The 57671-nt window shown below is 64.3% G+C and carries 54 protein-coding genes, 1 tRNA gene and 3 rRNA genes (1 of these 58 running past the window's edge); 18 read left to right on the top strand and 40 right to left on the bottom strand.

The features are described 5' to 3' along the window. The 8 genes in view from murI to clpS are tightly spaced (at most 24 nt apart) and all read right to left on the bottom strand, a layout consistent with a single transcriptional unit that may run on beyond the window. Window positions 1-43: the start of a glutamate racemase gene (gene murI, locus BST12_RS12510; protein WP_083113443.1), read on the bottom strand. The gene continues 773 nt to the left of window position 1, outside the view; only the first 43 of its 816 coding nucleotides appear in the window; the start codon lies at window positions 41-43; its stop codon lies off the left edge, out of view. Then, window positions 40-726 carry a rhomboid family intramembrane serine protease gene (locus tag BST12_RS12505; protein ID WP_083113442.1) on the bottom strand — a complete coding sequence of 229 codons (687 nt, stop codon included), beginning with the start codon at window positions 724-726 and terminating at the stop codon, window positions 40-42. Before BST12_RS12505 ends, murI begins: the two co-directional genes overlap by 4 nt. Beyond that, window positions 717-1679, bottom strand: coding sequence for a cysteine synthase (locus tag BST12_RS12500; protein WP_083113488.1), 963 nt, complete (start codon window positions 1677-1679; stop codon window positions 717-719). Before BST12_RS12500 ends, BST12_RS12505 begins: the two co-directional genes overlap by 10 nt. Before the next feature lie 10 nt (window positions 1680-1689). Further along, a complete protein-coding gene (locus BST12_RS12495) occupies window positions 1690-1971 on the bottom strand; it encodes a MoaD/ThiS family protein (protein WP_083113441.1) in 282 nt (93 codons plus the stop codon). A 21-nt stretch (window positions 1972-1992) separates the two neighbouring features. Next, complete coding sequence (locus tag BST12_RS12490; protein ID WP_139801640.1) at window positions 1993-2415, bottom strand: M67 family metallopeptidase; 423 nt, start codon at window positions 2413-2415, stop codon at window positions 1993-1995. Continuing rightward, complete coding sequence (locus BST12_RS12485; RefSeq protein WP_083113440.1) at window positions 2408-3469, bottom strand: P1 family peptidase; 1062 nt, start codon at window positions 3467-3469, stop codon at window positions 2408-2410. The genes BST12_RS12490 and BST12_RS12485 overlap by 8 nt, the downstream gene beginning before the upstream one ends. 10 nt (window positions 3470-3479) lie before the next feature. Further along, a complete protein-coding gene (gene aosR / locus BST12_RS12480; RefSeq protein WP_083113439.1) occupies window positions 3480-4070 on the bottom strand; it encodes an oxidative stress transcriptional regulator AosR in 591 nt (196 codons plus the stop codon). Between the two features lie 24 nt (window positions 4071-4094). Continuing rightward, the gene (gene clpS / locus BST12_RS12475) at window positions 4095-4403 is read right to left on the bottom strand and encodes an ATP-dependent Clp protease adapter ClpS (protein ID WP_139801639.1); all 309 of its coding nucleotides are present in this window, start codon (window positions 4401-4403) and stop codon (window positions 4095-4097) included. Here clpS and BST12_RS12470 point away from each other — a divergent pair. Together BST12_RS12470 and BST12_RS12465 are read left to right on the top strand one after the other, a co-directional pair. Next, on the top strand, window positions 4402-5778 hold the full coding sequence (locus tag BST12_RS12470; protein WP_083113437.1) for a nicotinate phosphoribosyltransferase: 1377 nt from the start codon (window positions 4402-4404) through the stop codon (window positions 5776-5778). The genes clpS and BST12_RS12470 overlap by 2 nt on opposite strands. Window positions 5779-5809: 31 nt before the next feature. Continuing rightward, complete coding sequence (locus BST12_RS12465; protein ID WP_083113436.1) at window positions 5810-7816, top strand: ATP-dependent DNA helicase; 2007 nt, start codon at window positions 5810-5812, stop codon at window positions 7814-7816. On the opposite strand, the gene BST12_RS12460 is transcribed toward BST12_RS12465, so the two are convergent. Beyond that, window positions 7803-10400 carry a glycosyltransferase family 1 protein gene (locus tag BST12_RS12460; RefSeq protein ID WP_083113435.1) on the bottom strand — a complete coding sequence of 866 codons (2598 nt, stop codon included), beginning with the start codon at window positions 10398-10400 and terminating at the stop codon, window positions 7803-7805. The two genes, BST12_RS12465 and BST12_RS12460, sit on opposite strands and share 14 nt — an antisense overlap. A 196-nt stretch (window positions 10401-10596) precedes the next feature. On the opposite strand from BST12_RS12460, the gene BST12_RS12455 reads away from it, so the two are divergent. Both BST12_RS12455 and glgB read left to right on the top strand, forming a co-directional pair. Beyond that, entirely contained in the window at window positions 10597-12684 is a 2088-nt protein-coding gene (locus tag BST12_RS12455) for an alpha-1,4-glucan--maltose-1-phosphate maltosyltransferase (protein ID WP_211281264.1), read from the top strand. A gap of 3 nt (window positions 12685-12687) precedes the next feature. Continuing rightward, the gene (gene glgB / locus BST12_RS12450; RefSeq protein ID WP_083113433.1) at window positions 12688-14880 is read left to right on the top strand and encodes a 1,4-alpha-glucan branching protein GlgB; all 2193 of its coding nucleotides are present in this window, start codon (window positions 12688-12690) and stop codon (window positions 14878-14880) included. Here the strand turns inward: glgB and BST12_RS12445 are convergent. Further along, window positions 14877-15794, bottom strand: a complete 918-nt coding sequence (locus BST12_RS12445; RefSeq protein WP_083113432.1) for a tetratricopeptide repeat protein — start codon at window positions 15792-15794, stop codon at window positions 14877-14879. The two genes, glgB and BST12_RS12445, sit on opposite strands and share 4 nt — an antisense overlap. A gap of 122 nt (window positions 15795-15916) precedes the next feature. Further along, window positions 15917-17098, bottom strand: a complete 1182-nt coding sequence (locus tag BST12_RS12440; RefSeq protein ID WP_083113431.1) for an acetyl-CoA C-acetyltransferase — start codon at window positions 17096-17098, stop codon at window positions 15917-15919. A gap of 79 nt (window positions 17099-17177) precedes the next feature. Between BST12_RS12440 and mce the strand changes: the two genes are divergently transcribed. Beyond that, window positions 17178-17636 carry a methylmalonyl-CoA epimerase gene (mce, locus tag BST12_RS12435; RefSeq protein ID WP_083113430.1) on the top strand — a complete coding sequence of 153 codons (459 nt, stop codon included), beginning with the start codon at window positions 17178-17180 and terminating at the stop codon, window positions 17634-17636. Window positions 17637-17642: 6 nt separating this feature from the next. Here mce and BST12_RS12430 read toward each other — a convergent pair whose 3' ends face one another. Together BST12_RS12430 and nucS are read right to left on the bottom strand one after the other, a co-directional pair. Further along, window positions 17643-17936, bottom strand: coding sequence for a hypothetical protein (locus BST12_RS12430; protein ID WP_083113429.1), 294 nt, complete (start codon window positions 17934-17936; stop codon window positions 17643-17645). After that, the gene (gene nucS / locus BST12_RS12425; protein ID WP_083113428.1) at window positions 17936-18607 is read right to left on the bottom strand and encodes an endonuclease NucS; all 672 of its coding nucleotides are present in this window, start codon (window positions 18605-18607) and stop codon (window positions 17936-17938) included. Before nucS ends, BST12_RS12430 begins: the two co-directional genes overlap by 1 nt. A 46-nt stretch (window positions 18608-18653) precedes the next feature. Between nucS and BST12_RS12420 the strand changes: the two genes are divergently transcribed. The 4 genes from BST12_RS12420 (at window position 18654) to BST12_RS12405 (ending at window position 24012) form a co-directional block, all read left to right on the top strand. Continuing rightward, window positions 18654-20273, top strand: coding sequence for an adenylate/guanylate cyclase domain-containing protein (locus BST12_RS12420; protein WP_083113427.1), 1620 nt, complete (start codon window positions 18654-18656; stop codon window positions 20271-20273). A gap of 7 nt (window positions 20274-20280) precedes the next feature. Further along, window positions 20281-21915, top strand: coding sequence for an adenylate/guanylate cyclase domain-containing protein (locus BST12_RS12415; protein WP_083113426.1), 1635 nt, complete (start codon window positions 20281-20283; stop codon window positions 21913-21915). Window positions 21916-22018: 103 nt separating this feature from the next. Then, entirely contained in the window at window positions 22019-23518 is a 1500-nt protein-coding gene (locus tag BST12_RS12410) for a DNA-3-methyladenine glycosylase 2 family protein (RefSeq protein WP_083113425.1), read from the top strand. Next, window positions 23515-24012: a methylated-DNA--[protein]-cysteine S-methyltransferase gene (locus tag BST12_RS12405; protein ID WP_083113424.1), complete on the top strand. Its 498-nt coding sequence runs from the start codon at window positions 23515-23517 to the stop codon at window positions 24010-24012. Before BST12_RS12410 ends, BST12_RS12405 begins: the two co-directional genes overlap by 4 nt. 52 nt (window positions 24013-24064) lie before the next feature. Here the strand turns inward: BST12_RS12405 and rrf are convergent. The 4 genes from rrf to murA form a co-directional block, all read right to left on the bottom strand. Further along, window positions 24065-24177 (bottom strand): 5S ribosomal RNA (rrf, locus tag BST12_RS12400). An 85-nt stretch (window positions 24178-24262) separates the two neighbouring features. Further along, window positions 24263-27364 (bottom strand): 23S ribosomal RNA (locus BST12_RS12395). A 280-nt stretch (window positions 27365-27644) separates the two neighbouring features. After that, window positions 27645-29175 (bottom strand): 16S ribosomal RNA (locus BST12_RS12390). Together the 16S, 23S and 5S rRNA genes form the textbook arrangement of a ribosomal RNA operon. A 290-nt stretch (window positions 29176-29465) precedes the next feature. Continuing rightward, the gene (gene murA / locus BST12_RS12385) at window positions 29466-30722 is read right to left on the bottom strand and encodes a UDP-N-acetylglucosamine 1-carboxyvinyltransferase (protein ID WP_083113423.1); all 1257 of its coding nucleotides are present in this window, start codon (window positions 30720-30722) and stop codon (window positions 29466-29468) included. 83 nt (window positions 30723-30805) lie between these two features. Here murA and BST12_RS12380 point away from each other — a divergent pair, with 83 nt between their 5' ends. Both BST12_RS12380 and BST12_RS12375 read left to right on the top strand, forming a co-directional pair. Beyond that, a complete protein-coding gene (locus BST12_RS12380) occupies window positions 30806-31390 on the top strand; it encodes a cob(I)yrinic acid a,c-diamide adenosyltransferase (protein WP_083113486.1) in 585 nt (194 codons plus the stop codon). A 43-nt stretch (window positions 31391-31433) separates the two neighbouring features. Beyond that, window positions 31434-31838 carry a VOC family protein gene (locus tag BST12_RS12375; RefSeq protein WP_211281263.1) on the top strand — a complete coding sequence of 135 codons (405 nt, stop codon included), beginning with the start codon at window positions 31434-31436 and terminating at the stop codon, window positions 31836-31838. Here BST12_RS12375 and BST12_RS12370 read toward each other — a convergent pair. The 21 genes from BST12_RS12370 to argS form a co-directional block, all read right to left on the bottom strand. After that, window positions 31835-32278 carry a DUF2550 domain-containing protein gene (locus BST12_RS12370; protein WP_083113421.1) on the bottom strand — a complete coding sequence of 148 codons (444 nt, stop codon included), beginning with the start codon at window positions 32276-32278 and terminating at the stop codon, window positions 31835-31837. The genes BST12_RS12375 and BST12_RS12370 overlap by 4 nt on opposite strands. 8 nt (window positions 32279-32286) lie before the next feature. After that, window positions 32287-32652, bottom strand: a complete 366-nt coding sequence (locus BST12_RS12365) for a F0F1 ATP synthase subunit epsilon (RefSeq protein WP_083113420.1) — start codon at window positions 32650-32652, stop codon at window positions 32287-32289. 33 nt (window positions 32653-32685) lie between these two features. After that, window positions 32686-34134, bottom strand: a complete 1449-nt coding sequence (gene atpD / locus BST12_RS12360) for a F0F1 ATP synthase subunit beta (protein ID WP_083113419.1) — start codon at window positions 34132-34134, stop codon at window positions 32686-32688. Between the two features lie 25 nt (window positions 34135-34159). Continuing rightward, window positions 34160-35077, bottom strand: coding sequence for a F0F1 ATP synthase subunit gamma (locus BST12_RS12355; RefSeq protein WP_083113418.1), 918 nt, complete (start codon window positions 35075-35077; stop codon window positions 34160-34162). Between the two features lie 6 nt (window positions 35078-35083). Beyond that, the gene (atpA, locus tag BST12_RS12350; RefSeq protein WP_083113417.1) at window positions 35084-36748 is read right to left on the bottom strand and encodes a F0F1 ATP synthase subunit alpha; all 1665 of its coding nucleotides are present in this window, start codon (window positions 36746-36748) and stop codon (window positions 35084-35086) included. A gap of 60 nt (window positions 36749-36808) precedes the next feature. Continuing rightward, window positions 36809-38149, bottom strand: a complete 1341-nt coding sequence (locus BST12_RS12345) for a F0F1 ATP synthase subunit B/delta (RefSeq protein WP_083113416.1) — start codon at window positions 38147-38149, stop codon at window positions 36809-36811. 16 nt (window positions 38150-38165) lie between these two features. Next, window positions 38166-38681 (bottom strand): F0F1 ATP synthase subunit B, encoded by a 516-nt coding sequence (locus BST12_RS12340; RefSeq protein ID WP_083113415.1) that lies wholly within the window; start codon window positions 38679-38681, stop codon window positions 38166-38168. 9 nt (window positions 38682-38690) lie between these two features. After that, window positions 38691-38936, bottom strand: a complete 246-nt coding sequence (locus BST12_RS12335; protein ID WP_003406686.1) for a F0F1 ATP synthase subunit C — start codon at window positions 38934-38936, stop codon at window positions 38691-38693. 34 nt (window positions 38937-38970) lie between these two features. Then, entirely contained in the window at window positions 38971-39723 is a 753-nt protein-coding gene (atpB, locus tag BST12_RS12330; RefSeq protein ID WP_083113414.1) for a F0F1 ATP synthase subunit A, read from the bottom strand. Further along, the gene (locus BST12_RS12325) at window positions 39716-40177 is read right to left on the bottom strand and encodes an ATP synthase subunit I (protein ID WP_083113413.1); all 462 of its coding nucleotides are present in this window, start codon (window positions 40175-40177) and stop codon (window positions 39716-39718) included. The genes atpB and BST12_RS12325 overlap by 8 nt, the downstream gene beginning before the upstream one ends. A 227-nt stretch (window positions 40178-40404) precedes the next feature. Next, window positions 40405-41607, bottom strand: coding sequence for a UDP-N-acetylglucosamine--decaprenyl-phosphate N-acetylglucosaminephosphotransferase (gene rfe / locus BST12_RS12320; protein ID WP_083113412.1), 1203 nt, complete (start codon window positions 41605-41607; stop codon window positions 40405-40407). A gap of 14 nt (window positions 41608-41621) precedes the next feature. Then, window positions 41622-42275: an L-threonylcarbamoyladenylate synthase gene (locus tag BST12_RS12315; protein ID WP_083113411.1), complete on the bottom strand. Its 654-nt coding sequence runs from the start codon at window positions 42273-42275 to the stop codon at window positions 41622-41624. Next, window positions 42268-43119 (bottom strand): peptide chain release factor N(5)-glutamine methyltransferase, encoded by an 852-nt coding sequence (prmC, locus tag BST12_RS12310; RefSeq protein WP_083113410.1) that lies wholly within the window; start codon window positions 43117-43119, stop codon window positions 42268-42270. Before prmC ends, BST12_RS12315 begins: the two co-directional genes overlap by 8 nt. Next, a complete protein-coding gene (gene prfA / locus BST12_RS12305; protein ID WP_083113409.1) occupies window positions 43116-44192 on the bottom strand; it encodes a peptide chain release factor 1 in 1077 nt (358 codons plus the stop codon). Before prfA ends, prmC begins: the two co-directional genes overlap by 4 nt. Window positions 44193-44282: 90 nt before the next feature. After that, a complete protein-coding gene (gene rpmE, locus BST12_RS12300; protein ID WP_083113408.1) occupies window positions 44283-44534 on the bottom strand; it encodes a 50S ribosomal protein L31 in 252 nt (83 codons plus the stop codon). A gap of 98 nt (window positions 44535-44632) precedes the next feature. Continuing rightward, window positions 44633-46489: a transcription termination factor Rho gene (rho, locus tag BST12_RS12295; protein WP_083113407.1), complete on the bottom strand. Its 1857-nt coding sequence runs from the start codon at window positions 46487-46489 to the stop codon at window positions 44633-44635. Between the two features lie 264 nt (window positions 46490-46753). Beyond that, window positions 46754-47689, bottom strand: a complete 936-nt coding sequence (thrB, locus tag BST12_RS12285) for a homoserine kinase (RefSeq protein ID WP_083113485.1) — start codon at window positions 47687-47689, stop codon at window positions 46754-46756. Between the two features lie 8 nt (window positions 47690-47697). Next, on the bottom strand, window positions 47698-48780 hold the full coding sequence (gene thrC, locus BST12_RS12280) for a threonine synthase (RefSeq protein WP_083113406.1): 1083 nt from the start codon (window positions 48778-48780) through the stop codon (window positions 47698-47700). After that, the gene (locus tag BST12_RS12275; RefSeq protein ID WP_083113405.1) at window positions 48777-50102 is read right to left on the bottom strand and encodes a homoserine dehydrogenase; all 1326 of its coding nucleotides are present in this window, start codon (window positions 50100-50102) and stop codon (window positions 48777-48779) included. The genes thrC and BST12_RS12275 overlap by 4 nt, the downstream gene beginning before the upstream one ends. A 3-nt stretch (window positions 50103-50105) precedes the next feature. Further along, a complete protein-coding gene (lysA, locus tag BST12_RS12270) occupies window positions 50106-51524 on the bottom strand; it encodes a diaminopimelate decarboxylase (RefSeq protein WP_083113404.1) in 1419 nt (472 codons plus the stop codon). Continuing rightward, window positions 51521-53173: an arginine--tRNA ligase gene (gene argS, locus BST12_RS12265; protein WP_083113403.1), complete on the bottom strand. Its 1653-nt coding sequence runs from the start codon at window positions 53171-53173 to the stop codon at window positions 51521-51523. The genes lysA and argS overlap by 4 nt, the downstream gene beginning before the upstream one ends. A 114-nt stretch (window positions 53174-53287) precedes the next feature. Between argS and BST12_RS12260 the strand changes: the two genes are divergently transcribed. The 4 genes from BST12_RS12260 (at window position 53288) to BST12_RS12245 (ending at window position 54334) form a co-directional block, all read left to right on the top strand. Beyond that, window positions 53288-53363, top strand: a tRNA-Arg gene (locus tag BST12_RS12260). A gap of 75 nt (window positions 53364-53438) precedes the next feature. Further along, window positions 53439-53663, top strand: coding sequence for a hypothetical protein (locus tag BST12_RS12255; protein WP_083113402.1), 225 nt, complete (start codon window positions 53439-53441; stop codon window positions 53661-53663). Then, complete coding sequence (locus tag BST12_RS12250) at window positions 53660-54097, top strand: tyrosine-type recombinase/integrase (protein WP_083113401.1); 438 nt, start codon at window positions 53660-53662, stop codon at window positions 54095-54097. The genes BST12_RS12255 and BST12_RS12250 overlap by 4 nt, the downstream gene beginning before the upstream one ends. Before the next feature lie 27 nt (window positions 54098-54124). After that, complete coding sequence (locus tag BST12_RS12245; protein WP_139801638.1) at window positions 54125-54334, top strand: hypothetical protein; 210 nt, start codon at window positions 54125-54127, stop codon at window positions 54332-54334. On the opposite strand, the gene BST12_RS31980 is transcribed toward BST12_RS12245, so the two are convergent. Together BST12_RS31980 and BST12_RS12240 are read right to left on the bottom strand one after the other, a co-directional pair. Beyond that, window positions 54331-54501: a hypothetical protein gene (locus BST12_RS31980; RefSeq protein WP_170062109.1), complete on the bottom strand. Its 171-nt coding sequence runs from the start codon at window positions 54499-54501 to the stop codon at window positions 54331-54333. The genes BST12_RS12245 and BST12_RS31980 overlap by 4 nt on opposite strands. Window positions 54502-54513: 12 nt before the next feature. Continuing rightward, complete coding sequence (locus BST12_RS12240; RefSeq protein WP_083113399.1) at window positions 54514-54702, bottom strand: hypothetical protein; 189 nt, start codon at window positions 54700-54702, stop codon at window positions 54514-54516. A 348-nt stretch (window positions 54703-55050) separates the two neighbouring features. On the opposite strand from BST12_RS12240, the gene BST12_RS12235 reads away from it, so the two are divergent. Genes BST12_RS12235 through BST12_RS12225 form a run of 3 tightly spaced genes read left to right on the top strand, consistent with a single transcriptional unit; the run spans window position 55051 to window position 57596 of the window. Further along, window positions 55051-55533, top strand: coding sequence for a very short patch repair endonuclease (locus BST12_RS12235; RefSeq protein WP_083113398.1), 483 nt, complete (start codon window positions 55051-55053; stop codon window positions 55531-55533). A 54-nt stretch (window positions 55534-55587) separates the two neighbouring features. Then, on the top strand, window positions 55588-56748 hold the full coding sequence (locus tag BST12_RS12230; protein ID WP_372511107.1) for a DNA cytosine methyltransferase: 1161 nt from the start codon (window positions 55588-55590) through the stop codon (window positions 56746-56748). After that, window positions 56745-57596 carry a hypothetical protein gene (locus tag BST12_RS12225; RefSeq protein ID WP_083113397.1) on the top strand — a complete coding sequence of 284 codons (852 nt, stop codon included), beginning with the start codon at window positions 56745-56747 and terminating at the stop codon, window positions 57594-57596. The genes BST12_RS12230 and BST12_RS12225 overlap by 4 nt, the downstream gene beginning before the upstream one ends. Window positions 57597-57671 lie beyond the last annotated feature (75 nt).

Raw genomic sequence — 57671 nt, 5'->3', positions numbered from 1 at the left:
CGCCGGAGTCGAATACTCCGACGGGTGCCAGTGGTGCGTTCATGTTTTCAGGTGCGGCGAACGGAGGGCCTTTTTCCGTTCGCGGGCCTTGCGCTCCGAGCCGGACAGCAGATACGCCGCGATCACACCCGCGATCGCCCCGCACAGGTGACCCTGCCACGACACCCCGGGGGTGCCGGGCAGCAGGCCGAGCAGGACGCCGCCATAGATGAACAACACGACGATGCCGACGACGATCTCCCACATCTTGCGGGTGAAGAACCCGAACACGATCAGGAACGCCAGCCAGCCGAAGATAAGGCCCGACGCACCGATGTGGTTGGTCTCGCAGCGCACGCCGACGTACGGGCAGTGCGCGCCGACATTGCCGATCAGCCACGTGCCGAAGCCACCGAGAATCCAGACGATGGCCGTGGCGAAAATGAACCGTGACAAGCCCGCGAGCGTCATCAGGAAACCGAGCACGAGCGCCGGAACGGTGTTGGCGATCAGGTGATCCCAGTTCGCGTGGAGGAGCGGCGCGAGGAGGATGCCCCACAGCCCGTCGGTCTCCAGCGGTCGGATGCCGTTGTGGTCGAGGCGATGGTTGGTCAGGCTGTCCCACAGCTCGATGACCCACAGCAGCACGACGAAGCTGACGATGGTGATCCCGCCGACCATCCAACCCGGCCGCTTCTTGGCCTGTGTTGCCGGCGTTCGCGAATGACCCGACCCGGTTATGCCCATAGCTGCCCTTCTAGCGCGTTTTCGGCATCATCCAGGCTACCGGCGTAGGCACCGGTGGACAGATACTTCCATCCGGCGTCGGCAACCACGAAGGCAATGTCGGCGCGCTCACCGGCCTTGGCGACGGCCGCCCCGACCGCCAAAGCCGCGTGCAGCACCGCGCCCGTGGAGATGCCCGCGAAGATTCCCTCGGCATCAACCAGCTCGCGGGTGCGACGCACGGCGTCGGCCGCGCCGACCGAATACCGCGTGCTCAAAATCTCTTCGTCGTACAACTCCGGGACGAATCCCTCATCGATATTGCGCAGCGCGTACACCCCTTCGCCGTAGCGGGGTTCGGCCGCCACGATCGTCACATCGGCTACGCGCTCGCGCAGAAACCGCCCGGTACCCATGAGCGTGCCGGTGGTGCCCAAGCCCGCGACGAAGTGGGTGATCTCGGGCAGGTCGGCCAACAGCTCGGGTCCGGTGCCGTAGTAATGCGAGTCGGTATTGGCCGGATTGCCGTATTGGTACAGCATCACCCACGACGGGTTCTGCACGGCGAGTTCCTTGGCCGTGGACACCGCGGTGTTGGACCCGCCCTCGGCCGGGGAAAAGATGATTTGCGCGCCGTAGAGCTCCAAGAGCTGGCGCCGTTCCACCGACGTGTTCTCCGGCATTACGCAGATCAGCCGGTAGCCCTTCAGCCGGGCCGCCAGGGCCAGCGAGATACCGGTATTTCCGCTGGTAGGTTCCACAATCGTGGCGCCCGGAGCCAGCAGCCCGTCTCGCTCGGCCTGTTCGATCATCCGCAGCGCGGGACGATCTTTAATCGATCCGGTCGGATTGCGATCCTCGAGTTTGGCCCACAACCGCACATGCGGCTCACCGTTCCAACGCGGTGACAACCGCTGCAGACCTACCAGCGGCGTATTGCCGAGCGCCTGCAACAGGGAGTCGTATCGCGTCATGCGCTCCCGCTCATCCACCCGCCACGGCGGGAAGGATGGTGACCGAGTCGCCGTCGGCTATTGCGGTGTCCAGCCCACCGGAGAACCGGACGTCCTCATCGTTGACGTAGACGTTGACGAAGCGGTGCAGCTTGCCCGGGGAAGACGGGTCGATCAGGCGCTCGGAGATTCCCGAGTAGTTGGCCTCCAGATCGCTGATGACCGCGCCGAGCGTGTCGCCGCTCGCCGATACGCGCTTCTCGCCGCCGGTGTGGGGACGCAGGATGGTCGGAATGGAGACGGTGACGCTCATGAGGGCCTTTCTCGGGTCTGATCAGTATTGCTCGGCGATGTCAACGGGTTCCTCGGTGACAACGCCGTCGACGATGCGATAGCTGCGCAGCTCGTGCTGCTCGGGGTCGCGGGTGGACACCAGCACGTAGTGCGCATCCGGTTCAGCGGCCAACTTTACGTCCGTGCGACTCGGGTAGGCCTCGGTCGCGGTGTGTGAGTGATAGATGACGATGGCGGCCTCGCCCGCCTCCTCGAGGGAACGCCACACTTTGAGCTGCTCGTGTGAGTCGAAGCGGTAGAAGGTGGGCGAGCGCTCGGCGTTGGCCATCGGTATGTGCCGCTGGGGGCGGTCAGAGCCCTCCGGGCCGGCTAACACGCCGCAGGCTTCGTCGGGATGGTCGCGGCGCGCGTGTGCGACCATGGCATCCACCAGGTCGGCACGAATCACCAGCACGTCAACCATCGCCCTTTCTGGTCGCGGACCGGAATGCTCCGGGCAACACGTCGCGGTACGTCGGTATTCCGGCTACCGACTCGGCCGCGATCACTCCACCCAGTACGGCGCGGGCCAGGCAATCGGCCGCCGCCGCACCGACCGCGGTGACCAACTCCGTCTCCGGAGACAGCGCAGCCGGCGTGGCGACGGCCGGCGGCACCTCGACCGCGCCGGTAGCCAACGCGAACACGGTATCGCCGTCCAGCGGCGTGTGCGCGGGCCGGATCGTGCGCGCCAGCCCGTCCTGCGCCGCGATGGCAACCCGCCGACATCCGGCCGGACTCAGTGCGGCATCGGTGGCTACCACGGCGATCGTGGTGTTGAGCGGCCTCAATGTCGACGGCAGCTGTCCCAGGGCGTCAACTTGCTCGGCCGGCGGGGCGGTCAATCCGAACGTTTCGATCAGTTCCGCCATCCACGGCAGGCCGGTGGCCGGGTCGACGACGTCGCCGACGGCGTTCACCACCACCACCGCGCCGACGGTGACGCCGGAAGGCAAGGTCGTCGATGCCGTCCCGACACCTCCCTTGAGCGCGCCGGCCCGTGCTCCCACTCCCGCGCCGACGGTTCCGACGGCGGCGTCGGCGCCAAGGACGGCGGCGCTTTGCGCCGCCTCACACGCCGCATACCCGAACTCAGCCGTCGGCCGGCAATCCCAACCGCCGACCGGCAGATCGAAGATGACCGCCGCCGGCACGATCGGCACCACACCGGCGCCCATCGCTACCCCGCGCTGCTGTTCCTCCAGCCAGCGCATGACGCCGTCGGCGGCGGCCAGCCCGTAAGCGCTGCCGCCCGCGAGCAATACCGCGTCGACGTACCGCACGCTATTGACCGGATCCAGCAGATCGGTCTCCCGGGTTCCCGGCGCGCCGCCGCGGCAATCGACCGCACCCACCGTCCCGGGCGGCGCCAGCACCACGGTCACCCCGCTGGCCCAACCGGAACCGAGGGACGCATCGGGGGCCAGCCGCTGATAGTGGCCGACTCGGATGCCGCCGACGTCGGTGATGGAGTTCATCGCGCCGTCGTCAAGATGATCGAGACCCCATCAGCACCAACACCAGATACTCCTGCAACACCGTCAGCCACTGATACACGTCGAAATGCGCGGCCAGCGGGTGGTCGGCGGGCAGCCGCTCCGGACCCTGCGGCCCGATTTCGAGCATGACCCCAAGCGTCAGCCGAAGGTCGTTGACCGCCGCGATCCAGGCGTTGGCGGCTTCCTCGGTCAGCTCGAACCGCCCGCCGTTGGCCGGAACCGTATCCAATAACAGCTGTGCGGCACCACGTTTGGCCTCGATGATCTCCGGCTCGTGCAGGCTGCGCAGAGCGGCGTTGAGGCTTTCGGCGCTCTCGAGGGACAACGGGTTGTCGTCGTCCTCGGGTTTATGGAAGTCCGGCAGCAATCGACTCAACGTGGGGTCGCCCGGGCGCTGCGCGTGCCCCGTGCGAATCCCGGTGATCTCCTCGAGTTCGTCTGAGGGAGAAGAGGATTGGCGTTCGTCGAGCAAGCCGATCATGGCCCCGACCAGGTTCTGGAGGAGGGCCGCCTCGTGTGCGGCCAACGAAGACCGAAAACGGGGACCGTTGCGGGTCTCAACGCGCTTCCATTTGCGCACAGCGGATCCGGATACCCTCGAATCTCACCGGTCCTGCTGCATCGTCGCCCACAAACCGGCGGCGTGCAGTTTGGACACGTCGACTTCCATGGATTCCCTGCTGCCCGCTGACACCACTGCCTTACCTTCGTTGTGCACCTGAAGCATCAGCTTGGTGGCGTGCGGCTCGCTGTAGCCGAACAACTTCTGGAACACATACGTCACGTAGGTCATCAGATTGACCGGATCGTCCCACACGATGGTGACCCATGGGCTGGCCGTTGCATCGACAGGCGCGGACTCGCGCTGGCCGGTGGAGCCCGGCTTAGCAGGCGCTGACGCCGCAACAACCATGGCCATAGAATACCGAGCCCCGGACGTGGATACCGAGGCCACTTCGGCAACCGGATACCGTTGCCCGGTGAATGACTGGACCTCAGCTGGACTGCTGACCGACAAGTACGAGCTGACGATGCTGGCCGCGGCCCTGCGCGACGGCACTGCCGACCGGCCGACCACCTTCGAACTGTTCGCCCGCCGGCTTCCCGCAGGCCGCCGCTACGGGGTGGTCGCCGGGACCGGCCGGCTGCTGGAGGCCTTGCCGCACTTTACGTTTGACGACGAGGCGTGTGAGCTGGTGGCGCAGTTCCTCGACGCCGATACCGTCGGCTATCTGCGCGACTTCCGGTTCCGCGGCGATATGGACGGCTACGCCGAGGGTGAGCTGTACTTCCCGGGTTCTCCCGTGCTATCGGTGCACGGCAGTTTCGCCGAGTGCGTCGTGATCGAAACGCTGGTGCTGTCGATCTTCAACCACGACACCGCTATCGCGTCGGCTGCCGCGCGCATGGTCAGCGCCGCGGGCGAGCGGCCGCTGGTCGAGATGGGTTCGCGGCGCACGCACGAACGCGCCGCGGTCGCGGCGGCCCGGGCGGCCTACATCGCCGGCTTCACCGCGTCGTCGAATCTGGAAGCCGAGCGACGATACGGCGTACCCGCGCATGGCACATCGGCGCACGCATTCACCATGGTGCACACCCAGGCCGACGGCTCCACAGCGGCGGCCGAACTGGCCGCGTTCCGCGGCCAGGTCGAAGCGCTGGGATCGGATACCACGCTGCTGGTAGACACCTATGACGTCACGACCGGCGTGGCCAACGCCGTAGCGGCGGGCGGCACAGCACTCGGTGCGGTCCGCATCGACTCCGGGGAACTCGGGGTGCTGGCCCGCCAGGCGCGCGAACAGCTCGACCAGCTGGGCGCCACCCAGACCCGCATCGTGGTCTCGGGCGATCTCGACGAATTCAGCATCGCGGCGCTGCGCGCCGAACCCGTGGACAGCTACGGGGTGGGCACCTCCTTGGTCACCGGGTCGGGTGCGCCGACTGCCAACATGGTCTACAAATTGGTCGAAGTGGACGGTATCCCGGTGCAAAAGCGCAGCAGCCACAAGGAATCCCGCGGTGGCCGTAAGGAGGCGCTGCGGCTTGCCCGGGAGACGGGCACGATCATCGAGGAGATCGTGCATCCGGCAGGGCGCCCGCCGACCCTCGACGAACCGTGCCGCGTGTTGACCACGCCGCTGGTTCGAAGCGGCCAGGTAGTCGCCGAAACGGACCTGGGCGCGGCCCGGCAGCTGGTGGCCTCCGGATTGCGTAGCCTGCCCTGGGAGGGACTGAAACTGGCCCCCGGCGAGCCTGCTATTCCCACCCAGACCATCCCGGCCTGAGCATGAGCCTGAGCATGAACACGAGGAAGTAATCACGTCCGAGGTGTCTGACTCCGTCCCCGAGTTGCTGGCCATCGCGGTGGCCGCACTCGGTGGCACCGAACGCCCCGGCCAGGTGCAGATGGCCGCCGCGGTGGCCAACGCGTTCGAAACCGGTGAGCACCTTGTCGTGCAGGCCGGCACCGGGACCGGCAAGTCGCTGGCGTATCTGGTTCCCGCGATCGTCCGTGCGATCGGTGACGACGGGCCGGTCGTGGTATCGACGGCGACGATCGCTTTGCAACGTCAACTCGTCGATCGCGACCTGCCCCGCCTGGCCGATGCGCTCTCCGATGCACTGCCCCACCGGCCACAATTCGCACTGCTCAAGGGACGGCGAAACTATCTGTGCCTCAACAAGATTCACAATGGTGGTGCAGGCAGCAGCGACTCCGACGACGCCGACGAGCGCCCACAGGAGGAACTGTTCAACCCGATGGCGGTCTCCGCCCTGGGCCGCGACGTGCAGCGTCTTACCGAGTGGGCAGCGACAACCGGCACCGGTGACCGCGACGACCTCAAGCCCGGCGTACCGGACCGATCCTGGTCCCAGGTCAGCGTTTCGGCGCGGGAGTGCATCGGCGTGGCCCGGTGCTCATTCGGCTCGGAATGCTTCTCCGAACGCGCGCGCGGGGCCGCCGCCCGCGCCGATGTCGTCGTCACCAACCACGCATTGCTGGCCATCGACGCCGTCGCCGACTCGGCGGTGCTGCCCGACCACACGCTGTTGGTCGTCGACGAAGCACACGAGCTGACCGATCGGGTGACATCGGTGGCCACGGCGGAGTTGACGTCGGCTGCCCTTGGTGTTGCGGCGCGGCGCATTGCGCGATTGGTGGACCACGAACTGACCGAGCGGCTGGAGGCGGCCTCGGCCATCTTCTCCTCGGCGATGCACGACGCGACAGCCGGCCGCATCGATTATCTGGACCCGGAGCTGGCGACGTATCTTGCCGCGCTGCGCGACGCGGCGAGTGCGGCGCGCTCGGCCATCGAAAGCGCCAGCGACGCGAAGGCGGCCGCAGCGCGTGCCGAGGCCGCCGCCGCACTGACCGAGATCTCCGACACCGCGTCGCGGATTCTGGAATCCTTCACCCCGGCTATCCCCGATCGCACCGACGTGGTTTGGCTGGACCACGAGGAAAGCCGCGGCTCACCACGAGCCGTATTGCGGGTGGCTCCGCTGTCGGTGGCCGGGCTGCTGGCCAAGGAGGTCTTCTCCCGTTCGACCACGGTGTTGACGTCGGCGACGCTGACCGTCGGCGGCTCGTTCGACGCCATGGCCGCGGCGTGGGGCCTGACCGGAGAAACACCCTGGCGCGGCCTAGACGTTGGATCGCCGTTTCACCACGCCAAGTCCGGAATCCTTTATGTCGCAGCACATCTGCCGGCTCCGGGACGCGACGGCACCGGCTCGGCCGAGCAGCTGGCCGAGATCACCGAACTCATCACCGCCGCCGGTGGACGCACCCTTGGCCTGTTTTCGTCGATGCGAGCGGCCCGCGCAGCCGCCGAGGCCATGCGCGAGCGGCTCTCCACACCGGTGTTGTGTCAGGGCGACGACAGCACCTCGGCTCTGGTCGAGCAGTTCAGCGACGACGCCGAGACTTCGCTGTTCGGCACGCTGTCGCTGTGGCAGGGCGTCGACGTGCCGGGCCCATCGCTATCGCTGGTCCTGATCGACCGCATCCCGTTTCCGCGGCCGGACGACCCCCTGCTCAGCGCCCGACAGCGTGCGGTCGCGGCGCGCGGTGGCAACGGATTCATGGACGTCGCGGCCGCCCACGCGGCTCTGCTACTGGCCCAGGGATCCGGACGGCTGCTGCGCCGCGTCACCGACCGCGGCGTGGTCGCCGTGCTGGACTCACGGATGGCGACCGCTCGCTACGGCGGTTACCTGCGTGCCTCGCTACCGCCGTTCTGGCAGACCACCGACGCCGCGAAAGTGCGTGCGGCGCTGCAGCGACTGTCCACCGGGGCAGACCCTAAGCCAGGGTGACCAGGCCGAGTTCGTTGCTGGCTGCCAGCATCGGATGACGAGGCAGTACCCGCACGGTGTAGCCGAGCGCGCCCGCCAACGGCAGCGGCGTCGTCGTCGAGAAGACCTGACTGCCGCCTTCGGCGGTGCCGGCATACGACATTTCGACGGTGACCGGATCCACCAGCGCATCGCCGGCATCGACCCGGCCCAGCACCGCCTCGACTATCACTTCGTCCGGCGATAGCCCGGCCAGCGCAACGGTGGCCGTCAGCGTCAGCTTGGACCCCAACAGCGGCGTATCGGGCAGGCCGGTGCTGTCGACATCGGTGATGTCGATGTTCGGCCACGCTTCTTCCACCCGCTTGCGATAGCCGGCCAGTTCCCGCGCCACGTCGAATTCGCTTCCGCCAGGCGGTATTTCGATGGTTTTGCGTCGCGACTGCGCGGCCGGTGTGTAGTAGTGCTCGACGTAGTCGCGCACCATCCGGGAGGCCAGCACCTTTGGGCCCAGCGTCTGCAAGGTATGCCGCACCATCTCTATCCACCGCGGCGGTATCCCATGCTCGTCGCGCTCGTAAAACTTCGGCGCCACCGCCTGCTCCAGCAGGTTGTAGAGCGCGGTGGACTCCAAGTCGTCGCGGCGCGTCTCGTCGACGATCCCGTCGGCAGACGGTATCTCCCAACCGTTTTCGCCGTCGTACCACTCGTCCCACCAGCCGTCGCGGATGGAGAGGTTCAGCCCGCCGTTAAGCGCGCTCTTCATTCCCGAAGTACCGCAGGCCTCCAGCGGCCGCAGCGGATTGTTCAGCCAGACGTCGCAACCCCAGTACAGCAGCCGCGCCATCGACATGTCGTAGTTGGGCAGAAACGCGATGCGATGGCGCACCTCTGGCCGGTCGGCGAACCGCACCACCTGCTGAATCAGCGCCTTACCGCCGTCGTCGGCCGGGTGCGACTTGCCGGCAACGATCAGCTGGATGGGCCGTTCGGAGTCCAGCAACAGCTGTTCGAGCCGCTCCGGATCGCGCAGCATCAGCGTCAACCGCTTGTAAGTGGGGACCCGTCGCGCGAAGCCGACGGTGAGTACATTGGGGTCGAATGCTGTTGCAATCCAGCCTAATTCAGCATCCGATGCACCACGCTCCAGCCATGATTGGCGCAGCCGCTTGCGGACGTCCTCGACGAGCAGCGCGCGCAACTGTGAGCGGATCCACCACAAATGCCCGGAGTCGACCTGCTGTAGCCGCAGCCACACCGCCGGCTCGCTGAACGAGTCTTCCCCGGCCAGTTCACGACCGAGCTGCAACCACTGCGGCGCCGCCCAGGTCCGCGCGTGCACTCCGTTGGTGATCGACCCGATCGGCACCTCCTCGGGGTCGAATCCCGGCCACAGCTCGTTGAACATCGTCCGGCTCACCCGGCCGTGCAGCAGCGAGACGCCATTGGCCCGTTGCGCCAGCCGCAGCCCCATATGGGCCATGTTGAACTTGGTCGGGTCGTCCTCGGCGCCCAAAGCCATGACCCGTTCGGTGGGCACACCCGGCAACAGCGTGGACGCGCGGTCGCCGCCGTTGTCGTCGAAGTAGCGCTGCACCATTTCCACCGGGAAGCGGTCGATACCGGCGGGCACCGGCGTGTGGGTGGTGAACACCGTGCTGGATCGCACCACTGTCAGCGCCGTATCGAAATCCAATCCCGATTCGGTGATCAGCTCACGAATGCGCTCGGCTCCCAGAAACCCGGCGTGCCCCTCGTTCATGTGGAACACCTCGGGAGCGGGCAGCCCCTGGACGGCGGTATAGGCGCGGATTGCCCGCACTCCCCCGATCCCGGCCAGGATCTCCTGTTTGATGCGGTGTTCCTGATCGCCGCCATACAGGCGATCGGTGACGCTGCGCAATTCATGCTCGTTCTCCGGAACATCGGAGTCCAGCAACAGCAACGGCACCCGGCCCACCTGCGCGACCCAGACCCGCGCTCGCAGTTGCGCCGAATCAGGCAGGGCCAGATCAACCAGCACCGGGTCGCCGGTGGCGGTGGTGAGCAACCGCAACGGCAGGCCCTGCGGGTCCAGCGAGGGATATGTCTCGTGCTGCCAGCCATCGGCCGTCAGCGATTGACGGAAGTATCCGGACCGGTAGTAGAGGCCTACCGCGATCAGCGGCACGCCGAGATCCGACGCGGCCTTCAGATGGTCGCCGGCCAGAATGCCCAAACCACCCGAGTAATTGGGCAACACTTCGGCGACCCCGAACTCCATCGAGAAATACGCGATACCGGTCGGCATCGCGACACCGGCTTGTTCCTGCTGCTGGTACCACAGCGGACGGTTCAGATAGTCGTCCAAGTCGGCCGCCAGCTCATCGAGCCGGCGCAGGAACTCCTCGTCCAGCGCCAACTCGTCGAGCCGCGCGGGCTTGACCGCACCCAGCAGCGCGACGGGATCGTTGCCGCAATGCGACCAAAGGTTTGGATCTATGAATGCGAACAGGTCCTGCGTGGGCTTTTCCCATGACCAGCGCAGGTTGGTAGATAGCTGGTCCAGCGCGGCGAGACGGTCGGGTAGGTGAGCACGGACGGTAAACCGGCGGAGGGCTTTCACGCAGCCTTAGCTTACTTACGTTTCGGCCGCACGCAGAGGTTGTCGAGTGACAGCTTTGGTGCCGTCGGTGTGGCAGGCCACTAGGGTGGGTATGGGGCGCAAAGAGACGAGCAGACAACGACACACGAAGGACACCCTGAACACGACCGCTGTAGCGGTCCGGGGTGATACCCAGAAACCAGAAACGGAGTGGTGTGTGCCCGGTCGTGTCGAGATCGATAACGTCCAGCCCGTCGTGTCGTGCGGTGCGTACCCCGCCAAGGCGGTGGTCGGCGAGGTAGTCCCGGTCAGTGCCGCGGTATGGCGCGAAGGCCACGAGGCGGTGGCAGCGACCCTGGTCGTGCGTTACCTCGGGACGGACTACCCGCACGTCGGCGACGTGCGCCGGCTCAAGGCCGTGCAAGCCCCCGAGGCCAGCGCGGTCGCCAGGGTCGATGACCACCAGCGCGTCAAGCCGCTGCTGCTGCCCATGACGCTGGGCGAGGAACCCTATGTGTTCCATGGCCACTTCACCCCCGACCGGGTCGGATTGTGGAGCTTCCGAGTCGACGGCTGGGGCGACCCGATCCACACCTGGCGCCACGGGCTGGCCGCCAAGCTGGACGCCGGGCAGGGCGAAACCGAACTTTCCAACGACCTGCTGGTCGGCGCCGCGCTGTTCGAGCGAGCCGCCGCCGGTGTGCCACGTCAGCAACGCCACCCGCTGCTGGAAACCGCAGCGGCCTTGCGTACTCCCGGTGATCCGTTGACCCGCACCGCACTGGCGCTTTCGCCGGAGATCGACGAACTGCTGGCCGAGTTTCCGTTGCGCGATCTGGTCACCCGGGGCGAGCAGTTCGGGGTGTGGGTGGACCGGCCGTTGGCCCGGTTCGGCTCGTGGTACGAATTCTTCCCGCGCTCCACCGGCGGCTGGGACGCCGACGGCAACCCGGTGCACGGCACCTTCGCCACCGCCATCTCGGCACTGCCCCGCATCGCCGAAATGGGATTCGACGTGGTGTACCTGCCACCCATCCATCCCATCGGAAAGGTGCACCGCAAGGGGCGCAACAACAATCCGGCCGCCGCTCCCGGCGACGTCGGATCGCCGTGGGCGATCGGCAGCGACGAGGGCGGCCACGACGCGGTCCATCCAAGCCTGGGCACCATCGACGACTTCGACGACTTCGTCGCCGCGGCACGTGAGCTCGGCATGGAAGTGTCCCTGGATTTAGCGTTGCAGTGCGCGCCGGACCACCCCTGGGCGCGCGAGCATCGCCAGTGGTTCACCGAATTGCCCGACGGCACCATCGCTTACGCAGAAAACCCGCCGAAGAAATATCAGGACATCTACCCACTCAACTTCGACAACGATCCGGCGGGTCTCTACGACGAAGTGTTGCGCGTGGTGCGCCACTGGATCGACCACGGCGTCAAGTTCTTTCGAGTCGACAACCCGCATACCAAGCCGCCCAACTTCTGGGCCTGGCTGATCGATCAGGTGAAGTCCGTCGACCCCGACGTGCTGTTCTTATCCGAGGCCTTCACCCCGCCCGCCCGACAGTACGGACTGGCCAAACTCGGCTTCACACAGTCATACAGCTACTTCACCTGGCGCACGGCCAAGTGGGAGCTCACCGAATTCGGCAACGACATAGCCGAACTCGCCGACTTTCGCCGTCCGAACCTGTTCGTCAATACTCCAGACATCCTGCACGCGATCCTGCAGCACAACGGTCCGGGGATGTTCGCCATCCGGGCGGTGCTGGCGGCAACCATGGGCCCGGCCTGGGGGGTGTATTCGGGCTACGAACTGTTCGAGCACCGCGCCGTGCGCGAGGGCAGTGAGGAATACCTGGACTCGGAGAAATACGAACTGCGTCCGCGCGACTTCGCCGCCGCGGTATCCGAAGGCAGATCACTGGAGCCGCTCATCGCCCGGCTCAACGCAATTCGCCGGCTGCACCCCGCCCTGCAGCAGTTGCGCACCATTCATTTCCATCACATCGACAATGACGCCCTGATGGCTTACAGCAAGTTCGATCCGGCCACCGGCGACTGCATCTTGGTCGTGGTGACGCTCAATGCATTCGGCCCCGAGGAAGCAACGCTGTGGTTAGACATGGCCGCTTTGGGTATGGATTCCTATGAACGATTTTGGGTGCGTGATGAGATCACCGGCGAGGAATACCAGTGGGGGCAGGCCAATTACATTCGTATCGACCCCGGGCGCGCCGTCGCGCACATCATCAACATGCCACTCGTTCCCCAAGAGTCTCGAAACGTGCTGCTACGCAGGAGGTGACGCATGAGCCGAACCGACCAACTCGCCGGGACGCACCTGGCGCCTGACCCGGCCGAGCTCGCACGCCTGGTTGCCGGCGCACACCACAACCCGCACGGCATTCTGGGTGCTCACGAGTACGACGACCACACGGTGATCCGGGCTTTTCGCCCCCACGCGGCGAGCGTCGTCGCATGCGTCGGCGACGAGCAGTTCCCCATGCAGCACATCGACGCCGGTCTGTTCGCCGTGGCGTTGCCCTTCGTCGATCTCATCGACTACCGGTTGAAAGTGAGTTACCCCGGCGCCGAGCACATGGTCGCCGACGCCTACCGCTTCCTGCCCACCCTGGGCGAAATGGACTTGCACCTGTTCAACGAGGGACGCCACGAACGACTCTGGGAGGTCCTCGGCGCGCACCCTCGTTCGTTCACCACCGCCGACGGTGTCGTAGCTGGCGTCTCGTTTGCGGTGTGGGCGCCGAATGCCAAGGGCGTCAACTTGATTGGTGAGTTCAACGGCTGGACCGGAAGCGACGCTCCGATGCGGGTGCTGGGATCTTCGGGGGTGTGGGAGCTGTTCTGGCCCGAGTTCCCCGCCGACGGTCTCTACAAGTTCCGGGTGCACGGCGCCGACGGCGTGGTCAGCGAGCGAGCCGACCCGTTCGCATTCGGCACCGAGGTCCCGCCGCAGACGGCATCGCGGGTGACGGTGAGCGACTACACCTGGGACGACGACAAGTGGATGCAGCGGCGGGCGCAGCTCAATCCGGTGTTCGAGCCGATGAGCACCTACGAGGTCCACCTGGGTTCGTGGCGGCCCGGTCTGACCTATCGTCAGCTTGCCACTGAACTCACCGATTACGTTGTGGAACACGGGTTTACCCATGTCGAGCTGCTACCGGTCGCCGAGCACCCATTCGCCGGGTCGTGGGGGTATCAGGTCACGTCCTACTACGCGCCGACCTCACGCTTCGGCACGCCAGACGAGTTTCGGGCGCTGGTCGACGCGCTGCACCGAGCCGGTATCGGCGTCCTCGTCGACTGGGTTCCGGCGCACTTCCCGAAGGATGCGTGGGCGCTGGGCCGCTTTGACGGCACGCCACTCTACGAGCATTCCGATCCTAAGCGCGGCGAGCAACTCGACTGGGGCACTTACGTATTCGACTTCGGCCGACCGGAGGTGCGCAATTTCCTGGTAGCCAACGCACTGTACTGGCTTGAGGAGTTCCACATCGACGGGCTGCGGGTGGACGCGGTTGCCTCGATGCTCTACCTGGATTACTCGCGTCCGGAGGGCGGCTGGACCCCGAACATCTACGGCGGCCGGGAGAACCTGGAGGCGGTGCAGTTCCTGCAGGAGATGAACGCAACGGCGCACCGGGTGGCGCCCGGCATTGTCACCATCGCCGAGGAGTCGACGTCATGGCCAGGGGTTACCCGGCCGACCAACATCGGCGGCCTCGGCTTTTCGATGAAGTGGAACATGGGCTGGATGCACGACACGCTCGACTACATCAGCCGCGACCCGGTGTACCGCAGCTACCACCACCACGAGATGACGTTCTCGATGCTCTACGCCTTCAGCGAGAACTACGTGCTGCCGCTCAGTCACGACGAGGTGGTGCACGGCAAGGGCACACTGTGGAGTCGCATGCCGGGTAACAACCACGCCAAGGCGGCCGGGCTACGCAGCCTGCTGGCCTATCAGTGGGCACACCCGGGCAAGCAGTTGCTGTTCATGGGCCAGGAGTTCGGGCAGCGCGCCGAGTGGTCCGAGCAGAACGGCCTGGACTGGTTCCAACTCGACGAAAACGGTTTCTCCAACGGCATTTTGAGACTGGTGCGCGATATCAACGCCATCTACAGCAGCCATCCCGCGCTGTGGAGTCAGGACACCACCCCTGATGGCTATTCATGGATCGACGCCAACGACTCGGCCAACAATGTCTTGAGCTTCCTGCGGTACGGCAGCGACGGCTCGGTAATGGCGTGTGTGTTCAACTACGCCGGATCCGAACACAGCAACTACCGACTCGGACTGCCCGTCGCCGGCCGCTGGCGTGAGGTCCTCAACACCGATGCCACGATCTACAACGGCTCTGGCATAGGCAATCTCGGCGGTGTCGACGCCAGCGAGGATCCGTGGCACGGCCGCCCCGCTTCGGCGGTGATGGTGCTGCCGCCTACCTCGGCGTTGTGGCTGGAGCCCGCCTAGTAAAGCGCGTTCGCCAGATTGCGCCGGCCGGCAACCACTTCCGGGTCAGCCGGATCGAAAAGCTCGAACAGCTCGATCAGCCGGGTACGCACCGCGGTACGGTCATCCCCAGATGTCCTGCGCACCAACGCAATCAGGCGTTCGAACGCGGCCGCGACCTCCTGGTTGAGGATTTGTACGTCGGCGGCGGCAAACGCCGCCTCGATGTCGCCGGGTGCGGAGTCGGCCACCGCGACGGCGTCGGGCCGCTGTGCGGTTGCGCGCGCGAGGAATTCGATCTGCCGAATGGCCGCCTTCGCTTCGACGCTACCTGGATTCGCATCCAGCACCGCCTGATACGACTCGCGCGCGGCATCGAAGTCGCCGGCCTCCAGCTCCTGTCGCGCCTGCGCCACTACCGGATCGACTTCGGCCATTTCCTCGGAATCCGTTGGGCCCCTCAGCTTTCCAGCTGTCGCGGAAACGAGAGAATCCACCCAGCGGCGCAACTGGTCGGCGGGCTGTGGGCCCTGAAAGCTTGAGATCGGTTGCCCCGCAGCTAAAGCCACCACGGTCGGCACTGCTTGAACACCGAAGATCTGAGCCACCCTGGGTGCGGCGTCGACGTTGACAGATGCCAGTGCCCACGTGCCGCTGTCCTCGGCAGCCAGGGCGGCCAGCGCGTCCAGCAGGTCGACGCAGACGTCGCTGCGCGGCGACCACAGCAACACCACGACCGGCACTTCGTCGGACCGGACGATCACCTCGTCTTCGAAATTGGCTTCGGTGATCTCGGCTGCCCCACCCGGCTGCGCCGCCGGCGCCCGGCGGGCATCCCCATCCGGCGCAGACTGCTGCTGCGCTCGCTGCTTGAGGCCGGAAAGGTCGACCGCACCGGCCATGGCAGGCCCGATCGGGGGTCGCGGACGCGTCACGGCATCAAGTCTGTCACGTAGCCCCAATCATCGATTCACCCGGTGGCAGGCCTCTGCCGCAGCAAATATGACCAATCTCACACCAGCGCCCACCATCCCGCGCGCCAGCAACCTCGTCGGGCCTAACCGGCACGCAGGATCAGAGCGTCGCCCTGTCCACCGGCGCCGCACAAAGCGGCAACGCCGTAACCCGAGCCGCGGCGCGCCAACTCCAGCGCGACGTGCAGGGTGATGCGCGCTCCGGACATGCCGATCGGGTGCCCCACGGCAATGGCACCGCCGTTGACGTTGACGATGTCGGGGCTCACCCCGAGCTCCTTCGTGGAGGCCAGCGCCACCGCGGCAAACGCCTCGTTGATCTCCACCACATCGAGCTGGTCGGCGGAGATGCCCTCACGGTCAAGCGCCTTCTTGATCGCATTGGCCGGCTGCAATTGCAGGGTCGAATCCGGCCCGGCCACCACGCCGTGCGCACCGATCTCGACCAGCCACGACAGCCCCAGCTCCTGGGCCTTCTCCTTGCGCATCACCACTACCGCGGCCGCCCCATCGGAGATCTGCGAAGCCGAGCCGGCGGTGATGGTGCCGTCCTTGCGAAACGCCGGCTTGAGACCGGCCAGCGAGTCTGCGGTGGTGTTGGCGCGAATCCCCTCGTCCTCGCTGAACTGCAGCGGATCACCCTTGCGCTGCGGGATCGTCACCGGCACCACCTCGTCGGTGAAGACGCCGTCCTTCCACGCCGCAGCTGCCTTCTGATGCGACTGAGCAGCGTATTCGTCCTGTTCCTGACGGGTGAACTTGTCGACATCGTTGCGCTGTTCGGTCAGTGCGCCCATCGGCTGGTCGGTGAATACGTCGTGCAGTCCGTCGTAGGCCATGTGGTCCAAGACCGTCACGTCGCCGTACTTGTAGCCCGACCGGCTGTCCATCAGCAGATGAGGCGCCTTGGTCATGGACTCCTGCCCACCGGCCACCACCACATCGAATTCACCGGCCCGGATGAGCTGGTCGGCAAGGGCGATCGCATCGATGCCGGACAGGCACATCTTATTGATCGTCAGCGCCGGCACATCCCAGCCGATTCCCGCCGCGACCGCCGACTGACGCGCCGGCATTTGGCCCGCGCCCGCAGTCAGCACCTGGCCCATGATCACGTACTCGACAAGAGACGCCGGGACGTTTGCTTTTTCCAAAGCGCCCTTGATGGCAATGGCTCCCAGATCGCTGGCGCTGAAATCCTTCAGCGAACCCATTAGCTTGCCTATCGGCGTGCGAGCTCCAGCAACGATCACCGATGTCGTCATGACTACCTCCTCAGCGCACGGGAACGGCCAATCCGGCCAACCCGGAGAAGCAGATTCTTTCCCGTCAGGTTACCGTTGTGTGATGACGACCGATCAAGTTGACGCCCGTCACGTTCTAGCCACCGCTTTGGTGACTGGTTTGGATCACGTCGGCATCGCGGTCGCCGACTTGGACGCCGCAATCGAGTGGTACCACGATCACCTGGGGATGATCCTGGTGCACGAGGAAGTCAATGACGATCAGGGGATTCGCGAGGCGATGCTGGCGGTGCCCGGCTCGACCGCCCAGATCCAATTGATGGCCCCCAGCGACGAGTCATCTGCCATCGCGAAGTTTCTGGAAAAGCGCGGACCGGGCATCCAGCAGCTGGCCTGCCGGGTCAGCGATCTCGACGCCCTGTGCGAGCGCCTGCAAAGCCAGGGCGTGCGGCTGGTCTACGAAGCGGCCCGGCGCGGTACGGCGAACTCCCGGATCAACTTCATCCACCCGAAGGACGCCGGCGGCGTGCTGATCGAGTTGGTCGAACCGGCTCCCTAAGACCACTCAAGACCACTTCCGAGTCGGCCCGCGATTGGCGCGGTTTGCCCAACACGGCGTATGCCAATGCCGCCGGTCTTGCACCGCTTCGGCAGATTCGATCGGCCATACCACCACATGCGCTGTGCCGGAACGGATTTCGTGGTCACACCCCGGGCAGCGGTAGGTCTTGACGGCGCGGGCCGCCGCGATCGAACGCACTTCATAGGGATGACCATCGGGCCCCGTCTCCACCCGGCTCAACAGCGGCGCCGGCGATACCGGCCGTTGCGGCCGCGGCGGTTTGCGGCGCCGGCCCATCAGAACAGCCGGTACTCGTCGCTGTCCATGCCCCGCATCTGGTCGTAATCCAATGTCACACAACGGATTCCACGATCGGTAGCCAGCGTGCGGGCCTGCGGCTTGATCTGCTGGGCCGCGAAGACCCCTTTGACCGGGGCAAGGACGCTGTCCCGATTGAGCAATTCGAGATACCGGGTGAGCTGCTCCACCCCGTCGATCTCACCGCGGCGTTTGATCTCGACCGCGACCGAGCCGCCTTGTTCGTCGCGGCACAACAGGTCAACGGGCCCGATCGCGGTCATGTACTCGCGGCGCACCAACGTGTATCCCGCACCCAGCAGCGAAACGTGCTCGGCGAGCAACGCTTGCAGGTGAGACTCGACGCCGTCTTTGACCAAACCGGGGTCGACGCCCAGATCGTGGCTGGAGTCGTGCTCGACCCCCTCCACGGTGATGCGCAGCTGTTCTCCGGACTTGTTCTGCACTACCCATACGGGTAAGTCAGCGGCGAGCTCTTCGGTCATCCAGCACGGCGGACTCATCCAGTTCAACGGCTTGTAGGCGCGGTCGTCGGCGTGCACGCTGACCGACCCGTCGGCCTTGAACAACAGCAGCCTGCGCGCGGAGGGGAGGTGAGCGGTGAGCCGGCCGACATAGTCGACAGTGCATTGAGCAACAACTAGACGCACCCGACTCACCTTAGAGCGTGGTCGACGAATGTAGGCTGACGCCACCATGTCGCCCCAAGAAAGCATGGCGCACCGACTGGGCCGCGTGCTCGAGAAGGTGACCCGGCAAAGCGGCCGGCTGACGGAGACGTCCGAGTATGGCTCATGGCTGCTCGGGGGCCTCTCAGACAGCCTGCCGCGCCGGCGGCGGCGCATGAAGCTCATCGTGAACAGCTATATCCTGCTGTCCAATCTGACCGGCATCGGCGTCGCGGTACTGATACTCACCTTTGCCTTCCCGGCGCCCAACATTTACACCGACGCGCCGTGGTGGGTCACCTACGCCGTGGCACCGGCCTACGCCACCTTCGCGCTGGCGCTGGGGACCTACTGGATCACCACGCGCATCGTCAACGGGTCCATCCGGTGGGCCATCGAGGAGCGCCGGCCCACCCAGGCCGACGAGCGCAACACCTTACTGGCCCCGTTCCGCGTAGCTGTCATCCATATCGTGTTGTGGGATATCGGAGCGATATTGCTGGCGACGCTCTACGGCATGGCGAACCGTTTGTTCATCCCCTTCATGTTGTTCACCGCATCCATAACCGGCGTCCTGGTGGCCACCAACAGCTACCTGTTCACCGAATTCGCGTTGCGTCCGGTGGCGGCTCAAGCCCTCGAAGCGGGACGAACGCCGCAGCGCTTCATGTCGGGGATCATGGGGCGGACGATGACCGTGTGGACCCTGGGTTCGGGCGCACCGCTGGCCGGCATCGCCCTGACGGCGCTGTTCACGCTGTTCGTGCGCGACCTGACGGAGACCCAGTTGGGTGTGGCGATCCTCATCCTGGCGACGGTGACCCTGATCTTCGGCTTCCTGGTGATGTGGATCATGGCGTGGCTGACCGCCACACCCGTTCGGGTCGTGCGCGCGGCACTCAAGCGCGTCGAGCAGGGCGATCTGCAGGGCGACCTGGTGGTCTTCGACGGAAGCGAACTCGGCGAGCTGCAGCGCGGTTTCAACGCGATGGTGAACGGCCTGCGCGAGCGGGAGCGGATCCGTGATCTTTTCGGACGGCACGTCGGACGTGAAGTGGCCGCGGCCGCCGAACGCGAGCGACCCAAGCTGGGTGGCGAAGAACGCCATGTCGCCGTCGTCTTCATCGACATCATCGGCTCCACGCAGTTGGTCCGCAGCCGCCGGCCGGCCGACGTCGTGCACCTGCTCAACCAGTTCTTCACCATCGTCGTGGAGGAAGTCGACCGTTACCGCGGGCTGGTCAACAAGTTCGAGGGCGACGCCTCGCTGGCGATCTTCGGGGCCCCGAACCGCCTCGACTGTCCCGAAGACGCGGCGCTGGCCGCCGCACGGACCATGGCGCAACGGCTGACGACCCAAATGCCCGAGTGTCAGGCCGGCATCGGTGTGGCAGCCGGACAGGTCGTCGCCGGCAACGTGGGTGCGCACGAACGATTCGAGTACACCGTGATCGGCGAACCCGTCAACGAAGCCGCCCGGCTGTGCGAACTCGCGAAGTCGCACCCGGTCCGGCTGCTGGCGTCGGCGACGACGGTGCACGGGGCAAGCGAAACCGAGTGCGCCCGTTGGCGTTTGGGCCAGACAGTCACACTGCGCGGTCACGACGAGCCCACCCAACTGGCCTATCCTCGAAAAGAATTAGGCTGACGCCAGGATGTCTCCCAAGCAGCCCGCCAAGAAAAGCACCGCGCAGCGCTTAGGGCGAGTGCTCGAGCGGGTTACCCGGCAAAGCGGCCGACCGGATACCCCCGCGTACGGCTCGTGGCTGCTCGGGCGGGTCGCGGAGAGCCAGCAACGCCGGCGCGTCCGCATCCAGATCATCCTGACCGTGATGGTGGTGGGCGCCAACCTGCTCGGGATCAGCGTCGCCCTGCTGCTGGTGACGGTGGCGATTCCGGCTCCCAGCGTGTTCGACCACGACCTGTTGTGGATCACCTTCGGCGTCTCCCCCGCATACATCGTGCTGGCCCTGGTCGTGGGCACTTATTGGATCACTCGGCAGACCGTCCTCGCACTGCGTTGGGCCATCGAGGAGCGCACCCCGACCCACGAGGACGAGCGCAACACCTTCCTCGCCCCCTGGCGGGTCGCGATGGTCGACCTCATTCTGTGGGGAGTCGGGGCGCTGCTGTTGGCGACCCTCTACGGTATGGCGGACCGCTTGTTCATCCCGCGGTTCCTGGTCGCGGTGAACTTCTGCGGCCTGCTGGTCGCCACCGGCAGCTATCTGCTCGCTGAATTCGCCCTGCGGCCAGTGGCGGCGCAGGCGCTCGAGGCGGGACCACCGCCCCGGCGACTCGCGCCGGGCATCATGGGCAGGACCTTGATGGTGTGGCTGTTGGGTTCGGCCGTGCCGGTGATCGGCATTGGGCTGCTGGCGTTCTTCCAACTCGTGCTGGGAAACCTGACCGAGACCGAGTTCGCGGTGGGAGTGCTGATCATCTGCGCGGCGACGGTGATCTTCGGCTTCCTGCTGATGTGGATTCTCGCGTGGCTGACGGCCACTCCGGTGCGCGTGGTCCGCGCGGCCCTCAAGCGCGTCGAACAGGGCAATCTACGGGGCGATCTGGTCGTCTTCGACGGAACCGAACTCGGCGAGCTGCAGCGCGGCTTCAACGCAATGGTCGACGGCCTACGCGAACGTGAGCGGGTCCGGGATCTGTTCGGCCGGCACGTTGGACGCGAAGTCGCCCTGGCCGCCGAGCGCGAAAAGCCGAAGCTGGGCGGCGAAGAACGCCATGTCGCGGTGGTATTCATCGATATCGTGGGCTCCACGAAGCTGGTCACCAGTCAGCCTCCGGCCGATGTCGTCAAGTTGCTCAACCGGTTTTTCGCGATAGTCGTCGAGGAAGTCGACCGCCACCACGGTTTTGTCAACAAGTTCGAGGGCGACGCGTCACTGGCAATCTTTGGCGCTCCCAACCGACTCGACAGTCCCGAAGACGCGGCGCTGGCCGCCGCGCGGACGATCGCCGACCGGCTAGTCAACGAAATGGCCGAATGCCCCGCGGGTATCGGTGTGGCGGCGGGGCAGGTTGTGGCCGGCAATGTGGGCTCCAAGGAGCGGTTTGAATACACCGTGATCGGCGAGCCGGTCAACGAAGCCGCCCGGCTATGTGAGCTGGCGAAATCGCGTCCGGGCAAGTTACTGGCTTCGGCGCAGACCTTGGAGAGCGCCAGCGAAAGTGAGCGCGCCCGTTGGACTTTGGGCAGACACGTCAAGCTGCGCGGGCACGACCAGCGGACCCGGCTTGCGTCCCCGGCCGAACCGGCCAAGCCGGCTCGCTAGCCGGCGAGGGCGTGACGTAATACCGCCATTTGCCCTACCGGCCGCCCACATTGATGTCGTTTTTCCGCCAGTCTTGTCGGTGGTCAGGTGTAACTGTGGAAGCGTGCATGAAGATTTCGAACGCTGCTATCGGGCCGTCCAGTCCAAGGACGCCCGGTTCGACGGCTGGTTCGTCATCGCGGTGCTGACCACCCGGATTTACTGCCGCCCCAGTTGCCCCGTCCGCCCGCCCTTCGCCCGTAACGTGCGGTTCCTGCCAACCGCGGCGGCCGCGCAACAGGAAGGCTTCCGGGCCTGTAAACGCTGCCGTCCTGATGCATCCCCCGGCTCGCCGGAATGGAATGTGCGCGGCGACGTTGTCGCGCGGGCGATGCGGCTAATCGCTGACGGCACCGTAGACCGCGAGGGTGTCACCGGACTCGCCGCCCACCTCGGTTACACCACCCGTCAGCTGGGGCGGTTATTGCAGGCCGAGGTCGGCGCCGGCCCCCTCGCGCTGGCCCGCGCCCAGCGGATGCAATCCGCCCGCATTCTGATCGAGACCACCGACCTGCCGTTCGGTGACGTCGCGTTCGCCGCCGGGTTTTCCAGCATCCGCCAGTTCAACGACACCGTCCGACTGGTGTGTGACAGCACGCCTAGCGTGTTACGTCGGCGCGCAACCGCCCGGTTCGGGGCCAATTCCACTTCTGCGGGCACCATTTCGCTGCGCCTACCGGTCCGAACGCCGTTTGCCTACGAAGGCGTATTCGGTCATCTGGCTGCGGGCGCCATACCAGGCTGCGAGGAAGTCCGCGGCGGCGCGTACCGCCGCACACTGCGGCTCTCCTGGGGCAACGGGCTGGTCGCTCTGACACCGGCACCCGATCACGTGCGGTGCGTGCTGGTGCTCGACGACTTCCGAGACCTCGCGGCGGCCACCGCGCGGTGCCGGCGGCTGCTCGACCTCGATGCCGACCCAGAAGCCGTGGTCGAGGCGCTGAGCCGAGACCCCGACCTGAACCCGGTGGTGGCCAAGGCTCCCGGCCAGCGCATTCCCCGCACTGTCGATGAGGCCGAGTTGGCGGTTCGCGCTGTACTGGGCCAGCAGGTATCGACGAAAGCCGCACGAACGCATGCGGCGAGGTTAGTTATCGCTTACGGGAAGCCGGTGCACGATGCCCAAGGTGGGCTGACACACACCTTTCCGTCGGTTGAGGACCTCTTGGAGAATGGGGCGATCGACCCCGCTCATCTGGCCGTTCCCAAGGCGCGCCAACGGACCTTGACCGCCCTCGTCGCCGGGCTTGCCGACGGCAGCGTCGTCCTGGACCCCGGGTGCGACTGGACCCGAGCGCGCAGCCAATTGGAGTCCCTGCCCGGCGTCGGCCCTTGGACAGCGGAGATAATCGCAATGCGCGGGCTCGGCGATCCCGACGCCTTTCCGGTCACCGACCTCGGCGTAAAGCTGGCCGCGCGGCGACTGGGTCTACCGGAACTCCAGAAGGCGCTCACCGAACACAGCGCGCGATGGCGTCCGTGGCGCTCCTACGCCACCCAGCACTTGTGGACCACCCTCGATCACCCGGTGAACTTATGGCCACCCTCGAAGGAGATTGGATGACGAACTACCGCACCATCGATAGTCCGATAGGACCGTTGACACTGGCCGGGCAGGGCCCGGTATTGACCAATCTGCGGATGGTCGACCAAACCTACGAGCCGAGCCGCACCGGCTGGGCGCCAGACGACCAGTCATTTGCTGAGGCCGTCGATCAGCTCAACGCGTATTTCGCCGGCGAACTCGTGGAATTCGATGTGCAACTCGATCTGCGCGGCACCGAATTCCAGCAGCGGGTGTGGAAGGCGTTGCTCACCATTCCGTACGGCGAGACGCGATCTTATGGAGAAATCGCCGAACAGATCGGGGCACCCGGCGCCGCACGCGCCGTGGGGTTGGCGAATGGCCACAATCCCATCGCAATCATCGTGCCGTGCCATCGCGTCATTGGCGCCAGCGGGAAACTGACCGGCTACGGCGGTGGGCTCGACCGGAAACAAACTCTGCTCGAATTGGAAAGACGCCGGGCGCCGGCCGATTTGACGCTATTCGACTAGAAATCGACCAAAAAGTAAAAACACCCCCGGAGAACCGGGGGTGTTTTTGTATGTTCGGCGGTGTCCTACTTTTCCACCCGTGCGGGCAGTATCATCGGCGCTGACAGGCTTAGCTTCCGGGTTCGGAATGGGACCGGGCGTTTCCCTGTCGCTGTGGCCGCCGTAACTCTATTTAAATTTATGCTGGTGGCGGGGTGCGGTGTTTTACGGCTATAAGCCGTCAAACTGGATTGTGGTTGCGATTGGTTGTGTTGGTAAGTTTTCGGCCGGTTAGTGCCAGTTCCCTTCACTCATTGCTGAGCTTCCAGGTCTGGCCTATCGATCCCGTGTTCTGCGGGGGGCCTTATCCCTCTAAAAGGGTGAGAAGCCTGATCTTGGAGAAGGTTTCCCGCTTAGATGCTTTCAGCGGTTATCCTGTCCGAACGTAGCTATCCAGCGGTGCTCCTGGTGGAACAACTGGTGCACTAGAGGTTCGTCCGTCCCGGTCCTCTCGTACTAGGGACAGGTTTCCTCAAGCTTCTGACGCGCGCGGCGGATAGAGACCGAACTGTCTCACGACGTTCTAAACCCAGCTCGCGTGCCGCTTTAATGGGCGAACAGCCCAACCCTTGGGACCTGCTCCAGCCCCAGGATGCGACGAGCCGACATCGAGGTGCCAAACCATCCCGTCGATATGGACTCTTGGGGAAGATCAGCCTGTTATCCCCGGGGTACCTTTTATCCGTTGAGCGACACCCCTTCCACTCGGGGGTGCCGGATCACTAATCCCGACTTTCGTCCCTGCTTGACTTGTAAGTCTCGCAGTCAAGCTCCCTTGTGCATTTACACTCAACACCTGATTGCCGTCCAGGTTGAGGGAACCTTTGGGCGCCTCCGTTACATTTTAGGAGGCAACCGCCCCAGTTAAACTACCCACCAGGCACTGTCCGTGAACCGGATATACGGTTCGACGTTAGGTGTCCAATACGATCAGAGTGGTATTTCAACAACGACTCCGCCCCAACTAGCGTTGGAGTTTCACAGTCTCCCACCTATCCTACACAAACCGTACCGAACAACAATACCAAGCTATAGTGAAGGTCCCGGGGTCTTTTCGTCCTGCCGCGCGTAACGAGCATCTTTACTCGTAGTGCAATTTCGCCGAGTCTATGGTTGAGACAGTTGAGAAGTCGTTACGCCATTCGTGCAGGTCGGAACTTACCCGACAAGGAATTTCGCTACCTTAGGATGGTTATAGTTACCACCGCCGTTTACTGGGGCTTAAATTCTCCGCTTCACCCTTACGAGTTAACGGGTCCTCTTAACCTTCCAGCACCGGGCAGGCGTCAGTCCGTATACATCGTCTTGCGACTTCGCACGGACCTGTGTTTTTAGTAAACAGTCGCTTCTCACTGGTTTCTGCGACCGGTTTCCGCTCCCACCGAAAAGGTGTTCACGGCATGCCGGTCCCCCTTCTCCCGAAGTTACGGGGGCATTTTGCCGAGTTCCTTAACCATAGTTATCTCGTACGCCTTGGTATTCTCTACCTGACCACCTGTGTTGGTTTGGGGTACGGGCCGTGTGTGAACTCGCTAGAGGCTTTTCTTGGCAGCAGAGGATCACCGAATTCGCCTCAATCGGCTATGCGTCACCTCTCAGGATTAATGAGCGACGGATTTGCCTATCGCTCTCCCTACGGGCTTGCCCCAGTATTACCACTGACTGGTACGGCTGCCTTCCTGCGTCACCCCATCGCTTGACTACTACCAACCCGGGTCCCACGCAGCCGGCGATCCTCGCACCCCGAAGGGATTGATAGACCACCATTTGGGTGGTTAGCAGAATTGATTCATCAGGGACGCGCACACACGGGTACGGGAATATCAACCCGTTGTCCATCGACTACGCCTGTCGGCCTCGCCTTAGGTCCCGACTCACCCTGGGCGGACTGGCCTGGCCCAGGAACCCTTGGTCTTTCGGCGGGCAAGGTTCTCACTTGCCTTATCGCTACTCATGCCTGCATTCTCACTCCCCCACCCTCCACCACCGGTTACCCGATGGCTTCGCTGAATGAGGGACGCTCCCCTACCCAACCTTGCGGTTGTCGCGGCTTCGGCGGTGTGCTTGAGCCCCGCTACATTATCGGCGCACAATCACTTGACCAGTGAGCTATTACGCACTCTTTCAAGGGTGGCTGCTTCTAAGCCAACCTCCTGGTTGTCTCTGCGACTGCACATCCTTTCCCACTTAGCACACGCTTTGGGGCCTTAGCCGGCGATCTGGGCTGTTTCCCTTTCGACGTACGGAGCTTATCCCCCGCCGTCTCACTGCCACGCTATACACCACGGCATTCGGAGTTTGGCTGACGTCAGTAACCTAGTAGGGCCCATCGGCCATCCAGTAGCTCTACCTCCGTGGTGAAACACGTAACGCTGCACCTAAATGCATTTCGGGGAGAACCAGCTATCACGGAGTTTGATTGGCCTTTCACCCCTACCCACAGCTCATCCCCTCAGTCTTCAACCTAAGTGGGTTCGGGCCTCCACGCGGTCTTACCCGCGCTTCACCCTGGCCATGGGTAGATCACTCCGCTTCGGGTCCAGAACATGCCACTACACCCCTTACGGGGATACGCCCTATTCAGACTCGCTTTCGCTGCGGCTACCCCACACGGGTTAACCTTGCGACATGTCCCTGACTCGCAGGCTCATTCTTCAAAAGGCACGCCATCACCCCACAAGGAGGCTCTGACGGATTGTAGGCACACGGTTTCAGGTACTCTTTCACTCCCCTCCCGGGGTACTTTTCACCATTCCCTCACGGTACTAATCCGCTATCGGTCATCGAGAAGTATTTAGGCTTACCGGGTGGTCCCGGCAGATTCACAGCAAATTCCACGGGCTCGCTGCTACTCGGGAATTGATACAAGGCAGGTGACGGGTTTTAACGTACCGGGCTCTCACCGTCTACGGCGGACCATCCCAGGCCACTTCCGCTAACCACGACACTTTTTGACTGCCCCTCAGCCAGGTAGAGCTGAGATGTATCCTCCCACGACCCCGCACACACAACCCCTACCCGGTTACACATGTGTGCGGTTTAGCCATATTCCGCGTTCGCTCGCCACTACTAGCGGAATCACTTTTGTTTTCTTTTCCTACGGGTACTGAGATGTTTCACTTCCCCGCGTTCCCTCCCGCACCCTATATATTCAGGTACGGGTAACACGACATGACTCGTGCTGGGTTTCCCCATTCGGAAATCCTCGGATCCACGCTCGGTTGGCAGCTCCCCGAGGCATATCGCAGCCTCCTACGTCCTTCATCGGCTCTCGATGCCAAGGCATCCACCATGCGCCCTTAGACACTTACAAACACTACAAAAACCAAAGAATAAAATTGCACAAATAAACACGCTGCCGCGAACGGCAACGCATACATTTGATGCTCGCAACCACTATCCAATTCTCAAACACCACACCCCACCACCAAGATGGTGGGACAACAGCTCTGGCCAAGCCTGAGTGTTGCCTCAGGACCCAATAGTGTGTCTGGCTTGTTTGTTGCCGCGCACCCGGCCCTCGTCCACTACAGACGAGAACCCCTCACGGCTCGCATCCCACCAATTGGGATGCTTTTCGTGGTGCTCCTTAGAAAGGAGGTGATCCAGCCGCACCTTCCGGTACGGCTACCTTGTTACGACTTCGTCCCAATCGCCGATCCCACCTTCGACAGCTCCCTCCCAAGGGTTAGGCCACTGGCTTCGGGTGTTACCGACTTTCATGACGTGACGGGCGGTGTGTACAAGGCCCGGGAACGTATTCACCGCAGCGTTGCTGATCTGCGATTACTAGCGACTCCGACTTCACGGGGTCGAGTTGCAGACCCCGATCCGAACTGAGACCGGCTTTAAAAGGATTCGCTTAACCTCGCGGCATCGCAGCCCTTTGTACCGGCCATTGTAGCATGTGTGAAGCCCTGGACATAAGGGGCATGATGACTTGACGTCATCCCCACCTTCCTCCGAGTTGACCCCGGCAGTCTCTCACGAGTCCCCGGCATTACCCGCTGGCAACATGAGACAAGGGTTGCGCTCGTTGCGGGACTTAACCCAACATCTCACGACACGAGCTGACGACAGCCATGCACCACCTGCACACAGGCCACAAGGGAACGCCTATCTCTAGACGCGTCCTGTGCATGTCAAACCCAGGTAAGGTTCTTCGCGTTGCATCGAATTAATCCACATGCTCCGCCGCTTGTGCGGGCCCCCGTCAATTCCTTTGAGTTTTAGCCTTGCGGCCGTACTCCCCAGGCGGGGTACTTAATGCGTTAGCTACGGCACGGATCCCAAGGAAGGAAACCCACACCTAGTACCCACCGTTTACGGCGTGGACTACCAGGGTATCTAATCCTGTTCGCTCCCCACGCTTTCGCTCCTCAGCGTCAGTTACTGCCCAGAGACCCGCCTTCGCCACCGGTGTTCCTCCTGATATCTGCGCATTCCACCGCTACACCAGGAATTCCAGTCTCCCCTGCAGTACTCCAGTCTGCCCGTATCGCCCGCACGCTCACAGTTAAGCCGTGAGATTTCACGAACAACGCGACAAACCACCTACGAGCTCTTTACGCCCAGTAATTCCGGACAACGCTCGCACCCTACGTATTACCGCGGCTGCTGGCACGTAGTTGGCCGGTGCTTCTTCTCCACCTACCGTCAATCCGAGAAAACCCGGACCTTCGTCGATGGTGAAAGAGGTTTACAACCCGAAGGCCGTCATCCCCCACGCGGCGTCGCTGCATCAGGCTTGCGCCCATTGTGCAATATTCCCCACTGCTGCCTCCCGTAGGAGTCTGGGCCGTATCTCAGTCCCAGTGTGGCCGGACACCCTCTCAGGCCGGCTACCCGTCGTCGCCTTGGTAGGCCGTCACCCCACCAACAAGCTGATAGGCCGCGGGCCCATCCCACACCGCAAAAGCTTTCCACCCCAAGGCATGCGCCTCGGGGTCCTATCCGGTATTAGACCCAGTTTCCCAGGCTTATCCCGAAGTGCAGGGCAGATTACCCACGTGTTACTCACCCGTTCGCCACTCGAGTACCCCCGAAGGGGCCTTTCCGTTCGACTTGCATGTGTTAAGCACGCCGCCAGCGTTCGTCCTGAGCCAGGATCAAACTCTCCAAACAAAAACCCCTCGATAACGAGGTGAATTCACAATCAGAGAAAATCTGACCTAACAAAAAGACACCAAAACTGGCATCTGAAAATGCGACTACACCCACACACGGGGAGTGCTAGGTGTAGTCAAAAAACAACAACAAACAAAAACACCAAACACACTATTGAGTTCTCAAACAACACGCACTTACTTGGTTTTGCCCGATTCGGGGCAACCCTGCCAGCTTAATACAGCTCCGGCAGAGGTGTCAAGCCCCGGTTTTCGGTCAGTTTTCGTGATCGAGCCCGTCGGGCGTTGTTACGAGCATACCCTCTCGATCTCAGCGCCCAAAATGCCCAGGTTCTCAACGAATAACGGGTAGCCGCGGTCGATGTGGAAGACGTCGTGCACCTCGGTGTCGCCGTCGGCGACCAGCCCCGCAAGCACCAGGCCGGCACCTGCTCGGATGTCCGAACACCACACCGGCGCGCTGGAAAGCTGCGGCAGCCCCCGCACCACGGCGTGGTGCCCGTCGGTGCGGGCGTCGGCGCCGAGCCGGATCATCTCCTCGACGAACCGGAACCGCGCCTCGAAGACGTTCTCCGTGATCATCGACGTGCCGTCGGCGATCGAAGCCAGGGCGATGGCCATGGGCTGCAGATCTGTCGGAAATCCCGGGAAGGGCAGTGTCGCGACGTTGACGGCCTTCGGCCGCTCGTACTGCACCACCCGGAAACTGTCGTCGGTTTGGGTGACAGTGGCGCCGGCGTCGTGCAACTTATGCAGGACCAACTGCAGGTGAGACGGGTCGATGCCGGTGACCGTGATGTCACCGCGAGTCATGGCGGCGGCGATGCCCCACGTGGCGGCGACGATGCGGTCCCCGATCACGCGGTGCTCGGTCGGGTACAGCCGCGGAACACCGGTGATGGTCATGGTCGGCGAACCCGCACCTTCGACCTGGGCGCCCATTTGGTTCAGCATCGTGCAGAGGTCCACCACGTCGGGTTCGCGCGCCGCGTTGTGAATCGTGGTGACACCCTCTGCGACCACCGCGGCCATCAGGATGTTCTCGGTGGCACCAACAGAGGGGAACTCCAGCTGAATCTCCGCGCCGCGCAACGTTTCTGCCTGGGCCACCACACAGCCATGCTCGATATTGCATTGCGCGCCCAACTGACGTAGGCCCGCTTGGTGCATATCGAGCGGACGCGACCCGATCGCATCACCACCGGGAAGTGCGACCCGGGCCTGCTTGCAGCGCCCGACCAGCGGACCCAGCACACATACCGAGGCCCGGAACTGGCGCACCGCCGCGAAGTCGGCGTCGTACTTGGGTTCGTCGGGTGAGGTGATGCGGGCAATGTCACCGTCGAGCTCGACGGTGGCACCCAGGCCGCGCAGTACCTCGGCCATCAGCGGCACGTCGAGGATGTCCGGGCAGTTGGTGATCGTGCTGGTGCCCTCGGCGAGCAGGGTCGCGGCCATGAGTTTGAGCACACTGTTCTTGGCGCCCCCGACGGCGACTTCGCCTGACAACCGGTTGCCGCCGGTCACCACGAAACGCTCCGCCACCCGGGTCAGTGTAGTGAAGCGGTTTCGGCTTGTCAGTCAGCCAACACATGATCCCTGCGCAGGCAGCGGTACGGTTTTTGCTCATGGGAGTCCACCTGACCCGCATCTATACCCGCACCGGCGACGACGGCACGACGGGACTGAGCGATTTCTCACGGGTTTCCAAGACCGATCCGCGGCTGGTTGCTTACGCGGACTGTGACGAGGCCAACTCCGCGATCGGCGTCGCCATCGCGTTGGGTGGCCCTGACGAGCAGATCGCCGCGGTACTGCGCCACATCCAGAACGACTTGTTCGACGCCGGCGCGGATCTCTCGACGCCGGTGGTGGCACATCCCGAGCACCCTCCGCTGCGCATCACCCAGTCCTACATCGACCGACTGGAAAGCTGGTGTGACACCTACAACGAGGACTTGCCGGCGCTGAATTCCTTTGTGTTGCCCGGCGGTTCGCCGCTTTCGGCGCTACTGCACGTCGCACGCACGGTAGTCCGGCGGGCCGAGCGCTCGGCGTGGACGGCGGTCCAGGCCCATCCGGACGGGGTCAGCGACTTGCCGGCGAAGTATCTGAACCGGTTGTCGGATTTGCTCTTCATCCTGTCGCGCTTAGCGAACCCCGCCGGTGACGTGCTGTGGCGTCCCGGCGGCGGCACGAGCGAAAAGGCCTGACATGAAACGTAATCGGTCGATTCCTCCGGCGGCCGTGATACCCGTGCTCGTGTATCCCGATGTGCGTGCCGCGGTGGAGTGGCTCACCGCGGCCTTCGGCTTCATCGAGCGAACGCGCATCGGCGAGAGTCACCGGGCCCAGCTGAGCATCGGCGAGCACGCGGCAATGATCGTCGCGGACGTCGCTGCTGAGCGGCAGCCTCCGACGGCCGGCGTCGTCACGCACGAGATCAAGGTGCGGGTCGGCGACGTGAACGCTCAGTACGAGCGCGCCCGGGCGGCGGGCGCGAAGGTACTGGAGCCGCCCGTCGACCGCGAGTATGGCGAACGGGAATGCACCGTCGAAGATCTCGCCGGCCATCGCTGGCAGTTCAGCGAAACGATGCGTGACGTAGCGCCCGAGGCATACGGATGCCAGACCGTCACGCCATGGCCCGGCCAGAATTAGACGCTGCGGCGACGGGCCCGCGGTGACGGGCGTGACTCCAGCCACGATTGAAATGCGGTCAATGCGCCTCTGTCCAAAGCTATTTCGTAGCCGACCCGGCGCTCCTGCGTGGTATCGCGCAATTCCAGCACCACGATCTCGTCGGTCATGATGTCGAATTCGTCGCCCCGTGGCGCGCGCCTTGCCACGACCTCTAAGCCCCGCCTGCTGAGCCGGCGATCCGGCCATAGCCGCAGGCTGGACAGCCGGTAAAACGCTGCCTCGCCGCCGCGATAGCGGATCACTCCATGGCGCCAGCCGTGACCTCCGACCGCAGGGATGTCACGCATGATTCCCGCCGTTCCGCCCTGCCGCAGCTTCCATAGGCGGTAGCTCAGCGCGAGGACGGCGACGCCCAGCAGGACGACGAGCACGACCATGCCGACCATGGGCGCGCTCATCGGGCTACTTAGTCGATCGCGCCGACGGCGCGCAATCTGGCGCGGCCCCTGGCGGCGATCTTCGGGTCATCGGACTCGGCGTCTTCTTTGGCGGCGTGCTCGTCGATGTCCTTCTCGAACTCGGCCGACTCGGCGAGGATGCTGACGCCCTCTTCGGTTACCGACAGGAAGCCGCCATCCACCGCTATGCGAAGGTCGTCGTCACCTTCACGGGCAACCCGGACCATCGCGTCGTCGACCAATTGCGCTACCAACGGAATGTGGTGGGGCAAAATACCGATCTCGCCAACGGTGGTGCGGGTGAAGAGAAATGTCGCCTCTCCCGACCAGATCTTCCGATCGACAGCCACGATCTCAACGTTCAATTCGGCCATGCCACACCACCTTTCGCCTCAGCAGGATCCTCTTTAGAGCTTGACGTCGAAGCTCTCGGCCTTCTTCGCCAAGTCGTCGAGGCCACCGATCAGGAAGAAGGCCTGCTCGGGCACGTGGTCGAAGTCGCCCTTGGTCAAACGGTCGAACGCTTCAATGGTCTCCTTGACCGGAACCGTCGAACCGGGCTGACCGGTGAACTGCTCGGCCGCCATCATGTTCTGCGACAGGAACCGCTCGATGCGTCGCGCCCGGTTGACCAGCTGCTTGTCCTCTTCGGACAGCTCGTCGATACCGAGAATGGCGATGATGTCCTGAAGGTCCTTGTAGCGCTGCAGAATTCGAATGACTTCTTGCGCGACGCGGTAGTGCTCGTCGCCCACGACACTGGGGTCCAGGATGGTCGAGCTGGACGCCAGCGGATCCACGGCCGGGAAGATGCCCTTCGAGAACACCGACCGGGAGAGTTCCGTAGTGGCATCCAGATGGGCGAACGTGGTCGCCGGTGCGGGGTCGGTGTAGTCGTCGGCGGGCACGTACACCGCTTGCATCGACGTGATGGACCGGCCGCGCGTCGAGGTGATGCGCTCCTGCAGCTCACCCATCTCGTCGGCCAGGGTGGGCTGGTATCCCACCGCAGACGGCATACGGCCGAGTAGCGTGGAGACCTCCGAACCGGCCTGGGTGAACCGGAAGATGTTGTCGATGAACAGCAGCACGTCCTGGCCGGCCTCGTCACGGAACCACTCGGCCATCGTCAGCGCGGACAGCGCAACCCGCATACGGGTGCCGGGCGGCTCGTCCATCTGACCGAACACCAGCGCGGTGTCCTTGAGCACATCGGCTTCCTTGAGCTCGACCCAGAGGTCGTTGCCCTCGCGGGTACGCTCCCCCACCCCGGCGAATACCGAAGTGCCACCGAAGTTTCGGGCGATACGGTTGATCATCTCCTGGATGAGCACCGTCTTGCCGACGCCGGCACCACCGAACAGGGCGATCTTGCCGCCACGCACGTAGGGAGTCAGCAGGTCGACGACCTTCAGACCGGTTTCGAGCATCTCGGTGCGAGGCTCCAGGTCCTCGAAGGCCGGCGGCTTGCGGTGAATCGACCAGTGCTCGAAGTCTTCTCCGTATCCCGGCTTGTCCAGGCAGTACCCCAACGCGTTGAACACGTGGCCCTTGACGGCCTCGCCGACCGGCACCGAAATCGAGTTGCCGGTGTCGGTGACCTCGACGCCGCGCACCAGTCCGTCGGTGGGCTGCAACGAGATCGTGCGCACCAGGTTGTCACCCAGATGCTGGGCCACCTCAAGCGTCAGGGTCTTGGCAAGCGCCTCGAACTTGATTTCGGCGTGCAGCGCGTTGAACAGCTCCGGGACGGATCCACGCGGGAACTCGACGTCGACGACGGGTCCGGTGACCCGAACGACGCGACCGCTGGTGTCCGAGTTTGTCTTGTCGGTCTTTTCGGCTGTGGCAGTCATAGTCTTTCGCTTCCTCGTGGGCCTACTACTTAGCGGCGTCGGCGAGCGCGTTTGCGCCACCGACGATTTCGCTGATTTCCTGGGTGATCTGGGCCTGACGCTCGCGGTTTGCTTCCAGCGTCAGGGCTTTGATGAGGTCGTCGGCGTTGTCGGTGGCCGACTTCATCGCGCGTTGGCGTGAGGCCAACTCCGATGCCGCCGACTCCAGCAGCGCCGCGTACACGCGGGTCGTCAGGTACCGCGGCAGCAGCGCCTCGAACAGCGTCGTCGCATCCGGTTCGAACGAGTACAGCGTGTACGGCCCGGTGTCTTCCTCGACGTACTCCACCACCAGCGGAGCGATCCGGTGGGCCACCGCCGTCTGCGACATCATCGACTTGAACTCCGAATAGACGATGTGCAGTTCGTCAACACCCTGGTCCTCGTCGGAGGGGCTGTCGTCGTCACCCGTGCCCTTCATGAACGTTTCGACCAAGGTCTCGGCAATCTCTGCGGCGTTCTCGGCTTTGGGCTGCTCGGAGAAACCCGTCCAGGACTCGGTGATGTCCCAGTTGCGAAACTTGAAGTAGTTCAGCGCTTTACGGCCCACCGTGTACAGAACCGGCTGCTTTCCCTCCTCCCTTAGCAGGGAGAACAGTTCTTCCGAGCGACGGAAAATGCTGGAGTTGTATGCGCCGCACAGACCACGGTCGGACGACACCACCAGTACGCCGGCCCGCTTCGGTTCGGCCCGCTCCACCAACAGCGGATGGTCCAGAGCAGCCTCGGCGGACAGCGTGGTCAGCATTCTGGTGATCTCGAATGCATAGGGCCGCGCGGATTCCAGCCGAGCCTGCGCCTTACCGATGCGCGATGTAGCGATCAGCTCCTGGGCCTTGGTGATCTTCTTGATCGACCCCGCCGAGCGAATCCGACCGCGAAGTTCGCGAAGTGTGGCAGCCATTGTTAGCTACTTCTTGTCCTTCTTCTTGGAATCCTTGGGCTTTTCCTTCTTGACCTTCACGGATTCCTTGCCGACCTCGTCCTCGTCCATCGCCTCGACATGCTCGTCGGGCACCACCGAGCCGCCGCCGCTGGCGGCGAAGCCCTTCTTGAAGTGCTTGATGATTTCGACCAGCTTTTCTTCGTCTTCCTCAGAAAGCTTCTGGGTCTGACGAATCCCTTCCAGGAACTTCTCTTCGGAGGCCCGCATGTGGTCCAGGATCTCGGATTCGAATCGCTTGACGTCCTCGACCGGCACCGAGTCCAGGTGACCGCCGGTGCCCAAGAAGATCGAAATCACCTGCTCCTCGACGGGCATCGGCTGGAACTGCGGTTGCTTGAGCAACTCCACCAGCCGCTCACCGCGCTCCAGCTGTGCCTTCGACGTGGCATCCAGGTCAGAAGCAAATGCTGCGAAGGCTTCCAGTTCGCGGTACTGGGACAGGTCCAGCCGCAGCGAGCCGGCCACCTCCTTCATTGCCTTGATCTGTGCGGCGCCACCGACCCGGGACACCGACACACCGACGTTGATGGCCGGGCGAACGCCCTGGTTGAACAGGTCGGTTTCCAGGAAGCACTGGCCGTCGGTGATGGAGATGACGTTGGTCGGGATGTAGGCCGAAATGTCGTTGGCCTTGGTCTCGATGATCGGCAGCCCGGTCAGCGAGCCCCCGCCGAGCTCGTCGGACAATTTGGCGCAGCGCTCAAGCAACCGCGAGTGCAGGTAGAAGACGTCGCCCGGGTAGGCCTCGCGGCCGGGCGGACGGCGCAGCAGCAGTGAAATCGCACGGTATGCCTCGGCCTGTTTGGTCAGGTCGTCGAACACGATCAGCACGTGCTTGCCTTCGTACATCCAGTGCTGAGCAATCGCCGAACCCGTATACGGCGCAAGCCATTTGAATCCGGCGGAGTCCGAAGCCGGGGCGGCGACGATCGTGGTGTAGTCCATCGCGCCGCCTTCTTCCAGCGCACGCTTAACCGACGCGATCGTGGTGCCCTTCTGGCCGATGGCCACGTAAACGCAGCGCACCTGCTTCTTCTCGTCGCCGGTTTCCCAGTTCTGCCGCTGGTTGAGAATGGTGTCGACGCAGACGGCGGTCTTGCCCGTCTTACGGTCGCCGATGATCAGCTGACGCTGACCGCGACCGATCGGGGTCATCGCGTCGATCGCCTTGATACCGGTCTGCAGCGGCTCTTTCACGCTTTGCCGCTCGACCACCGACGGTGCCTGCAGCTCCAATGCCCGACGGATATCGGTGTCGATGTCGCCGCCCCCGTCGATCGGCTGGCCGAGTGGGTTGACCACGCGACCGAGGAAGCCGTCGCCCACCGGGACCGAAAGGACTTCGCCGGTGCGCTTGACCTGCTGGCCTTCTTCGATGTTCTCGAAGTCACCGAGGATGACCGCGCCGACGTTGTGCTCGTCGAGGTTGAGGGCGACGCCGAGCACGCCGCCGGGGAATTCGAGCAGCTCCTGGGTCATCACCGACGGCAGACCCTCGACGTGCGCGATACCGTCCCCGGCATCGACGACGCTGCCGACCTCCTCGCGAGCGGTGTCCGAGGTGAAGGAACCTACGTACTCTTCGATCGCGCTCTGAATGTCATCAGCGGAGATTGTCAACTCGGCCATGGCTTTTCGTCTTCCTACTTCGGTGTTTGGTGATGACTAGTTCGGGTGTTTCAGTGAGGCTTAATCCGGCAACTGGGCTTCGGCAGCGGCCAACCGGGACTTGAGCGTGCCGTCGATCACCTCGTCGCCGACCGAGATCAACAGGCCGCCCAGCAGCTCATCGTCGATCTGCAGCTGGACCGCCACGGGATGACCATAGATACGGCTGAGCACATCTGTAACCCGTGTGCGCTGTGCGTCGCTGAGTTCGGCGGCGGCGCTGACCTGGGCCACGACTTCGCCGCGCCGGGCCACCGCGACTTCGGCCAGAAACAGCGCGGCCTCTTCGGCCGGCTCGCCCCTGAGCAGCTCCACAGTGTGCGACAGCAAGGACACGACTACCGGGTTCACCCTGGCACTCGAGCCTTCCAGCACCTTGCGCAGCAAGCCCACCCGACCCTCGGCTGGGCTGGTGTGTTCGCCGAGCAGAATGCCAAGGCGGGGCTGGGCGTCGAGAATGCGCGAAAACCGGAACAACTGGTCTTCGACTTCGTCGACCTTGCCGTCACGTTCGGCGACTTCGAGCAAGGCTTGCCGGGAGACGTGCTCTATTGCGTCAATCAGATCGGAGTTGGCCGACCAACGTTCGGAGACGGCGGCGCGCATCACGTCCAGCGTGGCATCGCCGACCTTGCCGTTCAGCAGCCGCTCGATCAACTTGACTCTGGGCGCCGAATCTTCAGCGGGCACAGTGAGATAGCGCGTGACGACGATTTCGTTGTCCAGCAACTTGGCCACCGATACCAACTCGTCGGCCAGCGCCGACAGACCCTTGGTGTCGAGATCCTTGGCTATGGTGTCGAATCGACCCACCAGGCCGGCCAGCGCACGCCGGCTCGCCGAGCGCATCTTGGCCTGTAGCGGATACTCGACATCTACTGCCTGCGGTGCCATTTCGTCGAGCTCGTCGAGGAACCGATCGACGGTGGCCGACTGCTGCTTGTCGTCGGCGATGTAGTTGCGCACCAATTCACCTGCCTGGCGCACTGATTCATGACCCAACTCGAGTCGGAGCTGCCGGGTCAATTGTGCCCGCAGCAGTTCGACCTGGCGGTCGCCCTGCACCTTGATGCGGTCCGCCTCGACTTCGGACTGCGCGTGCAACTGCTCGGTGATGCGCTCGGCATCGGCCTTGGCCTCCTCGACGAGGCGCTCGGCTTCTTCCTTGGCGGTTTGTACGGCCTTGCTGTGCGCCGTGGTCGATTCGGTGAGCCGCTTGGCGGCGGCGGCCGAATCCTGCAACTGCTGACGCACCGTTTCTTGCCGGGCGGTCATCAGCCGGCGTACCGGTGGCACCACATAACGCCACACCAGCAACACGATGGCCGCGAAGCCCACCAACTGTCCGATGAAAGTCGACATTGTTCAGCTACCTCGTCTACCTCGTCGCAGCTGATTGACTGACGTCGACACCGAGGATCCGGCTGGCCAGCGTGGCCGACATGTTCCCGACGTTGGCGCGCAGATCCATTTCCACGGCGTCCCTCTCCCGCTTCAATTGCTCGCTGGCAATTTGCACTGTCGATGCCACCTGTTGCTCGGCACGGGCGCGCGCGTCGTCGATGACCTTGCGGCCCTCGGTCCGGGCGTTGTCGCGGAACGACCCCGCCTGGACGCGAGCTTCCTTCATGGCTTCTTCGTAGTCGGACTCGGCGGCGGCGAACTGCTCAGCCGACTTCCTGTTGTCGGCGGCCGTCTTGGCGACCATCGCATCGCGTTCCCGCAATACCCTCAGGATCGGCGGCACCACAAAAGTACCGATGACCGCGAGCACCACCAGGAAGATGGCCAGCACGAAGAAAAAGGTGCCGTTGGGTATGAGGAAGTTGCTGTTCTTGCCACCTTCCTCTGCTGCCTGACTCGAGGCCAGAACAATAGAGTTCAGGTCACCCATCGCAGCGAATTACTTGACGGGGGTTGCGAAGACGAACAGCGCCATGAACGCCAGGTTGATGAAGTAGGCCGCCTCGACCAGACCGACGGTGATGAAGAACGGCGTGAACAACCGTCCCTGCGCCTCGGGCTGCCGGGCAACGCCGGAGATCAGCGCGTTACCGGCGACACCGTCACCGATACCGGCGCCGATGGCGCCACCGGCCATGATCAGTCCGCCGCCGATGAGTGCGCCGGCCGCGATTGTGGGATCCATATTCCTTATCCTCCTTGATAACTCCGCTAGCGATTTAGTGGTGGTCCTCTTCGAGCTCCATGGCCTGGCTGAAGTACAGAATCGTCAGCAACGCGAAAATGAATGCCTGGATGGCGCCGACGAACAAGTCGAACGATTTCCAGATCGCATTCGGCAGCCACAAGATATAGGGCGGAAAGAGTGCGATCAGCGCAACCAGGATCCCGCCGGCGAAGATGTTTCCGAAAAGCCGGAGCGACAACGAGATCGGCTTGGCGAGTTCTTCGACGACGTTGATCGGCGCCAGGATGGCCACGTGTCCCTTGAGGACCTTGATCGGGTGACCGATAATGCCGCGGCGCCAGATGCCTGCCGCGTGATAGCAGACGAACACGAACAGGGCCAGCGCCAGCACATAGTTGATGTCGGCCGCCGCCGATGAGAGGACCTCGGTGGTCTTGCCGTCCTTCTCGGTGTACTGCAGCGGCAGCACCGACAGCCAGTTGGAGATCAAGATGAACACGAAGATGGTGACCGCGAGCGGCAGCACGAACGGTGCGATCCGCATACCGATGGCGCCCTCGACCTGGTTGCGCATCTGAATGGTGATCGCCTCGAAGAACAACTGCACGCCACCGGGTACGTCGGTCGAAGTGACCTTGCGGCGCAGATAAAAGGCCAGCGCGATGACGATCAACCCGGCGATCGCGGTCGACAGGATGGTGTCGGTGTTGACAGTCATTCCGAGCCAGGTGGCCGTGTGGTGTTCGCCGACCTCGATCTGGGCGGCCAGGATCGACTCAGTCATCGCTGGTGTTCCTCACTTCCGTCCCTTCCGATTCCGCCGCCGGGTCGCCGCTGCGCAGCTTCTTCCAGACCGGCAGGGCGGTTGATATCACCAGCACCACCTGGAACAGCGCAAGTCCGAAAACGACACCCAACCCGGCGGGCCGGAAAATGAAGGCGATGATCAACCCGATGATGGTGATGATCGCCAGTCGTGACGCCGAGTTCAGGGCCATAGAGCTTTTCATCGGATGCTCTTTGGCGGTGATCGTCTCCACGGAACGCCGGACCATCAGCGCGTTGAGCAAACCCAGCAGCAGCCCGACACCGAAGAACACCCCGACCATGAGGTGCCCGGCGAAGCCGGCGGCCAGCATTGCCACCGCCGTCAGCCCGACACTGATCACAAAGAGGCGTACCGGACGAAAGGCAACAGCGGGAAACACCAACGGCGCGTCCTGCGCTGGTGTCGTCACTGCAGCACCTCAATCCCAGGTCGGTGGAGCGGGAACCGCCCGATCGACTGATCGGTGGCCCGCCGAGCGTATCGCAAGGGTCGCGCTGGAATCACCCAAGGGGTAGCTCCCTGTGTCGGTCGTAATCCGGCGCGTTCGGAAACGGGTCCGACGGGCCGGGTGGCCGGCAACCCGCGAGGTTTATTTCGGGGTTCTAGCTGCACCGTACCATAGCGCCGAGACCACTACTACTCGCTGTCGTAGTTGTCGTCTTCGTAGTCGTCGCCGCGGCGCAGCAGCGGGATCACCGTCGTGATGCCCGCGACGAAAATCGCGCCCAGCATCACCGCGGCGGTGTGGCGCGGGTCGAAGAAGATCGTGCTCGCCGCGCCGAACGCGACGATGCCCACCCAGAGATAGATGATCAGCACCACCCGGCGATGCGAGTGACCGATCTGCAGCAACCGATGATGCAGGTGCATCTTGTCCGGGCTGAACGCGCTGCGCCCGGCGCGGGTGCGCCGCACGATCGCCAGCAACAAGTCCAGCATCGGTACGAACATCACGGCCACCACCAGCAGGAAGGGCGACAGCAGAGCAAACACATCACGGGCGCCGTAGGCGTTCTGCGAGATCGGTCCTGCAGCGGTCGTGGAAGCAGCGGCGAGCATCAAACCGATCAGCATGGAACCGGAATCGCCCATGAAGATCTTGGCCCGGTGGAAGTTGTGCGGCAGAAAGCCCAGACAGGCACCGGCGAGCACCACCGAAATCACCGCTGGCGGGTAATAAAGGACATCGCCGCCGTGGTCACGAAGCAGACCCACCGAGAACATGCAGATGGCCAGCGCCGTAATGAGACCCAGCCCAGCGGCCAGTCCGTCCAGACCGTCGACGAAGTTCATTGCGTTGACGATCGACACGGTCAGCGCAAGGGTGAGCAGGATCGAAGACGCCTGGTCCAGCACGATGGTTCCGACGCCACCGATGGGGATATAGAGGACACTCCATGCGACACCCATGGTGACCAGCACGCTGGCCGCGGTGATCTGACCGGCGAACTTCGTCAGCGCGTCCAGCCCCCACCGGTCGTCGATCAGGCCGATTCCCATGATCACCGCCCCGGCCACGAGTACCGCGGGCATGCCGGTTGAATACACGAAGCCGCGTGTCAGAGCCGGAAGTTGGGAAGCGAGGAAGACGGCCGCGACCACGCCGAGGAACATCGCCAGGCCGCCCATCCGGGGGGTCGGGTTGACGTGTACGTCCCGTTCCCGGGGATAGGCGACGGCCCCCAAGCGGGTTGCCAGGACCCGCACCGGCCCGGTCGCGAAATAGGTGATGATCGCCGCGGTCAGCCCGACCAACGCGAGCTCACGCAACGGAACACCGGCGCTGCGATCAGACAGGGCGAGCAGACCACCGGCAACGCTGGCCACATCGCTGGACACCTCGAGACCCTACTTCACGCGGTCAGAATCGCTGCGTCCACGCCCAGCACTTCGGCGATCCGCTCGGTACTGACCGGCCCGGGTCGCAGCACCCGCGGCGTTGCTCCGGTCAGATCAACGATCGTCGAGGCGGCCTGCTGGGCCGCGGGACCGCCGTCGAGATATACGTCGACGAGATCGCCGAGCTGCCGGCGTGCTTCGTCGACGTCGACCGCGGGCGGTTGGCCGGAGACGTTGGCGCTGGAAACAGCCATGGGCCCCACCTCGCGCAACAGCTCGATGGCCACCGGGTGCAACGGCATTCTCAGCATCACGGTGCCGTAGGCATTGCCGAGATCCCACTGCAGCGACGGCGCCTGCACCACTACCAGGCTCAGCGCACCGGGCCAGAACGCCCGAATCAGGTCGCGCGCGCCGTCGGGCATCGAATAGACCAGGCCCTCGATCGTGTGCCAGGAGCCGACCAGCACCCCGACCGGCATGTCGCGGCCCCGGCCCTTGGCCGCCAACAGCGCGTCCACCGCGATGCTGTCGAAGGCGTCGGCTCCGATGCCGTAGACGGTGTCGGTGGGCATCACCACCAACCGGCCGGCCTTGAGCATCCCCGCGGCGGCCTCGATTCCGCGCGCACGTTGGTCGGGGTCAGCGCAGTCATACATTTCAGCCATATCGGCCGGGCCTCCTTCGGGCCGTCACGAATCTGGGCCGCCCAGCGAGATCGTTGTGTGCCGTTATGTCGTCGAAAAGATCTGTGCTGCTGATGGTTTCGACAGTGCGGCCGGAGGTGGTGTCGTCATGCTCGACGGCGAACAGGCCACCGGGACGCAGCCAGCGCGCGGCGAGTCCGACGATGGCCGGAATCACCGCCATTCCGTCCGGGCCGCCGAATACCGCGTGGGCCGGATCATGCTGTGCGACTTCGGGTTCCAGCGGGGTTTCATCGGGAACATAGGGCGGGTTGGCGACAACCAGATCGACCAGGCCGTCAAGTTCGGGTAGCAGACCACCTGCGGTGACGTCGGCTTGCAGTAGTTCCACTCCGGTGCCCTCGGCGTTGCGGCTCGCGTATTCCAGGGCGGCCTCGGAGTCGTCGACGGCAAGGACTCGCGCGTGCGGGAAGTGAGCGGCCAGCGCAACCGCCAACGCGCCGGATCCAGTGCACAGGTCTACGATCACCGGCTGTACCGAAAGTTGTTGCGCGGTAGCCCATTCGAATATGGCTTCGGTCTCTGGCCGTGGGATGAACACGCCAGGGCCGACGTTCAGCTCCACCGGCCCGAAGGACACCGTCCCGGTCAGATGCTGCAACGGCACCCGGTGCGAGCGCTTTTCGACGATCTCCCGGTAACGCCTGAAGAACTCCTCGTTCGGTGTTTCGATCAGCGGCAACCGGCCGCGTTCGGTACCAGTCAAGTGCGCGGCCAACTGTTCTGCGTCGAAACGTGCGGAGTCGACACCGGCATGCGCGAGAGTTGCTGTCGCAGAGTCGATCGCGTGCCGCAGTTTCGTCATGTCTGCTGTTGCAGCCGGGACTGCTTGTCGGCGGCACCGAGTGCGTCGAACAGCGCATCCAGGTCGCCGTCGAGGACCTGGTCGAGGTTGTGCGCCTTAAAACCAATGCGGTGATCGGTGATCCGATTCTCGGGGAAGTTGTAGGTGCGAATGCGTTCGCTGCGGTCCACCGTGCGGATCTGGCTGGCGCGGTCGGCCGACGCGTCGGCCAGCGCCTGCTCCTCGGCCAGCGACTGCAATCGCGCCGCCAGCACCTGCAGCGCGCGGGTCTTGTTCTGCAGCTGCGATCGCTCGTTTTGGCAGGTGACCACAATCCCAGTGGGCAAGTGGGTAATCCGCACCGCGGAGTCGGTGGTGTTGACACCCTGGCCACCCTTGCCGGACGACCGGTAGACGTCGACGCGCAGATCCGATTCGTCGATCTGCACCTCACCGACCTCTTCGGGCTCGGGATAGACCAGCACCCCGGCAGCCGAAGTATGCACGCGGCCTTGGGATTCCGTGACCGGAACCCGTTGAACCCGGTGCACTCCGCCCTCGAACTTCATCCGCGACCACACCCCGTCGGCGCTATCACCCTTGCTGCCGATGGCCAGCGTCGCGTCCTTGTAACCACCGAGATCCGAGGTGGTTTCGTCCAGCACCGTCACCGTCCAGCCGTGCCGCTCGGCGTATCGGATGTACATTCTGGCCAGGTCGGCGGCGAACAACGCCGATTCCTCGCCCCCCTCACCGGATTTGACTTCCAGCACTATGTCGTCGGCGTCGTGCGGGTCGCGCGGTGCCAGCATGTCGGTGAGCTGGGTGTCCAGTTCGGCCACCCGCGCCTCCAGGTCGGTGACCTCCTCGGCGAACGAGTCGTCGTCGGCGGCCAGTTCCCGCGCGGTTTCAAGATCTTCGCGCGCCGACACCAGCTTGCGGTGGGTGGCGACGATCGGTGCCAATCGGGCGAACCGGCGTCCGGCTTTGCGCGCCTCGTCGGGCTTGCTGTGCAGTTCAGGATCTGCCAGCGCCTGCTCCAGCGCGGCATGTTCGGCAACCAGGACGTCAATGGTCTGCACGGGCTGCGTCATGTCACACCTCCTGCCGCGCTCTTTACCCCAAACACCAACCGACGCCCGGCCTGTGCAACATCGGGCACAGTTCGGGCGTCGGTAAGCAAGCTATTTGTCGGCTTGGCTGGCTTCGGAGGCCTTGTCGGCTCCGACCTTGCGCTTGCCGTACCGCTTCTCGAAGCGCGCGACGCGGCCGCCGCTGTCGAGGATCTTCTGCTTGCCGGTGTAGAACGGGTGGCATTGCGAGCAAACCTCTACCACGATGCGGCCACCCGGCTTCGTGCTGCGAGTCTCGAACGTGTTGCCACACCCACACACCACGGTGGTTTCCTCGTAGGCGGGATGAATCTCAGTCTTCATGTTGTCCTCTTCGATCCTGAAGTCGAGGGTCGATTATGCCAGGTCAGTTACTGTCACCCCAAAACGCCGGGATGGGCTTGGGCATTCCCGGCGGCGGGTTAGTCGTTGTCCATGTTGCCCGGTGTCGTCTTGGACACCTGGACCAGGAACTCGTAGTTGTTCTTCGTCTTGCGCAGCTGCGACATCAGCAGGTCGATGGCCTGGTGGGAGTCGAGCCCGGACAGCACCCGGCGCAGCTTGTGCACGATGCCGAACTCGTCGGGCGACAGCAGCAGCTCGTCCTTGCGGGTGCCGGACGGGTTGACGTCGACCGCGGGGAACACCCGGCGTTCAGAAATCTTGCGGTCCAGCTTGAGTTCGGCGTTGCCGGTGCCCTTGAACTCCTCGAAGATGACCGTGTCACCGGTGGAGCCGGTTTCAACCATCGCGGTGGCGATGATTGTCAGCGACCCGCCTTCCTCGATATTGCGGGCGGCACCCAGGAAACGCTTCGGCGGGTACAGCGCGGTCGAGTCCACACCACCGGACAGAATGCGGCCCGATGCCGGCGACGCGTTGTTGTAGGCGCGGCCCAGCCGGGTGATCGAGTCGAGCAACACCACCACATCCTTGCCCTGCTCCACCAGCCGCTTGGCGCGCTCGATGGCAAGCTCGGCGACCGAGGTGTGGTCTGAGGGCGGCCGGTCGAACGTGGAAGCGATGACCTCGCCCTTGACCGAGCGGGTCATGTCGGTGACCTCTTCAGGCCGCTCGTCGACGAGCACGACCATCAGATGGCATTCCGGGTTGTTGCGGGTGATCGCGTTGGCGATGTCCTGCAGGATCGTGGTCTTACCGGCCTTGGGCGGCGAGACGATGAGGGCACGCTGGCCCTTGCCGATCGGCATGATCAGGTCGATGACGCGAGTGGTCAGACGATCCGGGGTGGTTTCCAGGCGCAGCCGCTGGTTGGGGTAAAGCGGCGTCAACTTGCTGAAATCGGGCCGCTTCTTGGCGTCTTCGATCGACCCGCCATTGATGCTGTCGAGACGCACCAAAGGGTTGAACTTCTGCCGTTGATTGGGCTGTTCGCCTTCCTTGGGCACTCGCACCGCGCCGGTCACCGCATCACCGCGGCGCAAACCGTTCTTGCGCACCATATTCATGGACACGTAGACGTCGTGCGGGCCGGCCAGGTAGCCGGAGGTGCGGACGAAGGCGTAATTGTCCAGGACGTCGAGGATGCCGGCTACTGGCTGAACGACGTCGTCTTCACGCAGTTCGGCCTCGGTGCCTTCGCCGGTGCGTTCACCCCGGCGACGGCGGTCGCGGAAACGGCGTCCCCGCCGGCCCTGGCGTCCCTCACCGTCGTCGTCACCGCCGCGGGATTGCTGTCCCGAACCTTGTTGGTCGCCGCCTTGGTCACCGGAGTCTGTCGAGCGCTCCTCGGACTTGTCGTCGCGTTGCTGGCGGGATTCGGCGCCCTCGGCGCGTGATCCGGCCTCGCGATTGGCCGTACGGCGTTCCCGGCGCGGCGCCTCACCCGACGAATCGTTGCGGCCCTCCTGCTGGGCGGCCTCTTCAGCGGGCTTCTCGGCTTCAGCGGGCTTTTCGGCCTCGGTCGTGGCCTCTTTAGGGGCCTGTTGGGCTGTTTCTTGTGCAGCTTCCTGTGGGGCCGAGTCTTGCTCGCCGGAGTCCTTTGCGGCGTCGGGCGCCGAGGTGCCGTTGGCCTTCCCCCGAATTTCCTGGATCGCGGCGATCAGCTCGTTCTTGCGCATTCCCGACGTACCCTTGACGCCGGCTTGATTAGCCAGGGCCCGAAGTTCGGGCAGCACCATGGTGGACAGTGAGCCGGTCGGTGCGCTGGCCTTTGCCTCTGGATTGGATTTAACATCCGAAGTATCTGAGGTGGCGGAATCCGACTGCTTTTCGGCGTCGGTTCCTTCGCCAGCCGTGATGAGGTCCGTATCAGACACGGATTTCCTTTCTTTCCCCCGCTGATCAGGTCATACGAGGGGTTCGTTGCATTCAGGCACAGTGCCGAGTGCACCCAATGGTCGACTGTGCAACGGTGATCGCCTGGGTCGGCGAAGACGGCGAACCTCGTCCACGAGAAGAATTGGTGTTGTCCTAGCGGCATGGCAGTTGTTTGCAGATGCAGATGCTGCGATTGCTGGACGGCTCCGAGGATAGCCCGCTTCCTGGCCGGAAGCAAGCAAACCCGTCCGCCACGCTGTGGATTAACTGGGAACTGTGACTCCGGGGCTCCAGCGAACTCCGTCGCCGGCGGTCATCGCAGTGATGGTGAATCCATTTGCAGCTCCATAGTGCACCGCTGCTGAGGGTAACTCTGGCTCAGTGGCCAATGCGATTAGCGAAGGACCAGCCCCTGAGAGCGTTGCTGGCACGTTATGACGCCGTAGCAGCCGCAAATATTCCGCCGATGCCGGCATCGCCGGCGCACGCTGGGGCTGATGAAGCAGGTCTTCGGTGGCCGCCATCAGCAGATCGGGCCGTTGCGTGAGCGCGACGACCAGCAATGCGGCGCGGCTGACGTTGAATCGCGCATCCTGGTGACTGACCTGGTCAGGCAACAGCACCCGGGTCTCCGCGGTGGACGACCGCTCCTCGGGTATTGCACAAAACAGGTGGATATCGGGATGGAGTCGCAGCGGCGCCGCGAAGTAGCCGGGCCGTCCCGTACTGAGGTCCGTCCAGGACACCACCGCACCGCCCAGGACAGCAGCCGCGGCGTTGTCGGGATGCCCCTCGAACTCCGACGCTAGCTGGATCAACTGCTCCGGAGTCAGCGGCGTCGAATCCGTTTGCACGACAAGTCCATTGACCGCGGCAAGTCCGCTCACCACAGCCGCCGCTGAGGAGCCCAGACCACGGGAGTGCGGGATGTCGTTGCGGCAGCGCACCACCAGGCCGTCCGCGCTGACGTCAAGCGCCCGCAGGCCGTGCTGGATCGCGCGCACCACCAGGTGATCTGGCCCGAGTGGAACTTGGTCGGCGCCCTCCCCCTCGACCTGCACCTGCAAGCCGGAATCCGTTGTCTCGACCACGATCTCGTCGCAGAGCTGAAGGGCCAGCCCGAGACTGTCGAAACCCGGGCCGAGGTTGGCGCTGGATGCCGAGACGACTGCGCTCGCCACGAGCCCGGCGGGCAGCAACAAGGCCACTACGTGAGCCCGAGCTTCTCGACGACGGCGACCGGGTCGACCGGCAGCGGCGACACCTTGGGCATGTCCTTGAGAGCGGTGTCGGGGTCCTTGAGACCGTTGCCCGTTACCGTGCAGACCACCGTCGATCCGCGCGCCACCCAGCCGTCGTCAACGGCTTTGAGCAAGCCCGCGATGCTGGCCGCCGATGCCGGCTCGACGAAGACGCCTTCGGCCTGGGCCACCAGATGGTAAGCGGCCAGGATCTCTTCGTCGGTAGCGGCCAGGAAGCGGCCCTTGGACTGCTGTTGAGCCTCGACGGCTGAGGTCCACGACGCGGGTGAGCCGATGCGGATCGCGGTGGCGATCGTCTCGGGATGGCTCACCGGTTCGCCGAGCACCAGCGGCGCGGCTCCCGCGGCTTGGGTGCCCAGCATCCGCGGCAGCTTCTCGATCACGCCGTCGCGGTGATACTCGGTGTATCCCTTCCAGTAGGCGGTGATGTTGCCGGCGTTGCCCACCGGAAGGGCGTGTACGTCCGGTGCGGCACCCAATGCGTCGACGATCTCGAACGCGGCGGTTTTCTGCCCTTCGATGCGCACCGGGTTGACGGAGTTCACCAGCGAGATCGTCGGAAAATCGGCGGCCATCTTGCGGGCCAGTTCCAGACAGTCGTCGAAGTTGCCGTCGATCTGAATGATCTTGGCGCCGTGCATGACCGCCTGAGCCAGCTTGCCCATGGCGATCTTGCCCTGCGGAATGAGCACCGCACAGGTAATCCCGGCCCGCGCGGCGTAGGCCGCCGCCGAGGCCGAGGTGTTTCCGGTCGACGCGCACAACACCGCCTGCTGCCCACGGGCCAGCGCATCGGTGACCGCCATCGTCATGCCCCGGTCCTTAAACGAGCCGGTGGGGTTTAGACCCTCCACTTTCAGGTGGATGGTGCAACCGGTCTGCTTGGAGAGCCGGGGGGCCGCGATCAGCGGGGTGCCGCCCTCGAGCAGCGTGACTGGGGTCCAGTCGTCGCCTACCGGCAGCCGGTCTCGGTATGCGGCGATCACACCCGGCCAAGGCTGATGGACGACCGTCCGGGGGACGCTCATAGTCCGGTTCCTTCCAGTCGCAGCACGCTCGTCACCGTCTGCACGGCATCTAGATCCGCAAGCGCTTCAACGGTTTCCGACAGTGCGGCGTCGGTAGCGGTGTGGGTGACCACCACGATCCGGGCACCCACCCGGTGGCCGTCCTCGTCGACCACACCTTCCTGGCGGACCTCGGCGATGCTGACCTCGCGCTTACCGAATTCGGCGGCGACGGCGGACAATACCCCGGGCTTGTCTGCCACGTTCATGCTGACGTAGTAGCGGGTGGAAATGAAACCCATTGGTGCTACCGGCAATTGCGCGTACTTGGATTCACGCGGTCCACGACTCCCTAGAACACGGTTGCGGGCGGCCATCACCAGGTCTCCGGTTACCGCAGATGCGGTGGGCGCGCCGCCGGCGCCCTGGCCATAGAACATCAGCCGCCCGGCGGCTTCGGCTTCGACCACCACGGCGTTGAAGGCGCCGTTGACGGTGGCCAGCGGATGGCTCAGCGGTACCAGGGCCGGGTAGACCCGCGCCGAAACGCGTTGCTGGCCTTCGTCTGTGGTAATCCGCTCGCAGATAGACAGCAGCTTGATCGTACAACCCAATGCGCGGGCCGATTCGAAGTCGGCCGGCGTGATCTTGGTGATGCCCTCCCGGTAGACGTCGTCGGCGGTCACCCGGGTGTGGAAGGCGATCGACGCCAGGATCGCGGCTTTGGCTGCGGCGTCGTAACCTTCGACGTCGGCGGTGGGGTCGGCTTCGGCATAGCCCAGGGCGCTCGCGTCGGCCAGTGCGCTTTTGTAGTCGGCGCCGGTGTTGTCCATTTCCGAAAGGATGTAGTTGGTGGTCCCGTTGACGATTCCGGCCACCCGCCGCACGGTGTCACCGGCCAGCGACTGGGTCAGCGGGCGGATGACCGGGATCGCGCCGGCGACGGCCGCCTCGAAATACAGGTCCACATGTGCATTCTCGGCGGCCTGGGCCAATGCGCCGGTGGAGGTCGAAAGCAAAGCCTTGTTCGCTGTGACGACGGACTTGCCGTGCGCGAGGGCGGCCAGGATCGCCTTGCGCGACGGTTCCACCGGGCCCATAACCTCAACGACGATGTCGACGTCGTCACGCGTGACGAGTTCTTCGATGTTGTCGGTGAGCAGTTCGATCGGCACACCGCGGTCGGCCGCCACGCGGCGCACTCCGACGCCGCGCAGCACCAGCGGGGCGCCGATGCGGCCCGCGAGATCGTCGGCGCTGTCCTCGATGATGCGAACAACTTCGCTGCCGACGTTGCCCAATCCGAGTACCGCTACGCCCACTGGCTTTTCATTACCGGGCACGGGTCACCTCACCTCCAGACTCAGCAGATCGTCAACCGTCTCCCGGCGCAGAACCAGGCGGGCCCTCCCCGCTTTGACGGCGACTACTGCCGGACGGCCAATCATGTTGTAACGGCTCGACAATGAATAGCAGTAGGCGCCGGTCGCGGCGACTGCGACCAGGTCGCCCGGCTGTAGGTCATCGGGCACCCAGGCGTCGCGCACGATGATATCGCCGCTCTCGCAATGCTTTCCGACGACGCGGGCCTGCGTGGCCGGGGCATCGCTGAGCCTCGAGACCAGCCGGACGTCATACTGCGCGTCATAAAGCGCAGTGCGGATGTTGTCGCTCATGCCGCCGTCGACACTGACATAGCGCCGGTTGGCCGTGGCACTGATGTCGACGTCTTTGACGGTGCCGACTTCGTACAGGGTGACGGTGCCGGGGCCGGCGATGGCGCGTCCCGGCTCGACCACCAGCTTGGGCACGGGCAGGCCGACAGCCGTCGATTCGTTGCTCACGATGGCGCTCAACTTGTCCGCCAGTTCGCTGATCGGCGGCGGATCATCGGGCGCCAGGTACGAGATACCCAGTCCGCCGCCGAGGTCGATGGTCGACACCTGCGCGGTCTTTTCCGCGCCGAACTCACCGACGATGTCGCGCAGCAGCCCGATGACCCGGTGTGCGGCGATCTCGAAGCCCGCGACATCGAAGATCTGCGAACCGATGTGGCTGTGCAGGCCGACCAGCCTCAGGTGATCGGCGGCAAAGACCCGGCGCACCGCCGCCATGGCCGCGCCGCTGGCGATCGACAGCCCGAACTTCTGGTCTTCGTGCGCGGTGGAGATGAACTCGTGAGTGTGCGCCTCGACCCCAACGGTGAGGCGCACCAGCACGTCTTGGACTACGCCGGCCTCCCCCGCGATGGCGTCGATGCGCTCGATTTCGAGCATGGAATCGAGCACGACGTGGCCGACGCCGGCTTTTACCGCGGCGTTGAGTTCGGCGACCGATTTGTTGTTGCCGTGCAAGGTGATTCGCTCTGGCGGAAAGTTTGCGTGCAGGGCGACGGCCAGCTCGCCGCCGGTGCACACGTCGAGAGAGAGGCCCTCTTCGTCGATCCAGCGTGCAATTTCGCTGCACAGGAAGGCTTTTGCCGCGTAGTGCACGTTGACTCCGCCACCGAATGCGGCGGCGGTCTCGCGGCAGCGCGCGCGAAAGTCGTCCTCGTCGATCACGAATAGCGGCGTCCCGTATTCGGCGGCCAGATCCGTCAGCTTGCTTCCGGCAATGCAGGCCACCCCGGTCTCGTCACGAACAGCGTTGCGCGGCCAGACATTTGGTGCAAGCCTTAGCAGCTCCTCAGCGGATTGCGGACGTTGCGGGCCGGCGGCGGGGCGGGTGTCTTCGGCGTGCCGGGGACCGGCAGGGTGGACGTTCACATCCGCTCCGGGGCGGTGACGCCGAGTATTGCCAGCCCGTTGGCGATGACCTGACGGGTGGCCTGGCACAGGGCAAGACGCGCGATATGCAGGTCGGTGGGCTGCTCGTCGCCCTGGGGCAGCACTCGGCACGAGTCGTAGAAGCGGTGGTAGTCGCCCGCGAGGTCTTCCAGGTAGCGGCATACCCGATGTGGTTCTCTCAAGGCCGCTGCGGTTTTGAGCACCTTTTGGAAGTCGCCGATGGTGCGCAGCAGGGTGCCCTCTTTGTCGTGGCTGAGCAGCTCGAGGTGGCTGGTGTCGGCGATGAGTCCGAGTTCGGCGGCGTTGCGGGCCAGCGCTGACAGCCGGGCGTGCGCGTATTGCACGTAGTAGACCGGGTTTTCGTTCGACGCCGAGGACCACAACGCCAGGTCGATGTCGATGGGGGTGTCCACCGAGGAGCGGATCAGGCTGTAGCGCGCGGCGTCGACGCCGATGGCCTCGACCAGGTCGTCGAGGGTGATGACGGTGCCGGCCCGTTTGCTCATCCGGACCGGCTGGCCGTCGCGGACCAGGTTGACCATTTGGCCGATCAGCACCTCGACGGTGGCCGGGTCGTCGCCGAACGCGGCGGCGGCCGCCTTGAGCCTGGCGATATAGCCGTGATGGTCGGCGCCCAGCATGTAGATACACAGGTCGAAACCGCGCTCGCGCTTGTCCAGGTAGTAGGCGAGATCACCGGCGATGTAGGCGGGCTTGCCGTCGCTCTTGATCACGACACGATCCTTGTCGTCGCCAAAAGCGCTGCTGCGCAACCAAGTTGCGCCGTCCTTCTCGTAGATGTTGCCGGATTCGCGCAGCCGGGTGATCGCCTGGTCGACCCGGCCGCTGGTGTGCATCGAGTCTTCGTGGGTGTAGACGTCGAAGTCGGTGCCGAAGTCGTGCAACGACTCTTTGATGTGGCTAAACATCAGGTCGACGCCGATTTCGCGGAAGGTCTCGTGCATCTCGGTTTCGGGCAGGTTCAGCGCGTCGGGCGCCTTTTGCAGTACCTGTGCGGCGATATCGGTGATGTAGGTGCCGGCATAACCGTCTTCGGGGGCCGGTTCACCCTTGGCCGCCGCGACCAGCGAGTTGGCGAATCGGTCAATCTGGGCGCCGTGGTCGTTGAAATAGTATTCGCGCACCACGTCGGCGCCCTGGGTGGTGAGCAGGCGGCCCAGCGCATCGCCGACGGCGGCCCAGCGGGTTCCGCCGATGTGGATGGGTCCGGTGGGGTTGGCCGAGACGAATTCCAGGTTGACCTTGTGGCCGGTCATCTGGCGGGAGTTGCCGTAGGTTTGGCCGGCGCCGATGACGTCGTTGACGATCTTGGCCTGCGCCGAGGCTTCCAGTCGCAGGTTGATGAAGCCGGGGCCGGCCACCTCGGCCGACGCGATTCCGTCGGCATTGTTTAGTGCCTCGGCGAGCCATCCGGCCAGCTCACGGGGGTTTGCGCCAACCTTCTTGCCGAGTTGCAGCGCCAGGTTGCTGGCGTAATCGCCGTGCTCGGGGTTGCGGGGGCGTTCGACCGTGACCGTCTGAGGCAACGCGGACACGTCGAAGTCGTGCTCGGCCAGCACCGCAGCGGCGGTGATTTTGAGCAGCTCAGCGAGGTCGGCGGGGGTCACGAGCGTCCATCCTATTGGCTGGGGTGCTCCCGCTTCGAATCCATCGCGGTGGCGGGCAGGTTAGGGTGATGCGCTACTCTGGGCGGGCCCAATGGCGCAGCATCTTTCCAGTGCGCCCCCGTAGCTCAGGGGATAGAGCGTCTGCCTCCGGAGCAGAAGGCCGCAGGTTCGAATCCTGCCGGGGGCACCATCTGACCAGTGCAGATAGAATCCCGTGCAAGTTTCGTGCAACTAACTGGCGTGGCTCCGAACGAATTGGAGCCCCATGCCCACCAGCACCGATATCACGCACGACCACCTCATTGGCTGGAATCACCTGTGCGATGCCCGGATGGCGGCCCTTGATGCCGCGCACGCCCTGCCGCCCAGCTCACAGCGCAACCGCGCGACCGAGCTGGCCGAGAAGATCACCGACACCCTCGGTTTCTGCGGGCGGCCGGCGACGGTCGTCGAGCGTGACCGCCGCGCCGGACAGGCGGTGACGCGATGAGCACCGACACGACCGCGTTCGCTGAGATCGTTGCGGGGTTCAGTGACGACCCAAGCGCCCGCACACTGCGGGTCACCGGCAAAGGCAACGTGACCGCGGTACTTCCGTTGCACCCGTTGCTCGTCGAGGCCGCGAAGAGGATGCCGCAGCGCGGGTGGTGGTTCCCCGGTAACGCACGTCGGCGCGCTCAGCCGATCCTGCCGCGGGGAGTCTCCGACATCATCCGAGACGCTATGGAGCGGGCCGGCATCCCCGGCGGCACCGCCCACCGTCTACGCCACTGGTACGGAACGACACTCGTCAGCAGCGGCGCCGACCTACGGACCACCCAGACCCTGATGCGACACGCCCAACTCAACACCACCGCGATCTACGTCCAGGCCTCCAACCCCAAACACGCCGAGGCGATCGACCGGCTCAAATTGCCGGAGTAAGCGCAACGACAATTGTCGGGAATCCCCTTGAGCGATCCGCTTGATCCCCAAATAGCCCAACTCACCGCGGATGTCTACGCGGTGTACCACGATCTGTGGTTGCGGACGTCCACGGACCCGGAGCCGATGGAGCGCACCCTCGCAGCAGCCGGGTATTTGGCGGAGATGTTGGTCAGGGTGGGACAAGACCGGCGCGAGATTTCGCGGGCCGCGAATGTCGTGACTGCGGCCCGCTAAGGCAGATCAACCTTGGCGTCGACGACCGAACGCAGACGGTCGCTGTCCGCCGAGACCATTTCCGCCTCGATAGTCCATCGTTCCGTAGAAAAGCAGGTCACCGCGTTTTCGACATCGTTGGTAAACGCGAACACCTCGGCGTTGAATTCGTCGTGGCTCAGTGACACTGCTGTGCGACCTCAGGCCTGGGTCTCTCCCAGCAAGAACGCGATCGATGCAAGCTGCTCCCACGCCTCGTGTTCTTCCCCGACGAGAGCGTAGCTTTTGGCGCGTTCACGGAGGTCGTCCAACGACACGCCGAGTTTGCGGAGAATATCGACCCGACGTTCGCGAAGCTGCGTGTCGGATAGGGTTTCTATCTTCGTCATCCGAGTTCTCCCTCCTTCGGTCCGCGTAAGATCACTGCAAGTGTCACATCCCCCAGCTGCGGGGACCTGCATATCGTCCGACTAGTCATGAGTCCATCATCCGGCAGCGACCGACAAATCTGCCATTGATTACCTCTGAACAGGGGTTCTATCGTCGTTGGTCAGGCCCAAATAGGTTGCTGGCGGGCCAAAACTTCACCCCGTGTGTGAAAAATCGCGACGTGTACCCGCCCGACAGATTCCGCGCTTCCGGGGTTAGGTAACCGGGTCTGCTGCACGAATAGGTGACACCTTTGACCTGACCCAATCGCTGCAGCAGACCCTTTCGGTAGCCGTAAGGTGCGGGTTATGAGTCGGGCCGGCAGACCGGTACTGGACACGACGCCAGCAACTTCCCAGCGGATGTCCGCTCAGTCCTCGCAGGACACGAAAATTGAGGTCCAGCTCAGATCGCTCCTACACGGGCGCGGCCTGCGATACCGGGTCCACCAACGGCCACTGAGGGGCCTTCGCCGGGCTGGCGATGTGGTGTTCAGCCGCGCGAAGGTCGCGGTCTTCGTAGATGGCTGCTTCTGGCACGGCTGCCCAACCCACGGGACATGGCCCAAGCGCAACTCTCAGTTCTGGCGCGAGAAGATCGAGGCGAACGTCCGCCGCGACCGTGATACCGATGCAGCACTCAAGCAGGCCGGATGGGTCGCGGTCCGCGTCTGGGAACATGAGGATCCCGCCGAGGCGGCCGATCGCGTGACCGCGCTCGTTCGAGCTCGAGCCCAGCGCACGCCAACCGCGTGTCCTACGGGGTCCCGTTCTGCCCGACAACTACCCTGAGCGCATCTGTCGGCATCCGCTGCTACCACTTGGTCACGACCGCCGTTAAGAGGAGTGGGTGTGAGCAACAACGCCGCAGGACTGTTCGCAGGGATAGGTGGGCTCGAAGTCGGTCTGAGTAAGTCCGGTTGGCAAACCACGCTGTTATGCGAAAACAACCCGGCCGCGCAGGCCGTGCTACGCCGCAGGATGCCAGACATCGAGTTGCACGGAGACGTACGCAAGCTTCGCTCGCTGCCACGGGACGTCGGCCTGGTGGCTGCAGGATTCCCCTGCCAGGACCTCTCCCAGGCCGGCAGGACCCGGGGTATCACCGGTGAGAACTCCGGACTCGTGGGCGAAGTCTTCCGTCTGATCAAACGGAAGAACGGACCCGGCTGGCTGCTGCTTGAAAACGTCCCGTTCATGCTCCAGCTTGACCGCGGTGCCGCGATGCGACACCTGACGAACACCCTTGACGAGTTGGGCTACCGATGGGCCTATCGAGTAGTGGACGCCCGCGCGTTCGGACTGCCTCAGCGTCGCCACCGAGTGCTGATGCTCGCTTCGAGAACCGAAGATCCACGGCCGATTCTGTTCGGGCAAGATGCCGGCGCCCCGGACGAGCCAGACGCCGTCGATTATCCTTGCGGCTTCTATTGGACCGAGGGAGTTCGCGGTTTAGGTTGGGCGGTCGACGCCGTTCCGACCATCAAGGGCGGTTCGACGATCGGAATCGCAAGCCCGCCAGCGGTATGGCTCAAGAGCGGCGAGATCGTCACACCCGGAATCGTTGACGCCGAACGCCTTCAGGGGTTCGAGCCCGATTGGACCGAGCCCGCCTTGGAAATCGCCGGAATCCGCCAGGGACAACGCTGGAAACTGGTAGGCAACGCGGTGAGCACTCGCATGTCGGAATGGATTGGTTCGCGCCTCGGCGCGCCAGCCGACCAGTCTTGGGCCGAGTCGACCCGACTGCGTGGGGGCGAAAAGTGGCCGCGGGCAGCGTGGGGCGACGCGAGCGGAACCTACGAAGTCAATGTCTCGATGTGGCCCGTTCGCGATGCCTACGAACACCTTGAGGGATTTCTCGAAGGAGCTCGTCCGCTATCTGTGCGCGCTACGGCGGGATTCCTTCGGCGCTGCGGGTCGGGCTCGCTCCGGTTCGTTCCCGGCTTCCTGGAAGACGTCGAAGCGCACCTCGCGAGAATTTCGGTGGGCATGGAGGTGGCGTGAGAGGCCCCGAAGTCATTGCGCGGACGATGTCCATCCCGCAGCCGATGGGGGCCAGTGGCGTTGAGTGGCAATATCACTCGCGCAGTGACAGACACTCGAAGGTCGCCTGCTGGGCGGTAATGTTCGACCTCTTGAACACTTCCAGCCTGTTGAGAGAGCACGTGGCCGCAGGCAAGGTGTCACTGGCCATCAACCGGCAGATGAACAATTTCCAGACCGGCCAGCGCAAGAATTTGGACCTCGTCGTCGCGCGAGCGACCGGAGGCGACACGGGAGCCGCCGTCTCGCTCGACGAACTTGCGGCCAGGTACGCCATACAGCTCGATGAGTCCGACCGTTCAGCCCTGAGCGCGCTCCCCGAGAGCCCGATCGGCGCCGCGGGCTCGACGGTGCTCGTCGCGCTGGAAGCAAAAGCGTGCATGACCAAGCATGCTGGGGCGGGCCCGCGCCTGTTCGATGAACTCTCATCGAGCCATTCGACTGTGCACGGAGACAACAACAATGCGCTCGCCGTCGGGTTCGCGATGGTCAACTACGCCGACAGGTTCGCAAGTCCGGTAGGCGCGACCAACAGGAATGGCCCACACACTTACAGTCGGCACAATCAGCCCGCCGCGACAGAGGCGGTTATACGGAAGCTACGCGAGATCAACCGACGCTCGGGGCCTCATTCGGGGCAGGCCGGATTCGACGCTTTCGGCATCATCGTGGTCGAGCTTGAGAACGATGGATCACCCATGCGCATCGTGACCGAGCCGCCCGCGCCCCAACCCGACAACGACTTCTTCTATGACCGGATGATCGTACGGACGGCGCATCTATATGACGCCAACTTCTCACACGTATAGCTAAACCATCGGCCGCGCGGGGTCAAGTCCAGGGACGTGGTGTACGACGTCGTCGTGTGATTCTTCGATGTGATG

The organism is Mycobacterium angelicum (assembly GCF_002086155.1).
Taxonomy (GTDB): domain Bacteria; phylum Actinomycetota; class Actinomycetes; order Mycobacteriales; family Mycobacteriaceae; genus Mycobacterium; species Mycobacterium angelicum.
Note: the sequence above shows the minus strand (reverse complement) of the source record. Positions and strands in the feature narration are given on the sequence as shown.

Coding starts and splice junctions, on each gene's coding strand:
- BST12_RS12505 (WP_083113442.1), bottom strand. CDS start 726: ATGGGCATAACCGGGTCGGGTCATTCGCGAACGCCGGCAACACAGGCC.
- BST12_RS12500 (WP_083113488.1), bottom strand. CDS start 1,679: ATGACGCGATACGACTCCCTGTTGCAGGCGCTCGGCAATACGCCGCTG.
- BST12_RS12495 (WP_083113441.1), bottom strand. CDS start 1,971: ATGAGCGTCACCGTCTCCATTCCGACCATCCTGCGTCCCCACACCGGC.
- BST12_RS12490 (WP_139801640.1), bottom strand. CDS start 2,415: ATGGTTGACGTGCTGGTGATTCGTGCCGACCTGGTGGATGCCATGGTC.
- BST12_RS12485 (WP_083113440.1), bottom strand. CDS start 3,469: ATGAACTCCATCACCGACGTCGGCGGCATCCGAGTCGGCCACTATCAG.
- BST12_RS12470 (WP_083113437.1), top strand. CDS start 4,402: ATGGCCATAGAATACCGAGCCCCGGACGTGGATACCGAGGCCACTTCG.
- clpS (WP_139801639.1), bottom strand. CDS start 4,403: ATGGTTGTTGCGGCGTCAGCGCCTGCTAAGCCGGGCTCCACCGGCCAG.
- glgB (WP_083113433.1), top strand. CDS start 12,688: ATGAGCCGAACCGACCAACTCGCCGGGACGCACCTGGCGCCTGACCCG.
- BST12_RS12440 (WP_083113431.1), bottom strand. CDS start 17,098: ATGACGACATCGGTGATCGTTGCTGGAGCTCGCACGCCGATAGGCAAG.
- BST12_RS12430 (WP_083113429.1), bottom strand. CDS start 17,936: ATGGGCCGGCGCCGCAAACCGCCGCGGCCGCAACGGCCGGTATCGCCG.
- BST12_RS12420 (WP_083113427.1), top strand. CDS start 18,654: ATGTCGCCCCAAGAAAGCATGGCGCACCGACTGGGCCGCGTGCTCGAG.
- BST12_RS12415 (WP_083113426.1), top strand. CDS start 20,281: ATGTCTCCCAAGCAGCCCGCCAAGAAAAGCACCGCGCAGCGCTTAGGG.
- BST12_RS12405 (WP_083113424.1), top strand. CDS start 23,515: ATGACGAACTACCGCACCATCGATAGTCCGATAGGACCGTTGACACTG.
- BST12_RS12380 (WP_083113486.1), top strand. CDS start 30,806: ATGGGAGTCCACCTGACCCGCATCTATACCCGCACCGGCGACGACGGC.
- BST12_RS12370 (WP_083113421.1), bottom strand. CDS start 32,278: ATGAGCGCGCCCATGGTCGGCATGGTCGTGCTCGTCGTCCTGCTGGGC.
- BST12_RS12365 (WP_083113420.1), bottom strand. CDS start 32,652: ATGGCCGAATTGAACGTTGAGATCGTGGCTGTCGATCGGAAGATCTGG.
- atpD (WP_083113419.1), bottom strand. CDS start 34,134: ATGACTGCCACAGCCGAAAAGACCGACAAGACAAACTCGGACACCAGC.
- BST12_RS12355 (WP_083113418.1), bottom strand. CDS start 35,077: ATGGCTGCCACACTTCGCGAACTTCGCGGTCGGATTCGCTCGGCGGGG.
- atpA (WP_083113417.1), bottom strand. CDS start 36,748: ATGGCCGAGTTGACAATCTCCGCTGATGACATTCAGAGCGCGATCGAA.
- BST12_RS12345 (WP_083113416.1), bottom strand. CDS start 38,149: ATGTCGACTTTCATCGGACAGTTGGTGGGCTTCGCGGCCATCGTGTTG.
- BST12_RS12340 (WP_083113415.1), bottom strand. CDS start 38,681: ATGGGTGACCTGAACTCTATTGTTCTGGCCTCGAGTCAGGCAGCAGAG.
- BST12_RS12335 (WP_003406686.1), bottom strand. CDS start 38,936: ATGGATCCCACAATCGCGGCCGGCGCACTCATCGGCGGCGGACTGATC.
- atpB (WP_083113414.1), bottom strand. CDS start 39,723: ATGACTGAGTCGATCCTGGCCGCCCAGATCGAGGTCGGCGAACACCAC.
- BST12_RS12315 (WP_083113411.1), bottom strand. CDS start 42,275: ATGGCTGAAATGTATGACTGCGCTGACCCCGACCAACGTGCGCGCGGA.
- prmC (WP_083113410.1), bottom strand. CDS start 43,119: ATGACGAAACTGCGGCACGCGATCGACTCTGCGACAGCAACTCTCGCG.
- prfA (WP_083113409.1), bottom strand. CDS start 44,192: ATGACGCAGCCCGTGCAGACCATTGACGTCCTGGTTGCCGAACATGCC.
- rpmE (WP_083113408.1), bottom strand. CDS start 44,534: ATGAAGACTGAGATTCATCCCGCCTACGAGGAAACCACCGTGGTGTGT.
- thrC (WP_083113406.1), bottom strand. CDS start 48,780: ATGAGCGTCCCCCGGACGGTCGTCCATCAGCCTTGGCCGGGTGTGATC.
- BST12_RS12255 (WP_083113402.1), top strand. CDS start 53,439: ATGCCCACCAGCACCGATATCACGCACGACCACCTCATTGGCTGGAAT.
- BST12_RS12250 (WP_083113401.1), top strand. CDS start 53,660: ATGAGCACCGACACGACCGCGTTCGCTGAGATCGTTGCGGGGTTCAGT.
- BST12_RS12240 (WP_083113399.1), bottom strand. CDS start 54,702: ATGACGAAGATAGAAACCCTATCCGACACGCAGCTTCGCGAACGTCGG.
- BST12_RS12235 (WP_083113398.1), top strand. CDS start 55,051: ATGAGTCGGGCCGGCAGACCGGTACTGGACACGACGCCAGCAACTTCC.